Source organism: Micromonospora sp. H61, assembly GCF_018070325.1.
Lineage (GTDB): Bacteria > Actinomycetota > Actinomycetes > Mycobacteriales > Micromonosporaceae > Micromonospora > Micromonospora salmantinae.
This window is the reverse complement of the sequence record NZ_JAGPXY010000014.1, coordinates 56346-111303: the sequence shown is the minus strand read 5'-3', so window position 1 is coordinate 111303 and position 54958 is coordinate 56346. Positions and strand designations below refer to the sequence as shown.

At 71.0% G+C, this 54958-nt stretch carries 57 protein-coding genes (1 of these 57 running past the window's edge); 17 read left to right on the top strand and 40 right to left on the bottom strand.

Features of this window, described 5'->3' with window-relative positions; all coding sequences use genetic code 11:
• Positions 1–32: 32 nt before the first annotated feature.
• Positions 33–770, bottom strand: a complete 738-nt coding sequence (locus tag KBX08_RS10295) for a hypothetical protein (RefSeq protein WP_210782757.1) — start codon at positions 768–770, stop codon at positions 33–35.
• 132 nt (positions 771–902) lie between these two features.
• Between KBX08_RS10295 and KBX08_RS10290 the strand changes: the two genes are divergently transcribed.
• The 3 genes from KBX08_RS10290 to KBX08_RS10280 all read left to right on the top strand — a co-directional run bounded on the left by KBX08_RS10290 (position 903) and on the right by KBX08_RS10280 (position 2703).
• Entirely contained in the window at positions 903–1334 is a 432-nt protein-coding gene (locus KBX08_RS10290) for an OsmC family protein (RefSeq protein WP_210782755.1), read from the top strand.
• 149 nt (positions 1335–1483) lie between these two features.
• Positions 1484–1831, top strand: coding sequence for a metallopeptidase family protein (locus KBX08_RS10285; RefSeq protein ID WP_196924705.1), 348 nt, complete (start codon positions 1484–1486; stop codon positions 1829–1831).
• 149 nt (positions 1832–1980) lie between these two features.
• Positions 1981–2703 (top strand): AIM24 family protein, encoded by a 723-nt coding sequence (locus KBX08_RS10280; RefSeq protein ID WP_210782753.1) that lies wholly within the window; start codon positions 1981–1983, stop codon positions 2701–2703.
• An 87-nt stretch (positions 2704–2790) separates the two neighbouring features.
• Here the strand turns inward: KBX08_RS10280 and pheA are convergent, their stop codons facing one another.
• From pheA to KBX08_RS10255, 5 genes are all read right to left on the bottom strand, one after another.
• Positions 2791–3744: a prephenate dehydratase gene (gene pheA / locus KBX08_RS10275; protein WP_210782751.1), complete on the bottom strand. Its 954-nt coding sequence runs from the start codon at positions 3742–3744 to the stop codon at positions 2791–2793.
• Between the two features lie 10 nt (positions 3745–3754).
• Complete coding sequence (locus KBX08_RS10270) at positions 3755–4249, bottom strand: hypothetical protein (protein WP_210782749.1); 495 nt, start codon at positions 4247–4249, stop codon at positions 3755–3757.
• 207 nt (positions 4250–4456) lie between these two features.
• Positions 4457–4846: an ACT domain-containing protein gene (locus KBX08_RS10265; protein ID WP_210782747.1), complete on the bottom strand. Its 390-nt coding sequence runs from the start codon at positions 4844–4846 to the stop codon at positions 4457–4459.
• A 75-nt stretch (positions 4847–4921) separates the two neighbouring features.
• A complete protein-coding gene (locus KBX08_RS10260) occupies positions 4922–5380 on the bottom strand; it encodes a hypothetical protein (RefSeq protein WP_112583869.1) in 459 nt (152 codons plus the stop codon).
• Positions 5381–5549: 169 nt separating this feature from the next.
• A complete protein-coding gene (locus KBX08_RS10255; protein ID WP_112583868.1) occupies positions 5550–6287 on the bottom strand; it encodes a hypothetical protein in 738 nt (245 codons plus the stop codon).
• Positions 6288–6450: 163 nt separating this feature from the next.
• Between KBX08_RS10255 and KBX08_RS10250 the strand changes: the two genes are divergently transcribed.
• Positions 6451–7668, top strand: coding sequence for an arginine deiminase (locus tag KBX08_RS10250; RefSeq protein ID WP_091396783.1), 1218 nt, complete (start codon positions 6451–6453; stop codon positions 7666–7668).
• Positions 7669–7764: 96 nt separating this feature from the next.
• Here the strand turns inward: KBX08_RS10250 and KBX08_RS10245 are convergent, their stop codons facing one another.
• The 12 genes from KBX08_RS10245 to KBX08_RS10190 all read right to left on the bottom strand — a co-directional run bounded on the left by KBX08_RS10245 (position 7765) and on the right by KBX08_RS10190 (position 19794).
• Positions 7765–8652, bottom strand: a complete 888-nt coding sequence (locus KBX08_RS10245) for a DUF5926 family protein (protein ID WP_210782745.1) — start codon at positions 8650–8652, stop codon at positions 7765–7767.
• Between the two features lie 59 nt (positions 8653–8711).
• Positions 8712–9131, bottom strand: coding sequence for an ATP-binding protein (locus KBX08_RS10240; RefSeq protein ID WP_238687953.1), 420 nt, complete (start codon positions 9129–9131; stop codon positions 8712–8714).
• A gap of 61 nt (positions 9132–9192) precedes the next feature.
• Positions 9193–10647: a PAS domain-containing sensor histidine kinase gene (locus KBX08_RS10235; protein WP_210782740.1), complete on the bottom strand. Its 1455-nt coding sequence runs from the start codon at positions 10645–10647 to the stop codon at positions 9193–9195.
• A gap of 54 nt (positions 10648–10701) precedes the next feature.
• Positions 10702–11490 (bottom strand): glycerophosphodiester phosphodiesterase family protein, encoded by a 789-nt coding sequence (locus tag KBX08_RS10230; RefSeq protein ID WP_210782738.1) that lies wholly within the window; start codon positions 11488–11490, stop codon positions 10702–10704.
• Positions 11491–11500: 10 nt separating this feature from the next.
• On the bottom strand, positions 11501–11836 hold the full coding sequence (locus KBX08_RS10225) for a rhodanese-like domain-containing protein (protein WP_030487745.1): 336 nt from the start codon (positions 11834–11836) through the stop codon (positions 11501–11503).
• Between the two features lie 58 nt (positions 11837–11894).
• On the bottom strand, positions 11895–12812 hold the full coding sequence (locus tag KBX08_RS10220; protein WP_307850502.1) for an LCP family protein: 918 nt from the start codon (positions 12810–12812) through the stop codon (positions 11895–11897).
• 221 nt (positions 12813–13033) lie between these two features.
• Complete coding sequence (locus KBX08_RS10215) at positions 13034–14302, bottom strand: LCP family protein (protein ID WP_210782736.1); 1269 nt, start codon at positions 14300–14302, stop codon at positions 13034–13036.
• 159 nt (positions 14303–14461) lie between these two features.
• Positions 14462–15688 carry an LCP family protein gene (locus KBX08_RS10210; RefSeq protein WP_210782734.1) on the bottom strand — a complete coding sequence of 409 codons (1227 nt, stop codon included), beginning with the start codon at positions 15686–15688 and terminating at the stop codon, positions 14462–14464.
• Positions 15689–15764: 76 nt separating this feature from the next.
• Positions 15765–16742 carry an NAD-dependent epimerase/dehydratase family protein gene (locus tag KBX08_RS10205; protein ID WP_210782732.1) on the bottom strand — a complete coding sequence of 326 codons (978 nt, stop codon included), beginning with the start codon at positions 16740–16742 and terminating at the stop codon, positions 15765–15767.
• Between the two features lie 89 nt (positions 16743–16831).
• Positions 16832–18523 carry a cation acetate symporter gene (locus KBX08_RS10200; protein ID WP_210782730.1) on the bottom strand — a complete coding sequence of 564 codons (1692 nt, stop codon included), beginning with the start codon at positions 18521–18523 and terminating at the stop codon, positions 16832–16834.
• Positions 18501–18866: a DUF485 domain-containing protein gene (locus KBX08_RS10195; protein ID WP_088950720.1), complete on the bottom strand. Its 366-nt coding sequence runs from the start codon at positions 18864–18866 to the stop codon at positions 18501–18503. The genes KBX08_RS10200 and KBX08_RS10195 overlap by 23 nt, the downstream gene beginning before the upstream one ends.
• A gap of 175 nt (positions 18867–19041) precedes the next feature.
• The gene (locus KBX08_RS10190; RefSeq protein WP_210782772.1) at positions 19042–19794 is read right to left on the bottom strand and encodes a flavin reductase family protein; all 753 of its coding nucleotides are present in this window, start codon (positions 19792–19794) and stop codon (positions 19042–19044) included.
• Between the two features lie 589 nt (positions 19795–20383).
• Here KBX08_RS10190 and KBX08_RS10185 point away from each other — a divergent pair.
• Both KBX08_RS10185 and KBX08_RS10180 read left to right on the top strand, forming a co-directional pair.
• Positions 20384–21169 carry a helix-turn-helix transcriptional regulator gene (locus KBX08_RS10185; RefSeq protein ID WP_210782728.1) on the top strand — a complete coding sequence of 262 codons (786 nt, stop codon included), beginning with the start codon at positions 20384–20386 and terminating at the stop codon, positions 21167–21169.
• Positions 21166–21372 carry a DUF397 domain-containing protein gene (locus tag KBX08_RS10180; protein WP_210782726.1) on the top strand — a complete coding sequence of 69 codons (207 nt, stop codon included), beginning with the start codon at positions 21166–21168 and terminating at the stop codon, positions 21370–21372. Before KBX08_RS10185 ends, KBX08_RS10180 begins: the two co-directional genes overlap by 4 nt.
• Here KBX08_RS10180 and KBX08_RS10175 read toward each other — a convergent pair.
• The gene (locus tag KBX08_RS10175; protein ID WP_374101935.1) at positions 21369–23072 is read right to left on the bottom strand and encodes an ABC transporter permease; all 1704 of its coding nucleotides are present in this window, start codon (positions 23070–23072) and stop codon (positions 21369–21371) included. The genes KBX08_RS10180 and KBX08_RS10175 overlap by 4 nt on opposite strands.
• Positions 23057–23821, bottom strand: coding sequence for an ABC transporter ATP-binding protein (locus KBX08_RS10170; RefSeq protein WP_091396824.1), 765 nt, complete (start codon positions 23819–23821; stop codon positions 23057–23059). The genes KBX08_RS10175 and KBX08_RS10170 overlap by 16 nt, the downstream gene beginning before the upstream one ends.
• 285 nt (positions 23822–24106) lie before the next feature.
• Between KBX08_RS10170 and KBX08_RS10165 the strand changes: the two genes are divergently transcribed.
• Entirely contained in the window at positions 24107–24607 is a 501-nt protein-coding gene (locus KBX08_RS10165) for a SigE family RNA polymerase sigma factor (RefSeq protein ID WP_210782724.1), read from the top strand.
• Positions 24600–25454 (top strand): hypothetical protein, encoded by an 855-nt coding sequence (locus KBX08_RS10160; RefSeq protein WP_210782722.1) that lies wholly within the window; start codon positions 24600–24602, stop codon positions 25452–25454. The genes KBX08_RS10165 and KBX08_RS10160 overlap by 8 nt, the downstream gene beginning before the upstream one ends.
• Positions 25455–25554: 100 nt before the next feature.
• Here KBX08_RS10160 and KBX08_RS10155 read toward each other — a convergent pair whose 3' ends face one another.
• From KBX08_RS10155 to KBX08_RS10110, 10 genes are all read right to left on the bottom strand, one after another.
• Complete coding sequence (locus tag KBX08_RS10155; RefSeq protein ID WP_210782720.1) at positions 25555–27198, bottom strand: cation acetate symporter; 1644 nt, start codon at positions 27196–27198, stop codon at positions 25555–25557.
• Positions 27199–27612 (bottom strand): hypothetical protein, encoded by a 414-nt coding sequence (locus tag KBX08_RS10150; RefSeq protein WP_238687560.1) that lies wholly within the window; start codon positions 27610–27612, stop codon positions 27199–27201.
• 44 nt (positions 27613–27656) lie between these two features.
• Complete coding sequence (locus KBX08_RS10145; RefSeq protein ID WP_210782718.1) at positions 27657–29378, bottom strand: DUF4153 domain-containing protein; 1722 nt, start codon at positions 29376–29378, stop codon at positions 27657–27659.
• Positions 29375–30457: a cell wall metabolism sensor histidine kinase WalK gene (locus tag KBX08_RS10140; RefSeq protein ID WP_210782716.1), complete on the bottom strand. Its 1083-nt coding sequence runs from the start codon at positions 30455–30457 to the stop codon at positions 29375–29377. Before KBX08_RS10140 ends, KBX08_RS10145 begins: the two co-directional genes overlap by 4 nt.
• Positions 30454–31134, bottom strand: coding sequence for a response regulator transcription factor (locus KBX08_RS10135; protein ID WP_210782714.1), 681 nt, complete (start codon positions 31132–31134; stop codon positions 30454–30456). Before KBX08_RS10135 ends, KBX08_RS10140 begins: the two co-directional genes overlap by 4 nt.
• Positions 31135–31361: 227 nt before the next feature.
• A complete protein-coding gene (locus tag KBX08_RS10130; protein WP_210782712.1) occupies positions 31362–32024 on the bottom strand; it encodes a DUF5701 family protein in 663 nt (220 codons plus the stop codon).
• Positions 32025–32090: 66 nt separating this feature from the next.
• Positions 32091–32852 (bottom strand): LytTR family DNA-binding domain-containing protein, encoded by a 762-nt coding sequence (locus tag KBX08_RS10125; protein WP_088950711.1) that lies wholly within the window; start codon positions 32850–32852, stop codon positions 32091–32093.
• Between the two features lie 23 nt (positions 32853–32875).
• Entirely contained in the window at positions 32876–34102 is a 1227-nt protein-coding gene (locus tag KBX08_RS10120) for a sensor histidine kinase (RefSeq protein WP_210782710.1), read from the bottom strand.
• A gap of 39 nt (positions 34103–34141) precedes the next feature.
• Positions 34142–35713, bottom strand: a complete 1572-nt coding sequence (locus KBX08_RS10115) for a sugar transferase (RefSeq protein ID WP_210782769.1) — start codon at positions 35711–35713, stop codon at positions 34142–34144.
• Between the two features lie 264 nt (positions 35714–35977).
• Positions 35978–36838, bottom strand: a complete 861-nt coding sequence (locus KBX08_RS10110; RefSeq protein WP_210782709.1) for an Fpg/Nei family DNA glycosylase — start codon at positions 36836–36838, stop codon at positions 35978–35980.
• Between the two features lie 24 nt (positions 36839–36862).
• On the opposite strand from KBX08_RS10110, the gene KBX08_RS10105 reads away from it, so the two are divergent.
• Positions 36863–38137: a glycosyltransferase gene (locus KBX08_RS10105; protein WP_210782708.1), complete on the top strand. Its 1275-nt coding sequence runs from the start codon at positions 36863–36865 to the stop codon at positions 38135–38137.
• A gap of 156 nt (positions 38138–38293) precedes the next feature.
• On the opposite strand, the gene KBX08_RS10100 is transcribed toward KBX08_RS10105, so the two are convergent.
• From KBX08_RS10100 to KBX08_RS10090, 3 genes are read right to left on the bottom strand one after another with little or no spacing between them, the layout of a single operon-like run.
• Positions 38294–39490 (bottom strand): tetratricopeptide repeat protein, encoded by a 1197-nt coding sequence (locus KBX08_RS10100; protein ID WP_210782707.1) that lies wholly within the window; start codon positions 39488–39490, stop codon positions 38294–38296.
• Positions 39480–41738, bottom strand: coding sequence for a CHAT domain-containing protein (locus tag KBX08_RS10095; protein WP_210782705.1), 2259 nt, complete (start codon positions 41736–41738; stop codon positions 39480–39482). Before KBX08_RS10095 ends, KBX08_RS10100 begins: the two co-directional genes overlap by 11 nt.
• Positions 41739–41765: 27 nt before the next feature.
• Complete coding sequence (locus KBX08_RS10090) at positions 41766–42095, bottom strand: hypothetical protein (RefSeq protein ID WP_210782703.1); 330 nt, start codon at positions 42093–42095, stop codon at positions 41766–41768.
• A gap of 372 nt (positions 42096–42467) precedes the next feature.
• On the opposite strand from KBX08_RS10090, the gene KBX08_RS10085 reads away from it, so the two are divergent.
• A complete protein-coding gene (locus tag KBX08_RS10085; protein ID WP_307850500.1) occupies positions 42468–43526 on the top strand; it encodes a tetratricopeptide repeat protein in 1059 nt (352 codons plus the stop codon).
• A 33-nt stretch (positions 43527–43559) separates the two neighbouring features.
• On the opposite strand, the gene KBX08_RS10080 is transcribed toward KBX08_RS10085, so the two are convergent.
• The 5 genes from KBX08_RS10080 to KBX08_RS10060 form a co-directional block, all read right to left on the bottom strand.
• On the bottom strand, positions 43560–44279 hold the full coding sequence (locus KBX08_RS10080) for a CDP-alcohol phosphatidyltransferase family protein (RefSeq protein ID WP_210782699.1): 720 nt from the start codon (positions 44277–44279) through the stop codon (positions 43560–43562).
• Positions 44254–45321: an iron-containing alcohol dehydrogenase family protein gene (locus KBX08_RS10075; RefSeq protein ID WP_210782697.1), complete on the bottom strand. Its 1068-nt coding sequence runs from the start codon at positions 45319–45321 to the stop codon at positions 44254–44256. The genes KBX08_RS10080 and KBX08_RS10075 overlap by 26 nt, the downstream gene beginning before the upstream one ends.
• Entirely contained in the window at positions 45309–46040 is a 732-nt protein-coding gene (locus tag KBX08_RS10070) for a sugar phosphate nucleotidyltransferase (RefSeq protein WP_210782695.1), read from the bottom strand. The genes KBX08_RS10075 and KBX08_RS10070 overlap by 13 nt, the downstream gene beginning before the upstream one ends.
• A 78-nt stretch (positions 46041–46118) precedes the next feature.
• Positions 46119–46886 carry a hypothetical protein gene (locus tag KBX08_RS10065; protein ID WP_210782692.1) on the bottom strand — a complete coding sequence of 256 codons (768 nt, stop codon included), beginning with the start codon at positions 46884–46886 and terminating at the stop codon, positions 46119–46121.
• A complete protein-coding gene (locus KBX08_RS10060) occupies positions 46883–47335 on the bottom strand; it encodes an NUDIX domain-containing protein (RefSeq protein ID WP_210782690.1) in 453 nt (150 codons plus the stop codon). Before KBX08_RS10060 ends, KBX08_RS10065 begins: the two co-directional genes overlap by 4 nt.
• 109 nt (positions 47336–47444) lie before the next feature.
• Between KBX08_RS10060 and KBX08_RS10055 the strand changes: the two genes are divergently transcribed.
• The 4 genes from KBX08_RS10055 (at position 47445) to corA (ending at position 51045) form a co-directional block, all read left to right on the top strand.
• On the top strand, positions 47445–47837 hold the full coding sequence (locus tag KBX08_RS10055) for a cyclic nucleotide-binding/CBS domain-containing protein (RefSeq protein WP_210782688.1): 393 nt from the start codon (positions 47445–47447) through the stop codon (positions 47835–47837).
• Between the two features lie 82 nt (positions 47838–47919).
• Entirely contained in the window at positions 47920–48378 is a 459-nt protein-coding gene (locus tag KBX08_RS10050; RefSeq protein WP_210782686.1) for an ester cyclase, read from the top strand.
• A 106-nt stretch (positions 48379–48484) separates the two neighbouring features.
• Positions 48485–49579, top strand: a complete 1095-nt coding sequence (locus KBX08_RS10045; protein ID WP_210782684.1) for a PLP-dependent aminotransferase family protein — start codon at positions 48485–48487, stop codon at positions 49577–49579.
• A gap of 311 nt (positions 49580–49890) precedes the next feature.
• Positions 49891–51045: a magnesium/cobalt transporter CorA gene (gene corA, locus KBX08_RS10040; protein WP_210782682.1), complete on the top strand. Its 1155-nt coding sequence runs from the start codon at positions 49891–49893 to the stop codon at positions 51043–51045.
• Between the two features lie 98 nt (positions 51046–51143).
• On the opposite strand, the gene KBX08_RS10035 is transcribed toward corA, so the two are convergent.
• Positions 51144–51923, bottom strand: a complete 780-nt coding sequence (locus tag KBX08_RS10035) for a hypothetical protein (protein WP_210782680.1) — start codon at positions 51921–51923, stop codon at positions 51144–51146.
• An 84-nt stretch (positions 51924–52007) separates the two neighbouring features.
• Between KBX08_RS10035 and KBX08_RS10030 the strand changes: the two genes are divergently transcribed.
• Together KBX08_RS10030 and KBX08_RS10025 are read left to right on the top strand one after the other, a co-directional pair.
• On the top strand, positions 52008–52538 hold the full coding sequence (locus KBX08_RS10030) for a peptidylprolyl isomerase (RefSeq protein ID WP_091396894.1): 531 nt from the start codon (positions 52008–52010) through the stop codon (positions 52536–52538).
• A gap of 94 nt (positions 52539–52632) precedes the next feature.
• Positions 52633–53544 (top strand): rhomboid family intramembrane serine protease, encoded by a 912-nt coding sequence (locus KBX08_RS10025; RefSeq protein ID WP_210782678.1) that lies wholly within the window; start codon positions 52633–52635, stop codon positions 53542–53544.
• Here KBX08_RS10025 and KBX08_RS10020 read toward each other — a convergent pair.
• A complete protein-coding gene (locus KBX08_RS10020) occupies positions 53537–53965 on the bottom strand; it encodes a PH domain-containing protein (protein ID WP_210782676.1) in 429 nt (142 codons plus the stop codon). The genes KBX08_RS10025 and KBX08_RS10020 overlap by 8 nt on opposite strands.
• 112 nt (positions 53966–54077) lie before the next feature.
• On the opposite strand from KBX08_RS10020, the gene KBX08_RS10015 reads away from it, so the two are divergent.
• A protein-coding gene (locus tag KBX08_RS10015) for an acetyl-CoA C-acyltransferase (RefSeq protein ID WP_210782674.1) crosses the window boundary here: on the top strand, positions 54078–54958 show its 5' portion. It continues 292 nt past the right edge of the window; only the first 881 of its 1173 coding nucleotides appear in the window; its start codon is at positions 54078–54080; its stop codon lies off the right edge, out of view.

The following is a 54958-nucleotide window of genomic DNA, read 5'->3' as shown; positions in this document are numbered from 1 at the left end:
CCGGACGGGGTGGGGGTGGGGTGGGGTGGGGGTTAGGGCTGGGGGTCGGGGCGGGCGAAGGGGGCGGCGGGGGTGACTGTCAGGTCGGCTGGAGCGGGGAGGCCGTCCTCGATCGGGTCGGGGTCACGGCGGCGGCGCCGGGGGCGCGGTGCTGGCGGGTCGGCGGGGCGGTCGTCGTCCGGCGGCCCGAACGCGCCGGGGGGTGCGGCGGGGGTCAGCCGCAGGGCGGCCGCGAACAGCACGCAGGCCACGAACGCCATCACCACCCCACGGCCGTACTCGACCTGGAAGCCGTCCTGGGGCGAGTAGAAGAAGTTTCGCTGACCGGGGTTGTCGAGGCTGGCCGTGGCAGCCACCAGCAGCGCCAGCAGGGCACCGGCCACTGTGAGACCGGCCAGCCGGGCGTTCGGCCGCACGGCCGCCGTGCCGCGCAACGTCAGCGCCACGGTGCAGACGAGGGCAAGAAGCCCGACCAGGTAGCCGACCCCGAAGCCACCGACCTCGGACACCCCGGCGGGCACCTTGATCGTCGTGTTCCCCTCGGGCCCGCCGTTCGGCAGGTTCATCACCAGCCACTCACCGACGAGCGAGGCGATCGCGGCCACCGCGCCCAGACCGGCGAGCAGCAGGGGCAGACGAGGATCCTGCGTGAAGTCGGCCAGGGACCAGGCGAAGCGGCGTCGCGGGGCCGGCTCGTCGGCACCCCACTCGATCACCGCCGGGGCCTCGGATCGGTCGCCCTGCCGCGGGATCGGAAGCTCCTCGGACATCGGCCACCCTTCCGCCCTGTCACGGACCTGGGTCGCATCATGGCACAGCAAGCTGGTGGTGACAGGGATCGCAGGGCTGGCGAGCGCGCCGGTCTGTCGCTCGGCGGTCGCCTTTCCGCTAGCGTTTGCCCCATGCCTATCCGTACCGCTTCAGCACAATGGCAGGGCAATCTCACCGAGGGCGCGGGCACCATCCGCACCGGTAAGGGCGGCCTGTCCGGCAACTACTCCTTCAAGTCGCGCTTCGAGGAGGGTGAGGGCACCAACCCCGAGGAGCTGATCGCCGCCGCGCACGCCGGCTGCTTCTCGATGGCGTTCTCCAAGGCGCTTGCCGACGCGGGCTCGACGGCCACCTCGGTCGAGACCACCGCCAAGGTGCACCTGGACAAGACCGACGCCGGCATGACGGTCACCCGGATCGACCTGGAGACTGTCAGCCAGGTCCCGGGGATCGACGACGCGGAGTTCCAGAAGCTCGCCGAGGCCGCCAAGGCCAACTGCCCGATCTCTCGCCTGCTCTCGCCGGGTGCCGAGATCACCCTCAACGCCCACCTGGCTGCCTGAGCCAACCGGCCCACACCGTACGTCCACGGAAGGAGCCTCCGCCCGATCCAGGGTGGTCGCTTCTTCCGTGCATGTGCGGATGACGGCCACTGTCGTCCGGCAGGACCGGGCCGCGTGCCCCCGCGTCGGGCACAATGGGCGAGGTGCCGGTGGAGATGAGCCGTGAGCGCTTCGAGGAGTTGGTCGGCGAAGCCCTCGACGAGGTGCCCGAAGAACTACTCGGCCTGATGAACAACGTGGTGATCCTGGTCGAGGACGACCCGCCACCGGGAGAGGTCGACCTGCTCGGCCTCTACGAGGGGCATGCGCTCACCGAGCGCGGCTGGGACTACTCCGGCGTGCTGCCCGACCGGATCTTCATCTACCGCCGTCCGATCCTGCGGATCTGCGACAACGACGAGGACGTCATCGACGAGGTGGCAGTGACTGTGGTGCACGAGATCGCCCACCACTTCGGCATCGACGACGCGCGGTTGCACGCGCTCGGCTGGGGCTGAGCCCCGCCGCTCGACGCCCGCCCCCGCCGCTCGACGCCCGCCCCCGCTGTTCGATCCGCCCGCGCCGCGCCGCCCGTCCGATGGCCGGTGCTTGCCGAGGTCGCCTACCGTCGGTGCAGCGAACGCGACCCTATTCAGGAGGCCCTTTCATGCGCAGCGAGCTGTTCTCCGCGGAGAATCTGGAGAAGGAGTCCGCGCAGCCCGGCATGCGGTTGCAGAACTCCAAGATGTTGAAGATCGAGCTCAACGGCGAGGCGATGGCCCGGGTCGGGTCGATGGTCGCCTACCAGGGCAATGTGCAGTTCCAGGCGTTGGGTTCCGGCGGGCTCGGCAAGTTCCTCAAGCAGAAGCTCACCGGCGAGGGCGTCCCGCTGATGAAGGTCACCGGGCAGGGTGACGTCTTCCTCGCCGAGCTGGCCAAGGACGTGCACATCATCGACCTGGAGCCGGGCGACTCCCTCTCCATCAACGGCAGCAGCGTGCTCGCCTTCGACTCCACCCTCCAGTACGACATCAGGATGGTCGGCGGCGCCGGGATGGCGTCCTCGTCCGGCCTCTTCAACTGTGTGTTCACCGGCTACGGGCGGATCGCCATCACCACCAGGGGCACCCCGGTCGTGCTGAACGTGGACGCCCCGACGTACGTCGACCCCCAGGCTGCGGTCTGCTGGTCGGCCAACCTCCAGACCGGCTACCACCGGGCCGAACAGCTCGGCCTCGGCACTCTGCTCGGGCGTCGCACCGGCGAGTCGTTCACCATGAGCTTCGCCGGTCAGGGCTTCGTCGTGGTGCAGCCGTCCGAGGAGCCGCCGATCATGGGCAGTGGCCAGCAGCAGCAGGAGGGCGGTCTGCTCGGCGGTCTGCTGAGCTGACCGGGAGTGGCGCTGGCCGCACCGGACCTGTCGGGCTGACCGCAGCGGCGCGGGCGCTCCCGTTCTCTTGGGGGCGCTCCGCGCCGGTCAGGTCAACTCACCGGTACGCAGGCGGGTCAGCCAGGCCACCGCGTCGGCGTAGTCGACGTCGGAGAGCCCCGCTGGCGCGGGCACCGGGCGTTCGCCCGCCTCGGCCCACCGGTGCCGGGGGTAGGACCCCAGGAAGCGGACGTCGGCACAGACCCTGCGGAGCCCCTGCAAAGCCTCGCCCAGGCGTACGTCGGCCACGTGGCCGGTGCAGTCCAGGAAGAAGACGTAGCGGCCCAACGCCTCGCCGGTCGGCCGGGATTCGATCCGGGTCAGGTTGACCCCACGGACGGCCAACTCCATCAGCACGGACAGCAGCGCGCCGACCCGGTCGTGGGCGATGTAGACCGCGAGCGAGGTGAGGTCGTCACCGGTCGGCGGCGGTGGCGGCCCGGGGCGGGACACCAGCGCGAACCGGGTCACCGCGTCGGGGTGGTCGGCGATCTTGTCGGCGAGTGTGGTGAGTCGGTGCCGGGAGGCTCCGATCGGTGCGCAGATCGCCGCGTCGTACTCACCCGTGCCGGCGCCGGCGGCGGCCGCGCCGTTGGAGAGCACGTCGACCACCACGGCGTCGGGCAGGTGGTTGCGCAACCAGCCCCGGCACTGGGTGGACGCCTGTGGATGGGCCGCCACGGTGCGGATCGAGGTCAGCGGGGTGTCGGGCCGCGCGGCGAGCACGAACTCCACCGGCAGGATCACCTCCCGGGTGATCACCAGCGGCTCGCCCTCGGCCATCTCGTCCAGCGTGACGCCCACCGCGCCGCCGATCGAGTTCTCCAGTGGCACCAGCGCGGCGTCGGCGTCGCCGGCGCGGACGCTGTCCAGCGCCTCTCCGACGCTGCGGGCGGGCGTACGGGTGCCGCGCTCGGCGGCGGGTATGGAACGCAGGGCCTGCTCGGCGAAGGTGCCCTCCGGCCCGAGGAAGACGAAACGTGTCGGCGGTGTTCCCGGCATGCCGATCAGCCTACGCACCCGGCCCGTTGGCCGGGCCGGCGTCACAGGCGAGGGCGCGAATCCCGGCCGGGCTGGTGGCGCGTACCTCGATGGTGCAGACGTCCGTGCCGGCGGTGACCAGCACCGGGGAACCGGGCTCGCCCCGGGTGATCACCTGGAGTTCCTCGTGCCCGGTCACCGTCAGCACCGTGAACTGCCAGTCAGCGGCGCAGAGCGGCCCGGTGCGGACCTGGACCCGGACGTTCGCCGGCAGCACTCCGGCCCGGCCGCGCAACAGTTGCAGCACCCGCTGGCCGGTCGGCCCGTTGCGGCAGGCCGTCGCGACCAACCCGGCGTCCGGGGTGGGCGTGACCGTACCGGGAGACGGCGCGGTGGTGGGCGGGGTGGCCGGTGCGGTGCTCGGTCCGGACGGTGTCGGGGCTGCGGTGTGGGTGGGCACGCTGGTCGGCTCCCCCAGCCCGGGTGGGGCGCCGCAGCCGGCCAGCGCCGCGACGGCGAGCGCCATCGGCAGGACTCGGGCGAGGCTCCGCGCCGGAACGCGATCGGCTGCCCGGCCAGCAGCCGCCGGTGGGGGGTGGATCGTCGACCGCGGTGAGGGGGACGCGGGCGGGGGTGGGGTGAACGGCACGGGCCGATCCTCGGGACATCGGAGAATTCGTCGCGGCCGGGGTGGCCGAGCCCATCGTAGGGCGAGCGGCGGGTCGGGTGAAGGTCAGCCGGTGACGCGGTGCCCGGCGCGCTGGAGCGCGGCCGTGCCCTCGATCAAACGGACGGTAGGCACCAGCAGATAGTCGGTGTCGAACGTGGAGAAGGTGACGGCGCTGACCCGTGCCTCGGCGAGCGGGTCGACCAGCGCGGCAAGGCTGCCGGTGCCGGCCAGGGCCACCGGGGCGGTGACCCGTAGGCAACGCCAGGTCGTCTCCACCACGGCCTGTGCCGGCGCCCGCTCGGTCGGGCAGATCACGGAGATCCCGTCGGAGGTCCAGCTCACCGTCACCACGTCCGCGCCGCGCAGCCCGCTTGACAGCGCGTACGGCAGGGTGGTGCCGGGGGCGAGCCGGCACACAGCGTATTCCCCCGGCAGCAGGGCGATATCGAGCATGAGGGCACCCTACGGCCTTCGTGTGGACCCGCCCGGGCAACGCCGCGTGCGGCGAGGGACACACTGCGCCGCAGGTCAGACCTCGGAGAAGAAGGTGAGTGAGCCGGCCACGGTGCCGTCGGTGAGCACCGGGGTGGAGATCGCGTCTACTGTCGCGTCGGAGCTGTTCGCCGAGGCGGCCTGCACCCTGAGTAGCCCACGGGCGAGCCGGCCGGAGGAGAGCGCCAGCAGGGGCGGAATCTTGTCGATCTCGGCTTCGGTCAGCTCGCCCCGGTTGGCGGTGAAGTCGAGCAGGCGCAGCCCGCCATCGAGCAACGGTCGCCCGATCAGCCCGGCCGGCTCACCGAGACAGAGCAGCTCGCAACCGGCCGTGGAGATCGCCACCACCCGGGTGTCGGCGTCGATCAGCAGGCACGGCTCGTCCGCCCGGGAGACTGTCGACGACCATTGGCCGACGTTGTCGGACTCCGGCTCTGTCGAGGCCCGCGCCGCCGGCACGAACGCTTCCGAGAGCGAAAGTTCGACGTGGGCCACCGCGCCTCCTATGTGCACCGATCGACTGTCCACGCTAGCGGGTCGCCGACGGAATCACCGAGCGCACCGGGTCACCGGGGCGCGCAGCGTGAACCGAGGCGACCGGTGACGGCGCGGAGACCGGTGAGGTGAACGGGGGGACCGGAGCCGCGTGGCGTCGCCGGTGACGTTACCGGCGGTGGGCCGGCTTGTCAGCGGCCGTTCGGCCCTCGTCGTACCACCGGTAGTCGGCGGTTGGACGGTACGTGCCGTTCAGCCAGGTGCCCGGGTGCTGTGCGACCCGGGAAAGCTTCTCGGCTGTGGCCGGGCTGATCCGGCTGCCGCCGGCGACGAGCAGCCGGTCCAGTTCCCGGTGGGTGGCCATCAGACAGTCCTTCGGAAGGCCGTAGACGCTGATCACGCCCGAGCCGACGAAGGTCAGCACCGGCGTCACCGGAACGGGCAGCCCCACCGCCTCGGAGAGCGCCTTGCTGGCCCGCTTGGCGTCCCGGCGGGACTCGGCCACGTACGGAGGCCGCTTGCCGTTGATCTGCACCACGTCGCCGGCGACGAGCACCCTGGCTCGGCCGTGGTCGGCGATGGTCACGGCAAACAGGCCACTCGGCCCGATGGCGAGGAACCCGGCTCGTTCGTCCTGACCGCGGTCGAGGACGTCCGTCACGTCGGTGCGCGGCCACTCGATCACGTGCCAGGCAGGCCCGAGGTGGTCGAGTTGGCCCAACGCCCGTGCCCCGGCCGCCTCCAGGCGGCGTGCACCCCGCTCGGCCCGACGGCGGCGGGCCCACTCGAGCGGGGTCGGACGGACCGGTTCGAGAACCCCCGGCGCCTCGACGCGGGGGTGTGGCACCGCGACGGGCGGCAGTGCCCGAGCGGACGGTACGGCTCGTCGTGCGGGAAAGACAGTCATCGCGACCTCCGGCAAAAGGTCCCTCGAAGTTATGTCCTCACTACCCTACGTTGCCACTACCGGTGTTCTGCAAGCCGGAGCGCCGGAATGACTGTGGATGAATGCCATATTCATCCACAGTTCTTTTCTCGGATGCCGCTAAACCCTGCCCTACGCTGCGGGAGTGACCCACTACGTCGACAGTGAAGTCGGGCGGCTCGGCACCGTACTGCTGCACCGGCCCGGCCCCGAACTGGCCCGGCTCACCCCGCGCAACAACGACTCGCTCCTGTTCGACGCGATCCCCTGGGTGGGGCGCGCCCAGGAGGAGCACGACGCGTTCGCCGCCGCCCTGCGCGAGCGCGGCGTCGAGGTGCTCTACCTGGCCACCCTGCTGGCCGAGACGCTGGCCGTCGCGGACGCCCGGGCCGAACTCACCGAGCAGGTGCTGCGCTCCCGGCGGCTCGGCGACACGCTGCGCGCCCGTGTCGCCGACCACCTCTCCTACCTGGACCCGGCCGCGCTCGCCGACGTGCTCACCGCCGGGCTGGCCCACGAGGAGTTGCGGATCAGCTCCGAGCGACCGGGTGGGCTGGTCTACACGCTGATGGACCGACACGACTTCGTCATCGACCCGTTGCCCAACCTGCTCTTCACCCGCGACTCGTCGCTGTGGATCGGCGACCGGGTCGGTGTCACCAGCCTGGCCATGCCGGCCCGCCGCCGGGAGACCACACTGACCGACGCCATCTACCGCCACCACCCCCGGTTCGCCGGCACCGAGTTCGTCTACCGCCCCAGCCTGGAGCACCTGGAGGGCGGGGACGTGCTGCTGCTCGCGCCCGGGGTGCTGGCGGTCGGGGTGGGCGAGCGGACGACCCCGGCCGGCGCGGAACGCCTCGGTCGGCAGGTCTTCGCCGCCGGCCTGGCCCACACCATCCTGGTGGTGCCGATCGCCCAGAAGCGCGCCACCATGCACCTGGACACCGTGTGCACGATGGTCGACGTGGACGCCGTCCTGATGTACCCCAACATCGCGAGCACGCTGTCCGCGTACACGGTGATCGCCGGCGGGGACGGCGAGGACCCCCGGGTGGACGGGCCGGCGCCGTTCCTGCGGGCCGCCGCCGACGCGATGGACCTCGACCTGCTCCGGGTCATCGACACCGGGCTGGATCCGGTCACCGCGGAACGCGAGCAGTGGGACGACGGCAACAACACTCTCGCGCTGGCCCCCCGGCTCTGCGTCGGCTACGAGCGCAACACGGAGACCAACGCCCAACTGGAGCGGGCCGGCATCGAGGTGATCCCGATCGCCGGCTCCGAGTTGGGCTCCGGTCGGGGCGGGCCGCGCTGCATGTCCTGCCCGATCACCCGCGACCCGCTACCCGTCGCCGGCTGAGCACACGACCGGCCCGTCACCCCGCTGAGCGGTACGACCCCGGCTGAGCGAGACGCCGCCTGAGCTCGCCCGGCCGAGCGGAACGACGGCCCCGGCTCAGCGCAGGGTGAGCTGGCGGCCGAGCAGCCCCTGACGGGCCCGGCGGCCGGCGGCGTCGAGTGGGTCGGCGACGGTGAGCGCCTCGGCGTAGCGCTTGGCGAACTGCGCCACCGGCTCCTCCCACTCGGCGGCCGGGGTCTCCTCCGGCAGGTCCCAGACCGGCACGAGTCGACCGTGCGCGCGGAACATGCCGGCGAACTTGGTCTGCTCGCCGAGCGTCAGCGTGCCGGCCGCGCCGAGTCGGGCCAGCGCGTCCAGGGCGGCGTCCTCGTCGTCCGGCAGCACCCAGCGCACGTGGGCCTTCTCCGGGACCTGACACCAGTACGCGGCCTTCGCCGCGGTCAGCCGGACCGTCGGGTAGATGGCCGCGTTCGCCCGCTCCAGCGACGCCTGGACGGTCGGATCGTCGGCTGCCCCGGGGTCGAGCCAGAAGTCGAAACCGTCGTGCATGGTGATGTCCAGCGGACCGTCCACGAGGATGTCCTGCAGCCGCGGCCCGGGGCCGGGCAGTGGCGGCACTGCCACCTGGCCACCCGGCTCGGCACGCAGCGCGCTGAGCAACGCGTCGGCCAGGTCCCGCGACACGTCGCCGGACTGCTGGTGGCGCTGGAGACCGATCAGCACCCGGCCGTCCGGCTTGGTGATCGCCGGGGCGGCCATCGGCAGCACCGTGGCGAGCGTCGCCGCCCGGTCGCCGAATTCCTCGACCAGGGCGGGTGCCAGGCGCAGCGGGGCGGAGGCGGCGGGCACCAACTCGCGCAGCGCGATCCACTCGGACTCGTCGACCAGCCCGTCGAACGGACGCGGCACGAAGACGTCTCGCACCTTGTCGCGACGGGGGGTGGTGTCGGCGGCGGCGCGCTGGCTCTTTCGACGCTTACTCACGGCGTCACAGCCTAGAGCCCCGAGCGGCTCGCCGTGACCGGGACCCGCCCGAGCCGTCCTCAGCCCGCCGACACCAGGTCGGGTCGAGGTGTCGGCGCCGGGTCGAACTCCGCCCAGACGCGCTGGCCCATGCCGTCCCGCTCGACGCCCCAACGGGTGGCCAGGCCGGCGACGATGTGCAGCCCGCGCCCGTCCGCCGCGTCCGGGTTGGCCGTCCGGAGCCGCGGCCCGGTGCTCGCGCTGCCGCCGTCGGTGACCCGAAGCTGGATCAGTGCGCCCTCGGCCGAGGGCCTCAGCTGCCAGGCAACCCGGATCACGCCGCCGGGCAGCGGTCTGGCGTGCCGCACCGCGTTGCCCACCAGCTCCGCGAGCACCGCGATCAGGTCCGCGAGGAGCGTCGGGGGTACGACGTCCGTCAGCTCGGCGGCGAGCCGGTGTCGGGCCAGCCGTGCCCCGCCCGGGTGGTGGGGAACCACCACGCACCAGGCTCGATCCCTCGTTGCCGCTGCCACCGTCGCCTCCACGTCGCGCCACCCCTGGTCAACCGCGTGGTAGCCGCACCTCTGCGACCGTACCGCCGCCGGTCCTCGGACGTAGGGATACCCATCCATTCTGCTGTTCAACGATCCGACGGACGAGATAGAGGCCGAGCCCGGCCCCCGGGTAGCCGCGACGGTCGCCGGACTCGCCCTGCCAGAACCGGTCGAACGCCCGTTCCACGTGCTCGGGTCGGATGCCGATGCCCTGGTCGCTGACCCGGAACGCCACCAGATGACCGTCGCCGGAGGCGGTGATCTCGATGGGAGAACCAGGTGCCGAGTATTTACCGGCGTTGGTCGTCAACTCGGTCAGCACGGTGGCCAGGCTGGGCCGGTGACCGAGCGCCTTGGGTAGATCGCTCGGGAGGCGGAGCACCAGCCGGCGGCGCAGCTCCGCCGGCAGGTCGACGACGGCGGAACGCAGCGCCTCGCCGAGGTCGAACGGGGTGGGAGGGTCGTCGCCCGGCCCTACCTCGGCCGCCGAGCTGAGCAGACGGTCGACCAGCCGGGCCAGCTCGTTGGCGCGTTGCCCGATCACCCGGGCCGCCTGCCGTCGGTCGACGTCGGTCAGCGACTCCCAGTGGTCGGTGAGGGTGTCCGCGTACCCCTTGATGACGGTGACCGGGGTGCGCAGCTCGTGGCTGGTCACCGCGACGAACAGCTCTCGGTCGTGGTCGCGGCGCTGCTGGTCGGTGATGTCGCGGAAGGTGACCACCCGTAACGTTCCCGGGCCGGGCAGGTCGCCGGAGGTGATCCGCAGCCAGCGGCCGTCCGGCATCCGGTGGTCCCGAACCTGCCCGGAGGGCGGCAGTGGGAACGGCAACGGGTGGCTCAGCGCCTGCTCGACCGTCCGGCCGGTGACCTGGGCGGCTGCCGGGTTCCAGAGCCGGACGTGCCCGTCCCGGTCGACGACGGCCAGCCCGTCGGCGAGGGCCGCCACCACCGGGCCGTCGCCGTGCACCGGCAGGCCACTCTGGTCGCCGTACATGTGCCCGACGCAGGAGGCGAGATAAGCGATCACCCCCTGCTGCTCGGCACCCGGCTCGTCGTCGCCCGGGTAGAGCGCGTGCAGGCTGCCGACGGTGTGCCCGCCGATCTCGGCCCGGGAGACGACCATCCGGCGCAGGCCGCTGCCGGCCAGTTCGCCGGCCAGCTTGCCGTTGAGGTCACTCACCCGCGCCTGGCGTACCCGTGGCCCGGAGAGCAGGCAGACGGTGTCCGGGTCGTCGACAGCCAGTGGTCGGCCGAGGGCCCACTCCGCCGCGCCGGTCGCGGCGATGACGCGACCGCCGGTCGGACCGAACTCGACGAACGCCATCCCGGTGGCGCCGAGCGCAGGCTGGGCCACCCGGAGTAGTTGGGTGAGGACCGGCAGGCCCGCGTCCCCAGAGTTGATCATCTCGATCACGACGGTGTGGCCGGCGAGGAGAGCGGGGAAATCGATACGCTCCGGCATGTGCCGAGTCTGCCCCGCCGACCGGGTTTTGGGCACCCCCGCCCGGTCGATGGGTCAGCGGTCCAGCCGGGCGAGGGCGTACGCGGGCCGGTCGGTGATGATCCCGTCCACGCCGGCGGCCAGCACCAGCTCCAGGTCGGTCGGCTCGTTGACCGTCCAGACGTACACCTGGTTGCCGGCCGCGCGCAGTGCGGGCAGCAGCTGCGGGCGGGCCCGGACCAGGCCGATGCCCGGCCCGGCGATCCGGGTGCCGAACGGTAGCCGACCCAACCGCAGCCAGCGCGGCAGCACTTCCAGCAACAGCACGGTGGGCAGCGTCGGGGCCAGCTCGCGCACCCGACGGACCGCCAGCGGGGAGAACGACATGACGGTGACCTGCACCGGGTCGTCCGGCGCGGGGTCGGCCAGCCCGTACCGGCGCAGCAGGCTGACCAGTCGCCGTTCCACGTTCGAGCCGTAGCGGGACGGGTGCTTCGTCTCCACCAGCAGTCGGACCGGTCGCCCGGCGGCGAGCACCGCGTCCAGGAGCCGGGCCAGGGTCAGCAGCCGGGTGTGCGACTCGTCCGGTGGCAGGTCGCCGATCGGGGCGCTGCCCGGGTGCCACGAGCCGAAGTCCAGGGCGTCCAGCTCGGCGAGCGTACGCGCGCTGACCAGACCGCGACCGTTGCTGGTGCGGTCGAGTCGTCGGTCGTGCACGCAGACCAGGTGCCCGTCCCGGGTCAGCCGGACGTCGCACTCCAGGCCGTCGGCGCCCTCGTCGAGGGCGCGCAGATACGCGGCGAGGGTGTGCTCGGGTAGGTCGAACGAGGCGCCGCGGTGCGCGAAGACCAGTGGCCCGCCCATTCCGCCGGCCTCAGATGACCTGGCCGGGCTGCCCGTTCGCGTCGACCACCGGTCGGCCGACCGCAGCCCACTGGCGCATCCCGCCGTCGGCGTTGCGTACCTGCTCCCAGCCGTTGTTGATCAGGTAGGCGACGACCTGGGCGGAACGTCCGCCGGAACGGCAGACGACAGCCACCTCCCGGTCGGTGGGCACCTCGGCCAGCCGGGCCGGCAGCTCCATCATCGGCAGGTGGTGGGCGGTGGGCGCGTGGCCGGCCGCCCACTCGTCGTCCTCCCGCACGTCCAGCAGGTAGGTCTCGTCGGCGATCTCGGTCACGGGCACGGTGGGAACCTGGGGTCCGAACACAGGAAGCAACACTAGATCCTCATGGGCCGGTTCGGCACCGACCGGGCCGTCGGCACCGTCACAACCGGGACACCCAGCGAGGGTTGGCCTGCGCCCAGGCCGGCACCTCAGTGCCGCGGAGCGCCTCGAAGAGCCCGTTGCCGCCGTTGTCCAGCACCACGTACGAGACCTCGTCGATGGTCTGCGGCGAGGAGGGCACCTGGACGCCGCGCATCCCGTCGGGCGGCAGCGCGCGCAGCGCGAGGAGCAGGTCCTCCAGGGGTACGCCGTTGGTGTCGACGGTCAAGGAGCCGCCGACCGCCCGGAGCACCTGGTCCAGTTTGACGGGGTTGCTCCGCAGGTCCGCCCTGCCGGCGCTGTCCAACATCGCCCGGAGCAGCTGCTGCTGGTGGTGCTGCCGGTCGTAGTCACCGCCGGGCAGGTCGTAGCGCTGTCGGACGTAGTCCAGCGCCTGCGCGCCGTCCATCTGGTGGCAGCCGGTGGGGAAGACCCGGTTGGTGTGGATCGAGCGGACCTCGGTGTCCACGCACATCTCCACCCCGCCGAGCAGGTCGATGACCTTCCGGAAGCCGGAGAAGTCGATCAGCGCGGCGCCGTCGAACCGGATTCCGGTGAGCCGGTGCAGGGTGGCGGAGAGCAGTTGGGCGCCGGCCTGCCCGCCGCCGCCGTGCTCGTACGCGGCATTGATCTTGTCTTGACCGCCGCCGAAGCCGTTCGCAGGCGGGATGGCGACCAGCAGGTCACGCGGGATGGAGACCAGGTACGCCTGCCGCTGCCCGGCGGGGACGTGCACGATGAGGATGGTGTCGGAGCGTTGGTCGGGGCCGCTGTCGCCCGGGCGCCGGTCGGAGCCGACGAGGAGGTAGTTGAGCGGCCCGTCCAGGTCGGTGCGGTCGGTGCGGGCGTCGGCGTCGAGCAGTTGCTCCTTGGTCACCGTGCGGTCGTAGCGGTGGCTGAGCGTCTTGAGCCCGGCCACGGCGAGCCCCGCCAGTAGGACGAGAGCCAGGCCGATGCCGAGCAGGATCCGCGGCCAACGGGCGCGAGGCGACCGGGCGGACGGGGCCGTCCCGGCCCGGCCCGTTGCGTTCCGTCCCCACCTGGACGTGACCGCCTCCCCGCAGCCGATACGTGAAACCTGCTCACGTCAGGCTACGGGCGGTGAGGAGGTCGTCGCTGGCTTTCCGCGACTCCCGGCCCTCACTTGCGGGTGGAGATCACCTCGGGGTGGGTGAAGACGAATTCGGCGAGCTTGTCCTGCTTGACCGCCTGGAACATGGCCATCGTCTCTTCGCTCAAGCCCTCGGTGTTGTTGTCGTTGGCGTTGAAGGTGCCATTGTTGGTCTTGAGCATGGTCAGCTCGTTGCCGGTGACCCCGCGCATGGTGAAGATGAAGTCCTCGATCGGCACGCCGCCGGTGTCCAGCACGAACGCCTTGCCCGCCGCCTTGATCAGGTTGTTCATCTTGGCCGGGTTGGACAACATCCCGCCCTCGGTGGCCTTCTTCGCCATCGCCTTGATCAGCTGCTGCTGGTTGGCCTGCCGGTCGTAGTCGCCGTTCTTGAGGGACTTGCGCTGCCGGGAGTAGTCCAGCGCGGCCCAACCCTCCATCTCCTGGCAGCCCTTCTTGTGCACCACCGGGGTCCGCTGCTTGCCGGTCTTCTTGGCGTCCGCGTTCCACATCGGCTTGCCGTCGACGTACGACATGTGCAGCGACTTGACCTCCTGGCTGACGCAGATCCGCACCGTGCCCAGGGTGTCGATGACGTTCTTGAAGCCACCGAAGTTGATGATCGCCGCGCCGTCGAAGCTGATCCCGGTGAGGCGCTTGATCGTCTGGGCCATCAGCTGGGCGCCACCCTCCCAGCCGCCACCGTTGGCGGCACCGGCCTGGAACGCGGCGTTGATCTTTCCGGAGCCGCCGCCGTAGCCGCTCTTCTTGAACGCCGGGATCTGCGCCTCGGTGTCCCGCGGGATCGAGATCAGGTACGCCTGGTCGTGCGTGGCCGGAATGTGCAGGACGATGATGCTGTCGGAGCGGACGTCGTCGGCGGCCCAGCGCTCCCGCGCGTCCACGCCGAGCAGCAGCATGTCGATCGGGCCGTCCAGGCTCGCACCGCCCTCGGCGTCGGACTTGCCGGCGTCACCCAGCAGGTTGCCCTTCGCGATGCCGCCGGTCGCCTGCCCGATCAACGCCTTGCTGCCGACGATGGCCACCCCGCTGCTCAGCATCAGCACGGCACCGAAGACGACGGTCAGCCTGGCCCAGAGCGGGTCCTTGCGCTTGGTCCGCTTCTTCGACCCACCACCACCCGGGCGGTCGCCACCGCCACCACCGCCGCTGCCGGGCGGACGCGAGCCCGGCCCGCCGCCCGAGGGGCGTGCCTGCGCGGGTATGGCCGCAGCGACTCGACCGCTGGGGGCGGCGGACCCGGAGGAAGAAGGGCGACGACTGGCCTGAACCGGCATGCGTGCTCCAGCTCGTGATCAGGAGGGGGCGGCACCACTGTACGTACATCAAATCGACTTGGCGAGTTCATCCCGGGTCAATCCGGACGTCGAATTTCGCAGACTCAGTCGATCGTCGCTGCTCGATGACCCGAACGGCTGGTGCCAGCCGGGCCACGGTCAGCCGCCGTCGTTGCTCTTCGGCGGGTTCGCCTTGACCCAGTCGGCCATCGTGTCTCCGGACATGGCCTGGTACATCGCGAGCGCCTTCTCCCGGTCCGACACCACCACCGACTCGCCGTTGATGGTGTCGCTGCCCGAGTTCGGGCTGGTCACAAAGGTGAGGTTCTGGCCGCGCAGGTTACGGAACTGCAGCGCCATGTCTGTAACCGAGAAAGTCTGGTCGACGGTTACGGCCGCGGTCACCGACTTGAGGAAATCGTTGAGCTTCTTCGGGTTCGCCAGCGTGCCGGTGCTGGCCGCCTTGTCCATCAGTGCCCGAAGGAACTCCTGCTGGTGCCGCATCCGGGCGAAGTCCCCGTCCGGGAACTGCTTGCGTTGCCGGATCCAGTCCAGCGCCTCCGCGCCGTCCATGTGGTTGGTGCCCTTGGTGAAGGTCCGGTACGGCTTGTGGATCGAGGTGATGGTGCGCTCCACCTTCAGGTCCACCCCGCCGAGAGCGTCGGTGACCTCCTTGAAACCGCCGAAGTCGATAGCCATCACGTGGTCGATCCGAACGTCGGTGAAGCACTCCACGGTGCGTACCGCCAGCGGCAGCCCACCGAACGCGAACGCTGCGTTGATCTTCGCGCGCGAACCGGAGCCGCAGTCCGCGCCGGCGCTCTCCGGGATCGGCACGTACAGGTCCCGGGGGATGGAGACCAGGTAGGCCTCCTGGTGATCGGCCGGAATGTGCATGACGATGATCGTGTCGGCGCGCCACTGACTCTTGCTGTCGACCGGCGCGTCCGGGTCCCGTGAGTCGCTGCCGACCAGCAGGATGTTCAGCGCACCGTCGACGGTCTTGGCGGGCCGACCACCGGTGATCTCCGAGAACGGGTCGGTGCGGGCCAGGTCACTGTTGAGGTTGCGGGCGTACAACCAGGCGCCGACGCTGCCGAGCAGCGCCAGCACCAGCACCGCGGCCCCGGCCACCAGGGCGATCCGACCCCAACGCGGTCGCGGGCCGCGCCGCCCCGACCCGCCGGTGCCACCCGGCCCACCGGGCCCGGTGGGCCCCGCCGGGCCGCCGGACCGAGGCTGCTCCTCGTCGTACGACGGGTAGAAGCGCGCCTCGGTCGGACGGGCGCGCCCGGAGGCGCCCCGATCGGGGCCGGGCACCGATGCGCGCCCGGCGCTGCGGTGCAGGTACGGATGCGGGACACCGGCTGACGAGGTCGCGGACATGTAACTCAGGGTACGTAGCGGGAGCCACTGCCGCCTTCAGGCGACACTCAGCGGCAGGCGGTACGCGAAGATCTGGTTACCCTAGCCGCGACCGGAAGTACTCGATCGTGCGTCGCAGGCCATCTTCGGGCGCGACCGACGGCTCGTATCCGAGCAGTTCACGAGCGAGCGTGAGATCCGGTCGACGCATCTCCGGGTCGTCCGAGCTGCGGGTGACATAGGTCACCTTCGAGGTGCTGTCGGAGAGCGACACGATCAACTCGGCGAGTTGCCGCATGGTCAGCTCGTGCTCGGTACCGCAGTTGACCGGGCCCGTCTCGGTCGAGTCGAGCAGCAGCAGGATGCCGCGCACCAGATCCTCGACGAAGCAGATGGACCGGGTCTGGTTACCAGTGCCGTGCACGGTGATCGGCTCGCCGCGCAGCGCCTGGGAGATGAACGTGGGGATGGCGCGGCCGTCGTCCGGGCGCATCCGCGGGCCGTACGTGTTGAAGATCCGGACGATCGCCGCGTCGAGCCCCCGGTAGCGGTGGTACGCCATCGTCGCGGCCTCGGAGAAGCGCTTGGCCTCGTCGTAGACGCTGCGGACCCCGATCGGGTTGACGTTGCCCCAGTAGGTCTCCCGCTGCGGGTGTTCCTTCGGATCTCCGTACGCCTCGGAGGTGGAGGCCATCAGGAACCGGGCGCCGTCGGCGGCCGCGCGCTCCAGCAGGTGCAGGGTGCCGACCGAGCCGACCCGGAGGATCTCCACCGGCAACTGGGCGAAGTCGGTGGGGCTGGCCGGAGAGGCCATGTGCAGGATCGCGTCGAACCGCTCGGCCAGCGCCGGGTGGTGGGTCGGCAGACCGTCGGAGATGTCCGCCTCGACGAGGGTGAAGGTCGGCCGATCCAGCAGGTGGGCGACGTTCTCCTTGGAGCCGGTCACGAAGTTGTCCAGCGCCACCACCGTGCAGCCTCGGGCGATCAGGGCGTCCACCAGGTGTGACGGGACGAAGCCAGCTCCGCCGGTGACGAGGACGCGGTGATCGGAACCAAAGCGCTCAGCAACCTTCATGCGGCTCAGCCTACCGACCGCCGAATTCGCGGAAGGGGTCCCCTGTTGACGTCGCACGTCAACAGGGAACCCCTCGACAGGTGCCGCGATCAGTGGGCGCCAGAGCCGGTCAGGGCGCGCACCTCCAGCTCCGCGTACTTGTCCTCGTCGTGCTCCTTGGAGATGACAGTGCCGATCCACCCGCAGAGGAAACCGAACGGGATGGAGAGGATGCCCGGGTTGGACAGCGGGAACCACTGCCAGTCGTGGTTCGGGAACATCGAGGTTGCCGCACCGGAGACCACCGGCGAGAAGAACACCAGCAGCACGGCCGAGAGCAGCCCGCCGTAGATCGCCCACACCGCGCCGGAGGTGTTGAACCGCCGCCAGAAGAGGCTGTAGAGGATCGCCGGCAGGTTGCCCGAGGCGGCGACCGCGAAGGCCAGCGCCACCAGGAACGCCACGTTGAGGTTCTGCGCGTAGATCGACAGGGCGATCGACACCGCGCCGATCCCCAGGGCGGAGATCCGGGCGACCCGCACCTCCTGCCGCTCCGACGCCTCACCCTTCTTCAGCACGTTCGCGTAGAAGTCGTGCGCCAGGCTGGACGACGAGGCCAGCGTCAACCCGGCGACCACCGCGAGGATGGTGGCGAAGGCGACCGCCGCGATGATCGCCAGCAGGGCTGCCCCGCCCAGTTCGCCGCCGAAGAAGTCGATGCCGAGCGCTTCGGCCAGCTGCGGCGCGGCGGTGTTGCCGGCCTTGTCCTGTGCCGTGATCGCCTGGCTGCCGACCAGCGCCGCCGCACCGAAGCCGAGGGCCAGGGTGAGCAGGTAGAAGGTGCCGATGATGCCGATCGCCCAGAGCACGCTCTTACGGGCCGCCTTCGCGGTCGGCACCGTGTAGAAGCGGATCAGGATGTGCGGCAGACCGGCGGTGCCGAGCACCAGGGCGATGCCCAGGGACAGCAGGTCGACCTTGTTGTAGAACGTCTGCGTCGAGTTGCCGGCGACCTCGACGCCGTACCGGAGCCCGGGTTCGAGGAACGCGCTGCCCTTGCCGGACGCGGCGGCCGCCTGGCCGAGCAGCTCCGACAGGTTGAAGTTGAACTTCGCCAGCACCAGGATCGTCATCAACAGCGCGCCGCCCATGAGCAGGAACGCCTTGACGATCTGCACGTAGGTGGTGCCCTTCATGCCACCCACTGTCACGTAGATGATCATCAGCGTGCCGACCATGATGATGGTGGCCACCTTCGCGGTGTCCGCGTCCATGCCGAGGAAGGTCGTCCCCGGCCGGATGCCGAGCAGCAGCGCGACCAGCGCGCCTGCGCCGACCATCTGGGCGAGCAGGTAGAAGATCGACACCGTGATGGTGGAGACCGCCGCCGCCGTACGCACCGGACGCTGACGCATCCGGAAGGCCAGCACGTCCGCCATCGTGTACCGGCCCGAGTTCCGCAGCAGCTCCGCGACCAGCAGCAGGGCCACCAGCCAGGCGACCAGGAAGCCGATCGAGTAGAGGAAGCCGTCGTAGCCGTAGAGCGCGATGATGCCGGCGATGCCGAGGAACGAGGCGGCCGACATGTAGTCGCCGCCGATCGCCATGCCGTTCTGGAAGCCGGAGAAGGACCGGCCGCCGGCGTAGAAGTCGGTCGCCGTCTTGGTCTGCCGGCTGGCCCAGATGGTGATGCCCAGGGTCACCGCCACGAAGACCAGGAACAGCGTGATGGTCAGGTTGCGGGCGGTGTGATCGCCCGCCTCAGCCGCGAGGAACGTCTCAACCGCGTGAACCGTCTTCACGGGTCACCTCCCCGATCTCGGCGCGGATCCGGTCCGCGATGGGGTCGATCTTCCGGTCCGCGTACCGGGAGTAGAGCCAGGCGATCAGGAACGTGGAGACGAACTGGAGCAGGCCGAAGACCAGTGCGACGTTGATGTTGCTGCCGAACAGCTTCGTGCCCATGAAGTCCCGGGCGTACGCGGAGAGAATGACGTAGAGCGCATACCACAGGAAGAACGCGACGGTCATCGGGAAGACGAAGCCGCGCAGCGCACGCCGCAGCCCGGCGAACTCGTCCGACCGTTGTACGGCCAGGTACTTGTCCGACTGGGAAGCGGCCGGAGCGGGTGTGTCCGTGGACATCTGTGGATCACCACCTTCACAGGCGTCAGAGGAGTTTCGCGCACCGTAAAGAGCGCACTCCCCGGCAGGGAAGGCTGAGATCGACGCCGGTCGGCGAGTGCGCCGAGCGGTTGGCTGGCTGCGCCAAGTGACTCAGGTCACTGCGATGATCGGTCGCCCGTGGCGAAGGGTCCGTTCAGGTCGGCAGCTCGTGGTAGCGACCTCGGTAGTGCAGCAGCGGGGTGGCCTCATCGGCCAGGTCGACCGCCTCGATCGTGGCCTCGACCAGCAGGCCCCAGCCGTACTCCCGGGCGGTGTCCAGCCGGCATCCGACCCAGCCGCCGGCGTCCGCCGGAACCGGCCCGTACGGCGTCTCGTTCCACGCGCCGGTGGCGAAGAGCCCGCCCGGGGCGGGGAAGAGGCCGGCGAACCGGTCGGCGAGCTGCCGGTGCGGCGGGCCGAGCGGTGTGACAGCGAACCGACCCGACTCCTCGACGGCCGCCCAGAGGTCGGACTCCGCATCGATCAGCCCGAGCAGCCGGTCCGGTTCCCCCTCAGCCACCAGGGTGGACGAGACGGTCAGCCCGGCCGGACCGGGCGCCGTCCAGAGGGTCACCGGTGCGGCGAGGCGACCACGCAGCCGGCGTACCGGCGACCGTTGCCCGGTCGGCACCGCGAACGGATCGGTGTGGTGGATCTCGGCACCCGGCTCATGATTCACGTGAAACATTGTGCCGCCCCGACCCCTCGCCCAACCAAGGAAGCGCTCGTGCAGATCGGCGGGTCGTCCGCCGAGCCGGGCGAGCTGATCACCGGCCTCCGCCATCATCGTGGCCAGGTAGACCAGCAGCCCCACGCGGTCGTCTCGGTACTCAGCGAGCAGTGCCAGCCGCGCCGGCTGACACGGCCAGTGCGCGCCGCAGCCCCGACACCGCCACAGCGGCCGCATCGGCACGTGTGGCCGGCTCACCAGCCGGGCCCGGTCTTCGCGATCGGCCGAACCCGTACGGTGGTCGAAGGGTCTCTCCGGTTTGAGCGATATACCTCTGAGGCATAAATATGACTCAGAGGTATATCGCTTGTGGTGGCGTGGCGCTCCCGGCCGGCGCAGCTCACCAGCGGCCACCGTTCGCGCGCCAGGTTTGCGCCGGGGTCAGCCAACCGGCCCGGCCTGGTCGCGGCAGGGCCACCGTCGGCCCGTTCGCCCACGCGGGTGGTTGATTCGGCGGGCCTACCGACCGCTCCGATCCGGTCGCGCCCGGCACGGCCTCCGGTGCCGCAACCTTCCTTCTCCGGTACGACCACCGCACCCCGTTCCCGCCACGGATGAACCCGAACAAGGCTGATCTCCTCCCAGTCGACGAGGGCCGCCCCGATCGGGGGATGACCGGGGCGGCCCGAACGCAGGACCCAGTCGCCGGGACGTCGCCTCCACCGGCCGGGCCGCGTGCTATCCACCCTGGACTGAGCGGCGCGGACAGGGGAGGATGCCAGGACTTACTACACAGCGCAGTCACGTACTTACCGGAGAGGTAAGGATGAACGTCGAGATGTGGGTGCGGGCGTTGAAGGCCGCCCGAGCCGGTGCCGAGGTGTCCCAGGAGGCGCTGGCTACGCTGACCAAGTGGAGTCCATCCACGGTGGCCGCCATCGAGACCGGCCGACGTCGGCCGACAATGGAGTTCGCGGTCGCCGCCGACGAGGCCCTAGCCACCGGCGGCCTCCTCGCCGAACTCCTCAAGGCTGCCGACCAGGAGCGCGGTCCATCCTGGTTCGTCCCGTGGCGCGGATATGAGCAGCAGGCAACACGCCTACGTGCCTTCGAGGCGTGCCTCGTGCCAGGCCTTCTCCAGACCGAGGAATACGCCCGTGCTGTCATCTCGGCAGGCGGATTGCATCCGCCGGCTGTGGTCGACGAGCTTGTTGCGGTTCGGTTGGAACGCCAACTGCTGCTGTCCCGGGGTATGCCGCCGTATTGCGTTTTCCTGGTGGACGAGACAGGGCTTCACCGGCCGGTGGGCGGCCCCGCCGTGCTCGATGCCCAGCTTGGCCGATTGCTTGAGGTGGCAGAACTGCCGTTCGTCCGTTTGCACGTCATCCCACTGAGTGTCGGTGAGCATGTTGGCCTCGGCGGTGGGTTCGTGTTCGCCGATTTGCCGGACGGGGACAGGGTGCTCTACCTGGAGAATGCGGCTCGCGGACACGTCATGGATGACCCCGAGATGATCGGATTGATTGATCGCAAATGGGATAGTCTGCTCGGCGAAGCGCTCTCCACAGGCGCCTCAATGGATCTGATCCGGAAGCTGAAGGTGACGCCATGACGATGAACGGGCCACGCTGGCGCACGTCCACCCGTTCGACCGACTCCGGCGGCAACTGCATCGAGGTGGCGGACAATCTGCCCGGCGTCGTTCTGGTCCGGGACAGCAAGGATCGCTCCGGCCCGACCCTCAGCTTCGCGCCGGCCGCTTGGCGTGGCTTCATCGCCGACGCCGCCCAGGACCCCAGCCGACGCGCTGACTAGCGGCGCGGGGTGACAGTGGCCAGCAGCTCCGGCTGGCGGCGGTCCAGCACGTCACCGGCCAGGTACGCGCCCAGCAGCGCAGCGCCCAGCCCGTACGCGGCGCCGACCGGCAGGGCCAACCAGAGCCACGCGTCACCGAGCAGCGCGGCGGCCACCACCATCGGCACCGCGGCGACCACCGAGGCGAGCATGGCCAGCAGGGTGAGCAGCCCCTTCGCCAGGCCCGCACCGCTGTTCATGGCGAACGGGTTGCTCGTCTCCGGCAGTGAGTACGCCCCGAGCACCGAGATCAGACTGTTCACCGCCAGCCCGGCGCCGTAGGTGGCGACCAGACCGCCGATGGTGAGGCCGATCCACTCCGGTCGGCTGAGCAGAAACGACAACACCACAGCGACGACGCCCAACATCGGCAGCACGTACAGCGAGAAAGCCGTCATCCGGGCCCGCAACTCGACCCGGCCGGGCACCCCGGCCACCACGTTCGCCGCGTACGCGCTGCCGTCGAAGCCGAACTGGTTGGCCAGGGTGACGGCGGCGAGCACGCCCACGAGGACCATGGAGATGGTGACCACCACCGGTGAGCTGTCGCTGGCAGCCGCCGTGAACCCGGCGCCGTCATCGAACGCGAAGTCCCCGCCCGTAACGTTGATCAACACCGGTACGAAGATGCCGACCACCGCGATCGTGATCAGGTTGGCCCGGCGGCGCGCGTCCCGCCACCAGTAGCGGGCCTCCCGGGCGACCAGGGCACCGAACCGGTCCCGGCCGGCCCAGGCGGCGACCCGGGGAAACAGTTGGGCGACCGCGCCGCCGGTGACCCCGCGCCGCACCGGGGCCTTACCGGCGCTCGCCGCACCCACCATCGCCGACTCGATCGACCGGGACCACCAGGCCAGCAGGGCGCCGAGCGCCACCACGGTGATCAGCAACTTGACCGGCGCCGCCCACACCCGCCCCTGGGCCACGTCGATGCCGACGGTCCATGGAGCGCCCAACGGCGTCCAACCGATCACGGTCGCCACGCCGGCCAACCGGGTCCAGTCCGCCTCGCGCAGCGCGGCGAGGCCGAAGACCTGCAACGGGCCGAGCAGCGCGGCCGTCACCGCCAGCAGCACGGCCGCCAGGTCGCGGACCCGTCGGGACCGCAACATGGTGGCGAAGGCGCTGGTCACCGCCCGGCTGGCGGCCACACAGAGCAGCAACCCGGCGAGCACACCCACGACGGCTACCAACCCCGCCGACCAGCCACCCAACGACCAGGAGGTCAGCACCAGCCCGAACGACGCGATGAGCACCGCCAGCACCGGCACGCTGATCAGGGCCGCCACGAACAGGCCGGTCACCAGTGTGCGCCGGGGCAGCGGCAGCAGCGCGAACCGGGCCGGGTCCAGTGTCTCGTCCACACCGAAGAAGACCAGCGGCAGAAACAGCCAACCCAGCACCAGCAGCCCGCCACCGGCCGCCGCGACCAGCACCGCGTACCGGCCGTTGCCGGTCAGGCCCGGCGCGGCGAAGAGGAAGAACCCGGCGGCGGCGAACCAGAGCCCGAGCAACGCGCCACCGACGAACAGGGCGATCCGCCAGCCCTGGCCCCGAAAGTTGTTGCCCATCACCCGCAGCTTGAGCCGCACGAAGTGGCGAGCGGAGACAGTGCGTACGGGCGCGGCGGGGGTGGCGTCCGCGCTCACTGGGAGAGCCACGACAGCTCCTCGCCGGTCGCGGTGCGCCCGCCGACCACCTCGACGAAGACCTGCTCCAACGAGCGCCCGCCGCGGACCTCGTCGATGGTCCCGACCCGCTTGATGGTGCCGCCGGCCAGGATCGCCACGTGCGAGCAGAGCCGCTCGACGACCTCCATGACGTGACTGGAGAAGACCACGGTGCCACCGCCGGCCGCGTACCGGGTGAGGATGTCTCGGATCAGTGCTGCGGAGACCGGGTCGACCGCCTCGAACGGCTCGTCCAACACCAGCACCCGGGGGCCGTGCAGCAGCGCGCAGGCCAGACCGATCTTCTTCTTCATGCCCGCCGAGTAGTCCACCACCAGTGTGCGACCGGCGTCGCCGAGCGCCAACACGTCCAGCAGCTCGGCTGCCCGCTGGTCGACCACCGCCGGGTCCATCCCCCGCAACAACCCGTTGTACGCCAGCAGCTCCGCGCCGGTGAGTCGGTCGAACAACCGGACCCCGTCGGGCATCACACCGAGCAGCCGCTTGGCGGTGACCGGGTCCTGCCAGACGTCGTGCCCGAGCACCCAGGCCGAGCCGGCGTCCGGTCGCAACAGCCCGACCGCCATCGACAGGGTGGTCGTCTTGCCGGCGCCGTTCGGGCCGAGCAGGCCGTAGAAGGAGCCGGCGGGGACGTCCAGGTCGACGCCGGCCACCGCGATCGTGCCGTCGAACCGCTTGGCCAGGCCACGCAGTGCGAGCGCGGGGTGCTCAACAGTCATGCGCCGACGTTATCCGTCGATCGCCAGTTCCGCCGTCCGGCGACGGGCGGACCCGCGATCATCCCCGAGGCGGACGATGAGTGCGCCGATCTTGCAGCTTCTGTTGTCGAGATGGGGTGTTATGAGCCTTGTGTCGGGACAGAAAGTGCAAGATCGCGAAACGAGCTCGGTGTCGTGTTCGGCAGCCTCGTTCCGGCCGACACCCACTCTCCGTGCGCCCTCTGATGCAACCGGCCGTCGTGCCGGCGGGTGACAGTGGCAGAAGCGACAACGGGGGAGGGGACGTTGGACAGAGACGACGGCTTCGAGGAGTTCTATCGAGCCACCAGACACCGGGTCGTCACCGTGCTGTACGCCCTCGGTGGCGACATCCATGAGGCGCAGGACGCCGCACAGGAGGCGTACGTGCGGGCCTGGCAGCGCTGGCAGCGCATCGGCGAGTACGACGATCCGGAGGCGTGGGTGCGCGGCGTGGGGCACCGCCTCCTCATCAACCGATGGCGCAAGATCCGCAACGGCATCCGCGCGAACCGGCGGCACGGCCCGGCCACTGCCGTGGGACCACCCTCGGAGAACACCGTCGCGCTGGTCGCGGCGTTACGTCGACTGCCGCTGGAACAACGCGAGGCGATCGTCCTGCACTATTTGGCGGACCTCTCGGTCGCTGACATCGCGACTCAGATCGGTGTACCGCTCGGCACCGTCAAGGCCCGGCTCTCCCGGGGCCGCCAGGCCATGGCCCCCATGCTCGGCACCACCCTCCCCGAGGAGGTCAGCAATGCCTGATCAGTTCTTCACCGACATCTACCGCGACACCGAGCACCTGAGCTGGGCCCCGACCGCACAGGTGCGGGAGCGCGGCCGGCGGCGGACCCGTCAGACGAGGATCGCGGCGGCGCTCGCCGCGGTGGTGGCGGTGGCCCTGGTGGCCACCGGCGCGGTGGCGCTGGCCGGTGGCCGGGAGGGCGCGCCGACGCCGGTGCTGCCGGCGACCGGATCACCCACCCCGACACCCACGCCGTCGGCCACCTCGGCGGCACCTCGGCCGTCGACGACCAGCACCACTCCCCCCGCACCGCCATCGAGCCCGTCACGTACCAGTGGTCGGCCGTCGGCCGGTTCCACCAACCCGGCGATTCCGGCCGCAGCCATGCTGCGGCTCGCGGATCTGCCCGCCGGCTTCACGATGGCAGAGGACGACATCGACGGCGACTGGAGCCTGGAGTCAGTGTCGATCTACTGTCGCGAAGCGCCGTCGGGGACGTCCACGGCCAGGCTCGCCCAGCGAACCGTGTCGTTCGACTCGCCGACCGACAGGATGATCCAACGCGTCGTCCGCTTCTCGATTCGCGATGCTGCCCGTGAGATGGACGCGGTCCGCGCACTTTTCACCGACTGCAAACCCAGGGAGGCGACCAGTTCGATGTCGGTCCTGGCCGATGGGCTGGGGGCCGGTGACGAGTCAGTGCTGGTGGGCTCGGACATCGAGGGCGTGCGGAGCCGCTGGCTCGTCGTACGGCAGGGCGACCTGGTGGCACAGGTCGCGTTGGACATGGACACCACGCCGAAGGAGGCGCTGCGGTACGCCCGCCCGGTGGCGCAGCGGCTCTGCGCCGGCACTGACACCTGTTGACCAGGTCGCGAGCCCCGGAGTCACCTCTGCCATGGCGAAGGTGGGTCCGGGGCGAAGGCGATGGCGGTGATCGTGACCGAGCGCATCGCGGCAGCGGGGATCACTGCATCCGCAGGGCTTCCGGGGTGTGTAGGCGGAGCATGGTGGCGGCGACGTCGGCCGGGGCTCGCCGGCGGGTCGCCATCGACACGGCGACCATCACTGTGAAGGCCAGCGGCACCGTCCAGGCGGCCGGCTGCGCGATGAGCGTGGCCGGCCAGCCGGACAGCGGTGGGCCGAGCACTGTGACCAGCACCGCGCCGATCGCCGCGCCGCCGCCGGCCACCACGCCGGCGGTGGCGCCCACGTCGGTCAGCCCGCGCCACCAGATCCCGAGCACCAGCAGCGGGCAGAAGCTCGACGCGGCGACAGCGAAGGCCAGCCCGACGACCTGCGAGACGTCCAGCCCGGAGACGTGCAGCGCCAGCACCGCCGGCACACCACCGGCGATGACGGTGGCCAGCCGGAACCCGCGTACCGATCCCCGACCGAGCACGTCCGTCGAGATCACCCCGGCGACACTGGTCAGCAGGCCGGACGAGGTGGAGAGGAACGCCGCGAAGGCGCCCGCGGCGACCAGCGCGGCGAGGAGCCGCCCGGCCAGGCCGTCACCCAGGGCCGCTTCGGGTAGCAGCACCACCACCGCGTCGGTCTGGCCGCTGAGCAGCAACTGCGGGGTGTAGATCCGGCCGAGGACCCCGTACAGGGTGGGCAGCAGGTAGAACGCGCCGACCAACGCCAGCACGACCAGGGTGGTCCGACGGGCCGCCGCGCCGTCCGGATTGGTGTAGAAGCGCACCAGCACGTGCGGCAGGCCCATGGTGCCCAGGAAGGTGGCCAGGATCAGCGAGTACGTGGCGAACAGGCCCCGGTCGTCGTCACCGGCGGCGCTGGGCAGCAACCAGTCGTTGGCGTCGGTGGCCACCCCGGAGACGTCCGGCACCGGGTCACCGGCGGCGAACGTCAACTCGTCGCCGGGGCGTACCTCCCGGATGTCACCGTCGGGCAGGGTGAGGGTCGCGCGGTGCTCGACCACGACGGTGGTCGCGGCCCGGAACGTCGGCCCGTCGGGCGGGGTCACCGCCGGGCGGCCGTCGGCCTGCCACTGCAGAGCCAGGAAGATCACCGGTACGGCGAGAGCGGTCAGCTTGAGCCAGTACTGGAACGCCTGCACGAAGGTGATCGCGCGCATGCCGCCCAGCGCCACGTTCGCGGTGACCACGGCCGCCACCAGCAGGGCTCCGAGGGGGTACGGGGAGCCGGCCACCGTGGCCAGGGTCAGCCCGGCACCCTGGAGCTGCGGCACCAGGTACAGCCAACCGATGAAGATCACGAAGGCGGTGGCCAGGATGCGGAGTCGACGCGACCCCAGCCGCAGCTCGCAGAAGTCGGGCAGGGTGAACGCGCCGGAGCGGCGCAGTGGCGCGGCCACGAAGAGCAGCAGGGCCAGGTAGCCGGCGGCGAACCCGACCGGGTACCAGAGCACGTCCACGCCGTACTTGAGGACCAGCCCCGCGATGCCGAGGAAGCTCGCCGCCGACAGGTACTCCCCGCCGATGGCGGCGGCGTTCCAGGTCGGACTGATCGCCCTGGACGCCACCAGGAAGTCGGACGTGGTCCGGGCCATCCGCAGCCCGTAGAAGCCGATCCCGACGGTGACCAGGGTGACCGCGACGATGGCCGGGACCACGAAGTCGTTGCCCACTCAGCGCTCCGGCCGTTGCACCAGGTCGGTGAAGTCCTGCTCGTTGCGCTCGGCCAGCCGCACGTACGCCCAGCCCACCCCGATCAGGAACGGGAAGGAGGCCACCCCGAGCAGCAGCCACGGCAGGTTGACGCCGGCGACTGTGGTCCGGCCGAGCGAGGGCGCGATCGCGAACAGCCAGGGCAGCCCGCCCAACCCGATGGCCACCACCAGGGACAGCCGCAACGCCAGCGCGAGTTGGGCCCGGACCAGGCCGCGGACCAGCGCCTCGCCGACCTGGGTCTGCTGGGCCAGCTCGGCGCGGGTCCGCTCGGCGCGGGTGTCCTGCCTGGTGATCTCGGCCAGCACGATCCGGGACCGCCGGGGCGGCGGTACCGCACCGCTCGACCCCACGTCGGGGAGTTGCTTGGCCACCCCGGCAGTCTCGCCCGCCGTACGCGATTGTCAAGCGTTCATGCTCACCAGCGTTGCAACCCGAGGCAGTCGGTCACGCCGGCGCTCACCCGGGTCGTGTCGAGAACCCGACGGGCGCGTTCCCGGCCGAGGTTCGCCGCCCAGAACCCGTCCCGGGGCAGCTCGGCGGCGATCTCCCCGAGTGCGCAGGAGCGCATCGGCTCGGGCAGCCGACCCAGGGCCGGTACGGCGTCCGCCGACAGCCCGGACAGGTAGCCGACGTCCAACCGGCCGGTCTCCAGGTACCTGTCGACGTTCCGTTCGGCGATCAGGCGATCCGGGTTGAGAAGTGCCAACCCGAGCAGCGCCAGCACCGCGGTGCCCACCACCAGCCGGGGGAGCCATTCGGCCCGCAACCGCACCACGGCAACCCCGACCAGGACGAAGAGCAGCCCGAGCCAGAGTTCGACCGTCGACACGACGAGCCGTAGTCGGGTGGCACCGTACGCGTCGGCGTAGACCTGCATCCGGTAGAGCGCCGAGGCGACGATCACCAGACTGAGCGCGGTGAGCGTGCCGAGCAGTACGCGGACCAGCAGCCGGTCCCCCGGGGTGGCCTTCGGTGCCCGGCGGGCGGCGATCGCGATCACCAGCAGGGTGAGCGCGGTGACGGCGAGCAGTTGCCAGAACCCGCCGCGGGCGTACTGGGCGTAGGTGAGCCCGGCCGTCCGCAGCACGTGCCCCGCCCCGCCGAACAACACAGTCAGCTGGACCAGCACGAACGCGGCGAACAGGGCGTCGAGCAACACCAGCGGGAGGGTCCACTCCAGCCGGTGGGCCGGTCGTGACGGCGCCGGTCGCAGCCCCTCCAGGTCGGGTGGGCGGCTGACCAGGTACGCGGCACCAAGCAGACCGCCACCGATCAGCAGCAGGCGGAACGCCCAACCGATCACACCGGGCACCGAGATGTCGGGCAGCAATCCGGTGACCAGATCGGCGAAGACCGCGTCGGCGGAGGAGAAGAGCACCCCGAACAGCAGCAGCAGGCCGGCGGAGATCGCCAGGCTGGTGATGATGCGTCCGACCTCGATACCCGACCCGGTCGGACGGCCGCTGCGTAGACCGCGTACCGCCCACGGGAGCGCCCGTACCGTCGCGGCCGGCGGCAGCGTCGCGGCGACCAACATTCCGAGCGGGCTTCGCCCGCCGGTCACCGCGAGTGTCCCGGTCACCGCCGCTGCGAGCAGGCAGAGGGCGAAGAGCCAGCCGGCGGCCCGGACCGTGCCGACGGCGACCAACACCACCGTCGCGGCAGCCCAGACGACTTGCGCCACCCGCCCCGGTGCCCCCGTGGCACCGGGGCGGGCGGTGGCCGCCGCAGCTGTCGTGGCGGTCGGTGTCGCGGTCGCCGTCGCGGCGGTCGGCCTGGTGACGTCCGCAGCCGACGTCAACGTCCTGGAACGGACGACGCTGGCGGTGACGAGGGCGGCGGTGCCGGCGAGCGCGGCCACCAGCCAGCCGAGTCCGGGACGAACCATCGTGAGCGTCGAGGCGCCGACGACCGCCGCCGCCGTCAGCGCCGCCAGGACCAGCGGACCGGCCGGACCGGCCGGCCCCGGCCAGCGCCGCTCGATCAGCCCTGGTGGCCTGGCAAGGGTCGGGGCGGCCGGCCCGGGTCGGGGTTGAGCGGCGGCTGGTGGGCCAGCCGGGCCGGGTCGAACGGTCGGGGAGACCTGCGGTCCGCTCGGCCCGGTGGCCGGGAGAGGGGTGCTGCCGGGGCTGGTCATGCGGCCTCTTCTCGGTATGGCCCGTCGCACGGGATGGTGACCTGAATGCGGCAGCCGGGCCGGTCACCCCGGTCTGGTCCGGCGGGATCGAGGACACCGATCCGACCGCCGTGCAGTTCGACGACCCACCGGGCGATGGCCAGGCCGAGCCCGGTCCCCCCGCCGACCGACCGGTCGCCGCGGGTGAATCGCTCGAACACCCGGGAACGCTCGTCCGGCGGTATGCCCGGGCCCTCGTCGCTCACCTCGAAGCGGAGCTGGTCGCCGTGTTCCTCTGCGCACACCCGTACCGTGCCGCCGGGTGGGCTGTGTCGGGCCGCGTTGTCGAGGAGGTTCGCGAAGACCTGGTGCAGGCGCCACGGGTCCGCGTGGACCGTCAGCGGTGCCGGCAGGTCACGGAGCTGGAAGCGCACGTCCAGACCGGCGCCGGACGCGCTGGCCGTGGCGTGCTCCACCGCCTCGTCGAGGAAGTCTCCAACGTCGATGCGTACGCGCCGCAACGGCACCACCCCGGCGTCGAGTCGGGACAGGTCGAGCAGGTCGGCGACGAGGTGCCCGAGCCGTTCGGTCTGGGCCAACGCCGAACGCAGCGCCGCGGGTTCGGGATCGGCGACCCCGTCCACCATGTTCTCCAGCACGCCCTGCAGCGCGGTGATCGGCGTACGCAGCTCGTGCGAGACGTTGGCGATCAACTCGCGTCGGCGCTGGTCGGCGGCGTGCAGGTCCTCGGCCATCTTGTTGAACGCCTGGGCCAGCTCGCCGACCTCGTCGCGGGAGGTGGCGCGTACCCGACGGGTGTAGTCGCCGCGCGCCATCGCCCCGGCGGCCGCCGTCATGTCCCGCAACGGCGAGGTCATGCCGTGGGCGAGCACCTGCGAGGTGAGCAGGGCGACGGCGATCGCGGTGGCCGAGGTGATCGGCGGCGGCCAGCCGATGCCGTACGAGAAGTAGGCCAGCCCGGCCGCCCCGGAGGCGACCAGCAGCACACCCAGCTTCAGCTTGATCGAGCGCACCGGGTCCAGCGGTCGGGGCAGCAGCTCCAGCACCCGGTCCAGCCGGGTGAGCACTGTCGCCGTCATGACGGCAGCTCCAGGGCGTAGCCGACGCCGTGCACAGTGCGGATGAGGTCGGCACCCAGCTTGCGGCGCAGAGCCTTGATGTGGCTGTCCACGGTGCGGGTGCCGCTCCCGTCGCCCCATCCCCAGACCTCGGCGAGCAGCCGTTCCCGGGGGAGCACCGTGCGGGGCCGCCCCGCGAGGTGGACCAGCAGGTCGAACTCGGTCGGGGTGAGGTGCACGTCCGCGCCGGCCCGGCGGACCCGTCGCTCGGCCTCGTTGATCTCGATGTCGCCGAGGCGGATGGCGGGCCGCGCGGGAGTGGCGGCGGCCCGCTCCATGCGACGCAGCAGGACGTGCACCCGGGCGGTGAGTTCCCGCATCGAGAACGGCTTGGTGAGGTAGTCGTCCGCGCCGACCGCCAGCCCCACGAGCAGGTCGGTCTCGTCGTCCCGGGCGGTGAGCATCAGCACCGGCACCGGCCGGTCGGCCTGGATCCGGCGGCACACCTCCAGACCGTCGAAGCCCGGCAGCATCACGTCGAGGACGACGAGATCCGGCTGTCCGGCGTGGAACTGGGCGACAGCGCTGGGCCCGTCCGCCGCGATCTCCACAGTGAAACCCTCGGCCCGTAGTCGGGCGGCGATGGACTCGGCGATGGTCCGTTCGTCCTCGACCACCAGTACCCGGCGTGCGCTCATGGGTCCTGACTGTAGGGAGCGGCCGTGGAGATCAGTGGTTTGCGTTGTGAATAACCTGTGGAGAACCGGTCACGGCTGTGGATAACTCGGGGATCATGCCGGCTGGCGTGTGGGAACTCCGGAGGCTCGTTGTGGACAACCGACCGAGCTTGCGGAGAGTCGGGCCATCCGGGCCGGTGGGATGGCCCGACTCTCCGGAACCCGAGTCGATCATCGATGGCCTGCGGTCACTCCAGGCCGACGCGCTCCGGCCGGGCCGAGGCGGAGCCGAGCCAGGTGTGCGGGTTGCCGTACCAGCACCAGCCCAGCTTGGGTGCGCCCTGGCTGATCCACAGCGCCGGCACCCGCTTGTCGCCGCACCGGGAGCCGACCAGCGAGAAGCACCGGTTGCTGGCCAGCGCGGTCGGGTGCAGCGTGATGAAGGCGAGCCCCTCGTCGATGCTCAGCGGCAACCGGCCCTGAGCGGTGATCCCCTCCATGGCAGTGGCCGGGGCCAGATTGCGGAACTCCTCGCCCCGGTCGACGTCGAAGAGCAGGTACGCCGGACCGGCGGGCACCTCCAGCTCCTTGATCGGATCGAAGCGGGGCAGGTCGTCGTCGGCGTAGTTCCGGTCGATGACCCCGGGCTTGCTCTTGCCGGCCAGGGTGGTCAGCTCCACCCGTTCCGGCACACCGATCAGGTCCCGGGTGGTGACCAGCAGGAACGGCACCCGGGCGTCGGTGGGGGCGGGTAGCCCGGCGGTGCCCTCGACCGCAGTGGCCCGCAGTGGCGCGACCAGGTCGCGGAAGGCGCTCTCGGTCAGCCCGGCGAGGGCGGGGTAGCCGAGCTGCACCAGTCGGTCGAGTTGGCTGTCGAACTCGGATTCGGCGTCGAACGGGGTCTCGGTCACGGCAGGCCTCCCGGAAGTCGTACGGACTAGCGTACAACGTACGGTAGGGCTGCTTCCATTCCCGGCTCAGCGACTCCAATCCTGCTTCGCGGCCCTGACCAGCTTGTCCTTCAGCTCCCGGGTGTGCCGCCGGCTCACCGGCAGCTCGGTCGAGTCGATCACCACCACGTAGCCGGAGTTGACCAGCCGCAACTCCGCGATCAGCTTCAACTGCACCAGGTACGACCTGTGCACCCTGACGAAACCGGCATCGGCCCAGCGCTCCGCCAGCGTGGCCAGCGAGACCCGCACCAGGTGCGACCCCTCCGCGGTGTGCAACCGGGCGTAGTCGCCCTGCGCCTCCACCCAGCGCACCGCCGATCGGGGCAGCATCCGGGTGGTGCCGGCCAACTCGATGGGGATGGTCGGGTCCTCCTCCGCGCGGGCCAGCGCCGCCGGGTGCGACGGCACCACCCGCGAGCCGATCACCCGGCGCAGCGACTCGGCCAGCCGATCGGCGCGCACCGGTTTCCGCACGTAGTCGGTGGCGCCCAGATCGAAGGCGTCCACCGCGCCGTCGTCGTACGCGGTGACGAACACGATCGCCGGTGGCCGGGCGAAGCGGCGCAGCACCCGGGCCAGCTCCATGCCGTCCAGGCCGGGCATCCGGATGTCCAGGAAGACCACGTCCACGTCGCCGTCGCGCAGCAGCCGCAGGGCCTCGGTGGCATCGCCCGCCGTGTGCAGCCGGGCCACCCGGGGGTCGGCCCGCAGGTGGTACGCCAGTTCGTCGAGCGCGGGCGGCTCGTCGTCCACCGCGAGGACGCGCAGGAAACCGGACGCGTTCACCCCACCCGTTCCGGTCCGCTCGCTCACGACCCTGCCCGCACGCCGGGGTGGAACTTCGGCACCCGCATGCTCACCTTCGTGCCCGAGCCCAACCCGGTCTCCACGACCAGGCCGAACCGGTCCCCGAAGACCGAGCGCAACCGCTCGTCGACGTTGGAGAGGCCGACGTGCTGGCCCGTGTCGTCGCCCGGGTCGCCGGTGCCGCGGGCCAGCTCGGCGATGCCGGCGGTCAGCGTGGTCGGATCCATTCCCACTCCGTCGTCCTCCACCGTGATGTGGCATTCGGCCCCCGCGTCCCGGGCCTCGATGCTCACCATGCCCGTGCCCGGCTTGCGGGACAACCCGTGGCGAACCGCGTTCTCCACCAACGGCTGGAGGCAGAGGAACGGCAGCGTCACCGGCAGCACCTCCGGGGCGATCTGCAACCGCACCTGCAGCCGGTCGCCGAACCGGGCCCGCTCGATGGTCAGGTAGCGGTCGATCGACCGCAGCTCCTCGGCCAGCGTGGTGAACTCCCCGTGCGCCCGGAACGAGTACCTGGTGAACTCCGCGAACTCCAGGATCAGCTCCCGGGCCCGCTCCGGGTCGGTGCGTACGAACGAGCCGATCGCGGTCAGCGCGTTGTAGATGAAGTGCGGGCTGATCTGCGCCCGCAACGCACGGATCTCGGCGCGGGCCAGCCGCTCCCGCGACGAGTCCAGCTCGGCCAGGGCGAGCTGGTTGCCGGCCCAGTGCGCCGTCTCGAGGGTGGCCTGCACCAACCCCGGAGGCGGCGGGCTGTCGGCGACCGCCACCAGCGCGCCCACCACCCGGCCGTCCGCCCCCAGCAACGGCGCGACCACCGCCCCGCGGACCGGGCAGTCGACCCGGTCGCAGTGCAGTTCCTGCTCACCAAGCACCGTCGAGCGGCCGCTGTCCACCGTCCGCTGGGCCGCCACGAGCAGTTGCTCTCCGTGGTGCGTGCCGCGCCCGTCGAGGGCCAGCAGCCGGTCGGCGTCGGTGAGCGCCAGCCCGACCGCGCCCACCAGCGCCCGCAGATGCCGTACGGCCTTCGCCGCGCCCGCCTCGCTCAACCCCGCTCGCAGCGGCTCGGCGGCCAGGCCGGCGGTGTGCAGCACCTCGTAGGTGGCCCGCTGGGTGGCGGTCGCGATGCCACGGCGGGCCCGCAGCCGCAGCACCGCCAGCAGGGCTGCGGTCAGCGCGGTGACGAGTGAGACGACGCCGACCACGGCGGAGAGGTTGGCAGCCACGCAGCGATCCTCGCCCCTGGGAGCCGGCGCGCCAACTCTCTAGTACGCGCCCTTGCGGGCGAGCACCACCCCGACGGTGCGCCACAGGATGCTCAGGTCGTACGCGAGCGACCAGTTGTCGACGTAGTAGAGGTCCAGTCGGACCGACTCGTCCCAGGACAGGTCGGAGCGGCCGGAGACCTGCCACAGCCCGGTCATGCCGGGGCGGACCAGCAGTCGGCGCCGCACGTCACCCAGGAAGTCACCGTCGTCGGCCGGCAGCGGGCGGGGCCCGACCAGCGACATCTCGCCCCACAGCACGTTTATCAGCTGCGGCAGCTCGTCCAGCGACGTGGCCCGCAGGAAACGACCGACCGGGAAGACCCGAGGGTCCTCCTTCATCTTGAACAGCATGCCGTCGGTCTCGTTCCGATCGACCAGGCTGGCCAGCCGGTCCTCGGCGTTGACGTACATGGTCCGGAACTTCCACACCCGGAACGTGCGCCCCTCGTGCCCCACCCGGGGCTGCCGGAAGAAGACCGGCCCGGGGTCGGAGATCCGGATCGCCACGCCGATGGCAAGGAAGAGTGGGATCAGCAGCAGCAGGCCGAGACCGGCGGCGACCCGGTCCATCAGGTTCTTGGCCAGCAGCGCCGGCCCGGAGAGGGTCGGCTCCTCGACGTGCAGCAGCGGCAGACCCTCGATCGGCCGGATGTGCACCCGAGGGCCGGCGATGTCGGTGAGCTGCGGGGCGACCACCAGGTCGACGCCGGAGCCCTCCAGCTGCCAGGCCAGCCGGCGCAACTCGCCCGGCTCCGCGCTGGCCGACCCGCAGACGGCGATGGTGTCCCCACCGACCTCACGGACCAGGGCCAGGACGTCACGTCCGGCGTACACCGGAACCGGGGTCGGCATGCCTCGGGCCGCCGCGTACCCGTCGGTGATGTGGATGGCGACGGGCATCAGCCCGGCGGCCGGGCTGCGGGTGACCGCCGCGTAGACCTCCAGGCACTCGGGCAGGGTGCCGACCAGCACCATCCGGTGCGCGGCCTGGCCGGCCCGCCGCCGGATGTAGTGCAGCGCCCACCGGGCGACGAAACGGCCCCACAGGATCAACAGCGTCGCGCCGACCAGCGCCGTGCCCACGGTGAACCGGGAGAGCTGGGTGACGGTGGAGAAGGCGAGGAAGGAGACGCTCGCGGCCACCGTTACCGACGCCCGAATCACCCGCTTGAACTCGTCCGGGCCGAGCCCCAGGTAGCGCCGGTCGTAGGCCCGGTTGCTCCAGAGGATCACCACCCAGCCGAGCGGCAGCAGCAGGTAGGAGACGGTGTGGAACCACGTCGGGTCCTGCTGGGTGCCGGAGAACCCGGAGGCGGCCTGGTCGAACAGCTGGATCGCGATCCAACTGGCGAACGCCGCCGCGCCGAAGTCGAGCAGCAGCAGGATCGCGATGTAGGGGCGGTGCCAGCGGGAGACACGGCGTCGCGCCCTCGTCCAAGCCGACCGAGGTACGCCGTTGTGGGACGGCGGCGTCGGCGGCTGGATCTCGAAGCTGTCGACGTGCCGCACGAGTCTGCTCCGGCCTTCGTTGGTTACCGGGCGCTGGAGGCTTGCCGTCACCTCACCCATGTCCTCCCGCATGACACGGGCCGCTCACTCGGCGTGAAGGCCCGGGTCGCCCACCGTCCCAGTCTCCCACGCGGCCTCCGACCGATCGTCGCCCCAAAGGAGATTGGCGACCGACGGTGCTGGCAGGATCTGGCCGGCTCCGCACCATTTCAGAAGCCGGGGACCGGGCCACTATACCGATGGATGCGCGCGTGGCGAGAAGGGCGGACCGGAGCTTCCGCTCAGGGAGGGCGATTCCGCTCCGTAGCCCTGAAGTGCAATTACTCACCGTACGAGGCGGGACAACCGACGGTCAGCGAGCGGCTTGCCGCCGGTCTGGCAGGTGGGGCAGTACTGGAGGCTGGAGTCGGCGAACGACACCTCGCGCACGGCGTCCCCGCATACCGGGCAGGGCAGCCCGGTGCGCGCGTGCACCTTCAGGCCGGAGCGCTTCTCGCCCTTCAGTTCCGCGGCCCGCTGACCGAGGGACCGCTCGACCGCATCGCCGAGGACCTGTCGGGTGGCGGCGTGCAGGGTGGCGATCTGGGCGTCGGTGAGCCGATCGGTGATCGCGAACGGAGACAGCTTCGCGGCGTGCAGGATCTCGTCGGAGTACGCGTTGCCCACCCCGGACAGCACCGACTGGTCGGTCAGCACCCCCTTGACCTGCCCCCGCCTGCTCCGCAGCCGCTCGGCGAAGAGGGGCAGATCCGCGGCGAGCGCGTCCGGGCCCAGCTTGGCCACCCCGGGGACCGTCGCGAGGTCGGTGACCAGATACGCGGCCAGCTTCTTCTGGGTGCCGGCCTCGGTGAGGTCGAAGCCGGAACCGTCATCCAGGCGTACCCGCACCGCGATCGGGCCCTTGCCCGGACGCAGTGGGGTGGTGGCGGGGAACGCCTCCCGGTAGTGCAGCCAGCCCGCTCGCGCCAAATGCACCACCAGGTGCAGGCCGCCCTCGAAGAGGACGTCGAGGAACTTTCCGTGCCGACTGGCGTCGACCACCGCCCGGCCGGCGACCTCGGACGGCGCCGGCTCGTACGTCTTCAGGGCGCTGATCGCGGCGATCTCCAGCCGATCGACGCGCCGCCCCACCGCGCGCTGACGCAGGTAACCCGCGAGCGCCTCAACCTCCGGTAGTTCGGGCACGACACAACGGTAGCCTTCTTTCCCGTGAGAATCGTGGTGGCACACAACCGGTACCGGGAAGCCCAGCCTTCCGGTGAGAACACGATCGTCGACTCGGAGATCGCGCAGCTCACCGCCGCTGGCGTCGAGGTGCTGCCCTTCATTCGCAGTTCGGACGAGATCCCGTCGATGTCGAAGGCGGCGAAGGCGCTGCTGCCGATCTCGCCGATCTGGGCGCCGCGCGCCCAACACGACCTGAGCCGGCTGCTCACCGAGCACCGACCGGACGTTCTGCACCTGCACAACCCGTACCCTCTGATCTCGCCCTGGGTGGTGCGGACCGCGCACCGGCACGGCGTGCCGGTGGTGCAGACGGTGCACAACTACCGGCAGGTCTGCTCGTCGGGGATCTACTTCCGCGACGGCGTGATCTGTCAGGACTGCAAGGGTCGGGCGTTGGGTGTGCCAGCGATCAAGCACCGCTGCTACCGGGACTCGGCGGTGCAGAGCGCGCTGATGGCGACCACCCTGGCCGTGCACCGGGGCACCTGGCGCTCGGTCGACCGGTACATCGCGCTCACCTCGGCGATCGCCGATCACCTCCGCGACTACGGCATTCCGGACGAACGCATCGTGGTGAAGCCGAACTCCGTACCCGACCCGGGTCGGCCGGCACCGCTGGGTGACGGGTTCCTCTACATGGCGCGGCTCTCTCCGGAGAAGGGCGTCGACCTGCTGCTGGACGCCTGGCGCCGGCACCCGGTGGGTTCGTTGGGCACGCTGCGGGTGGCCGGCGACGGCGAGCTGCGCCACCTCGTGGAGGCAGCCGCCGCCGAGCGACCCGACGTGGTCTACCTCGGTCAGCTCGACCGGGCCGGCGTGCAGGCCGCAGTCGAGGCGAGCGCTGTGGTTATCGCCGCCGCGATGTGGCACGACGTGCTGCCCACCGTGATCATCGAGGCGTTGGCGAACGGCCGACCGGTGCTCGGTACGGCGCTGGGCGGCATTCCGTACCTGGTGGGGGCCGACGCCCCGCACGAGCCCGCCGGCACTGGTCCGGCCGCCGTCGCCTCGGCCGTCGCCGGCCACTCCCCGCCGCCGGCCGGTCCGTCCGGGGTGCCGGCCGGCCTGGTCACCGGCACCGCCGGCTGGGTGGTCCCGCCGGACCCGGCCGCGTTGGCCGCAGCGCTCCCGGTCGCGCGGGCCGGTGCCGCCGCGCTATCCGCACCGGCCCGGCTGCGGTACGAGCAGACTTTCCACCCGGACGTCGTCATCAAGCGACACCTTGACGTCTACGCCGGCCTGTCCCGCCCTCATTGACCCCCCGGCCTACTTGCTCCCGCTCAACCTTGCTTGCCGGGGCGGCCTCGGCTCCCGCACTGTCGATACCCCCACTTTGCCCCGCCCGAGTCGATCAAGGTGGGACGCGCCAGTCGAAGCCCAGGCACCCGGATCTGCCGAGAGTTCATTCAGCGCTCAGGTGTTAGGCAGGGTGCGTTGTCGGCGGAGTTGTTCGAGGAGGGCGGTGTCGGCTTCGAGGTCGGGGTGGTCGACCTGCCGGTCGAGGTCGACGACGTGTTCGAGTTCCCGGATCGCCTGGTCCAGGTCACCGCCCGCCTGGTGGACGATCGCGATGTTGTACCGGGTGACGGCTTCGCCGGCCCGGTCACCGACCTCCTGCCGGATGGGCAGGGCCTGGTGGTAATGGTCCAGGGCCCGCTGCCGGTCACCCAACGCGTCGTACACGCCGCCGATGTTGTTCAGGGTGGTGGCTTCGCCGGCCCGGTCACCGACCTGCCGCTGGATGGGTAGGGCCTGGTGGTAGTGGTCCAAGGCCCGCTGCCGATCACCCAACCTGTCGTACACGTTGCCGATGTTGGTGAGGGTGGTGGCTTCGCCGGCCCGGTCACCGACCTCCTGCTGGATGGGTAGGGCCTCGTGGTAGTGGTCCAAGGCCCGCTGCCGGTCACCCAACCTGTCGTACGCGTGGCCGATGTTGGTGAGGGTGGTGGCTTCGCCGGTCCGGTGACCGATCTCCTGCTGGATGGGTAGGGCCTGGTGATAGTGGTCGAGGGCCCGCTGCCGATCCCCCAACCTGTCGTACACGCTGCCGATGTTGGTCAGGGTGGCGGCTTCGCCGGCCCGGTCACCGATCTTCCGCTGGGTGGGTAGGGCCTCGTGGTAGTGGTCGAGGGCCCGCTGCCGGTCACCCAACCTGTCGTACACGCCGCCGATGTTGGTGAGGGTGGTGGCTTCGCCGGCCCGGTCACCGACCTCCTGCTGGATAGGCAGCGCTCGGTGATAGTGGTCCAAGGCCCGATGCCGATCTCCTAACCTGTAGTACACGTGGCCGATGTTGGTGAGGGTGCTGGCTTCGTTGCCCCGGTCGCCGGCCTGCTGGTACATGGTCAGGGCCTGCTGAAAGTCCTCCAGCGCCGGCCAGGGCCGACCGGTTGACGACCGCGCCCAGCCACGTTGGTAGAGGGCGCGGGCGTCCGGGCCGAGGGTCAGGGTCGCGGTGGCCATGGCCTCGACCGCCGCGAACCGCGAGGTACGCAACCACACCCAACACACCCGGGCACCGGCATCGCGGGCGATCAGCGGCTGCTGACCGGCGACAGCAAGCCGGTGCACCTCGACCCATCGGGCGAGGTCCCTTGCGTCAGCGGCCATTGGAACCGGCGGGGTTGAGGACCCAGAGTTGATAGAGGGACTGGGCGGCGGCGGCGCATGCCTCGGTGTGTTCGTCGTCGGTGATCAGGGGGCGGACGAGAGGGTGCAGGATGTTGGAAACGTAGTAGCGGGGCTGGCGGGTCTCGGGGTCGATGCCCTCTTCGAGCAGGCCGAGTTGGACGGCCCGCTGGATGTGCCGATCGGCGTAGGGGTGTTGGTGCATTGCGTGGACGGTGGCGGCGGGTACGGGTAGTTCGACGACGTTGATCCTGGCGAGCATGCGGCGGAGTTCGAGGGGCTGGGAGTCGAGCAGGTTGTCGGCCAGCACCGTCTCGCGTCGGAACCTGTCGGTCTCGTTCTCGATGGCGGTGAGCAGGCCGTCGATGTCGAGGGTGGGATCGCTGACGATCCGGTTGAGCCAGTCGAGCAGGCGGGGATTGCCCGCCGCGGCCTCGATCGCCCGGTCCCGGATGGCCGGGTCGATAGTGGATTCGGGGCGCAGGTTGACCAGATTGGCGATCTTCTTGGTCTGCTCGACGGGGCTGAGGGTCTCCAGAGCCGCGACGGCGATGGTGGTGCCGGCCGGGGCGGGGAAGCGGTAGCGGCTGGTGATGATGACGCGGCTCGGGCTGCCGGTGTCGCGGATCGCGGCGAGTAGGGCGGGCAGGATCTCGGCCATCGCCGGGGCGAGCACGCGGCTGCCGTCGTCGCGGATGTCGAGGTTGCCGGTTTCGAAGTCGTCGAACACGAACAGGCAGGGTGTTCTGCCAAGGAGCCCGTCGGCGTCGAGCAGGTACCGCAGCCGGGTCGGGAGCGGAATCTGCTCGTTGTCGAGAAGCCTGCCGGCCTCCTCGGACTGCTCGACGCTGTCGAAGCGGATCTTGCTGGTCAGCTCGCGGAACTTGATGGCGTCGACCCGGCCGTACCAGACGACATGCTGGTGGGTGGGCATGCGTTCCAGGAGCCGGGAGGCGAGGCTGCTCTTGCCGAGCCCACCCATGCCGGCCAGCAGCAGGCCCTGCGCCGCGCCGGGGGTGTCGGCGGGTTGCCGGAGGGCGCGCAGACAGCGCTGGATGATCCGCCGTCGGCCGACGAACTCGGCGCGGGACGCGACCCGGGACAGTTGGGTTTGCGGGTCCAGGAACTGCCGGTCGGCGGCGCGCACCTGCGACTGTCTGCGGTCCCGGGTGTGCAGCGGCGTGACGAGGGACGTCAGCGGGGACCGGTCGGCATAGACCCGGAGCAGATGCCAGTAGTTGCTTTTCTTGTCGTGGAACAGGTGACGGCGGGCCTCGATGACGGCCTGGTCCAACGATCCGCCGTCGGCCAGTGCCCGGTAGAGAGCTGCGGCAAAATCGGTGGCGGAGACGTCCCCCACCGGTAGCGCCCAGCCCAGCACCGCAGGGGCGCCAGCGTCGACCAGGCTCTCGCTCATCGACGGGAAAACCCCACCACCAGGGGCGTCAGCGGTCAGACAGCCGGAAACGAACACCAGTCTCGGCCAGTGTCCCTGCATCGCCTGGGCGATCTGGTCGGCCGTCGCCTTGGCGCGCCCGCCGAACTCGTCCTCCACCACGAAGACCGGCTCCCCGCCGTCGGTGGTGGCGTGCCCGCTCAGATGCAGCACATCGAAGTGGTCGGGCCCGTAGTCGCGGCTCAGGAACCGGAGCCCTGCCAGGGTGCCGCTCTCTTCGACCACCAGATCGGTGCCGGTCCGTCGGGTCGCGGCCAGGATCGCGGTCTCCTCGGCCTCGAAGTTGAGCACCGGCTCGACGCCTTCGGGCGAGGCTGCCATGAACAACACCCGCAACGGCCGGTTGTTCGGCGTGACTGGGCTGGTCAGTGCTGCGTGGGTGCCGACCGCTCGAACCGGCAACAGCGGTGCCCGCCCTGCCACGGTCAGGAACGTGCCCTCCCGGGCGAGCAGTTCCCAAGGCAGGTGCCGCAACCGCTCCTCGGCGCTGATCCGCAACACCGCCCCGGCAGGATGGGCCAGGATCGGGGTCAGCCATCGCTGGTCGCCGTCGAGGAACTCCGCCAGCCTCGCCCCCAGCTCAGCTAGCCGGACCGCGCCGTACACCCGCTGTGCGTTGGCGTCACTGCTGTAGTCACGCTGCACCAGCGTGATCAGCTCATCGACCGCAGCCCTGTCCAGACTGCGGGTCTGGGGCGGCGCGCCGTCGACGGACAGCCGCAACTCGTAATGATCGGAGGTCTGCGGGAAGACCACCAGTTCGAAGGTGCTCATCGGCCCGTCCCCGTCGTGGTGGTCGGTTCAGTGCGGCCAGGTGCCTTCCTGCCGCATGGCGATCTCCAGCTGAGCCTGGCTACCCTCGGCCAGCTCGATCCGGGTGCCGTCCGGCAGCAGCACGGTCACCGCAGCACCTTCCCGGCGGCGGGCGCTCCACCACTCGGTGATCGTCTTGGCCACCCCGACCCCGGAGAACACAAGCCCGATGACCGCGATCACCATCTCGGCCGATCGCTGCACCTGCACTGGCGACACGCTGTCGTCCGGCCCCATGGCCCCGATCAGCGCGGCCCGCAGCTCCGCCGCCCAGCTCGCGGCCTGCGCGCCGGACACCTCCACTGTGGCGTTTCCCATCGCCCGCACCCCTCCCCCTGATGCGCCTGGTCAAGCCGGCCCAGGAGCGCCGATCTCTGGCTCAGGCCAGGCGATCAACGGGTGGACCTTGGCGGTTACTGTACGTTTATTCGCGTCCTGAGGCCGCTCGGTAAACCCGGCTGACGGGTTTCCGACTCGCTGACCAAGTCCCGGCCATCGTGGGAAGAACAATGACGACCCACACCCTCGCCGTACGGCCATGGTGTGCCGCGGTCCGATCCCTGGACACGCCGAGTCGGCAACCGGGAGCAGCAGGAAGAGCGAGGTTCATCGGGCATGGAGGGTCGAGAACCGTCACCATTGCGTCCCGTCACCCACGCTGCGGCGACTGCCGTCGCCCGACATGTGGAGGTGCATCGGCTTGCTGTCGCCGGTCAGCAGCCGCTGATCGCCCGCGATGCCGGTGCCCGGGTGTGTCGGGTGTGGCTGCGTACCTCGCGGTTCGCGGCGGTCGAGGCCATGGCCACCGCGACCCTGACCCTGGGCTTGAATGCCACCGCCCTCTACCAACGTGGCTGGGCGCGGTCGTCGACCGGTCGGCCCTGGCCGGCGCTGGAGGACTTTCAGCAGGCCCTGACCATGTACCAGCAGGCCGGCGACCGGGGCAACGAAGCCGGCACCCTGAACAACATCGGCGGCGTGTACATCGGGTTGGGGGATCGGCAGCGGGCCCTGGACCACTTCCACCGGGCCCTGCCCATCCAGCGGGAGGTCGCTAACCGGGCCGGCGAAGCCGGCACCTTGAACAACATCGGCGGCGCATACATCGGGTTGGGTGATCGGCAGCGGGCCCTCGACCATTTCCACCAGGCCCTGCCCATTCAGCGGGAGGTCGGTGACCGGGCCGGCGAAGCCACCACCTTGAACAACATCGGCCTCGCGTACATCGGGTTGGGGGATCGGCAGCGGGCCCTCGACCATCTCCACCAGGCCCTACCCACCCAGCGGGAGGTCGGTGACCGGGCCGGCGAAGCCACCACCTTGAACAACATCGGCCTCGCGTACATCGGGTTGGGTGATCGGCAGCGGGCTCTGGAGCACTACCACCAGGCCCTGCCCATCCGGCGGGAGGTCGGTGACCGGGCCGGCGAAGCCGGCACCCTGAACAACATCGGCGGCGTGTACGACGGGTTGGGTGATCGGCAGCGGGCCCTGGACCACTTCCACCAGGCCCTGCCCATCCAGCGGGAGGTCGGTGACCGGGCTAGCGAAGCCGTCACCCGGTACAACATCGCGATCGTCCACCAGGCGGGCGGTGACCTGGACCAGGCGATCCGGGAACTCGAACACGTCGTCGACCTCGACCGGCAGGTCGACCACCCCGACCTCGAAGCCGACACCGCCGTCCTCGAACAACTCCGCCGTCAATGCGCGCAAGACGGCGGGACCGAGCTGCCTTCGGGATCGTGATGGCAGCGCGAAGGCGTCAGTAGGGACCCTTCGTTACCAGGAGGCGCGGGCGGAGAAGGCGATGCTCGCCAGCAGGAAGCCGCCGTTGACGATGGTGAAGGCGACCATCACCCAGAGGACCAGCGCGGGGGCCACGGCGAGCACCACGGCGGCCACGAAGACCACAGCGCCGTAGTCGCGGACCAGCTTCACCAGGCGCACCGGCAGCGAGGTCGAGGTGACCATGCTGGCCGCGTTCGGGCCGGCCTGCATCACCGACGTCACCAGGTTGACCATCCAGGTGCCCGCGAAGGTCGCCACGAGCCAGGTCGGCGTGGACGGCTCCTGCGCCACGGCGGTGGCGGCTAGTGCTGCCACCAGGGCGATCTGCGCGGCCACGTCGCAGAGCACGTCGACACGCGCGCCGGCCGCGCTGCCCTGGCCGGTCACCCGGGCCAGCTGCCCGTCCGCGCAGTCCAGGGAGTACGCCACCTGCCAGCCGATGAGGGCGAGCAGACCGACCACCCAGGCCGGTACGTCCCCGGCGGCGACCGGGCCGGCGAGCGCCACCACGGTGACCGAGGTGGCCAGCCCGAGCACCAGGTTGGTGATTGTCAACGCTGTGGGTCGCAGCCCGAGCCGCTGGGCGACGAGCGCGAAGACGGCCCCCAGCCACTGGCTGATCGACTCGCTGAACAGGCCGCCGCCCCGGTTCACCCGGTGGAAGTCGGCGACGGTGGGACGGGGGTCAGCCAAGCTGGTCGCGGATTGCACCGGCGTAGTCTGCCAGCCGTTCCCGGGTCTCGGTAGGCGACAGTGCCAGGTGTTCGAGGATGGTGTACCGGTCCGGCCGGGTACGCGGCGCGAACTGGACCGCCTCGATGAACTGGTCGTCGGTGAGCGCCACCTCGGAGGGGAGCCGGGGCAGGCCGTGCCGGGTGAGGCAGGCCGACATCTCCCGGAAGCGGCGGAGATCTCCGCGCAGCCAGGTGCAGAACAGCGCACCCAGCCCGGCCAGCTCGCCGTGCGAGGCGGTCCCCGGGAAGAGCGAGTCGACAGCGTGCATGATCTCGTGGCAGCCGCCGCTGCACGGACGGCTGGTGCCGTCGACAGCCATCGCCAGACCGCTGGAGATCAACGCCTCGGCGAGGACGATCACGAAGGCGTCGTCGCTCATGTCGCCCGGGTGGTTGAGCACCGCTTCGGCGCCCGCCCGCGAGAGCGACGCGGCCAGCCCGTCGACCGGCTCACCGCGTACCTGTCGGGACAGCTCCCAGTCGGCCAGCGCGCTGATGTTGCTGATCACGTCGCCGATGCCGGCCCGGTTGTGCCGGTCCGGGCCGCTCTCCACGAAGTCCAGGTCGACGATCACCCCGATCGGGATGTGTACGCCGTAGGAGCCCTTGATCCCGTCGGTGATCAGGCTGGCCACCGGGGAGGCGATCCCGTCGTTGGCGAGGCTGGTCGCCACCGACACCATCGGCAGCCCCCGGCGGGTCGCCGCGTACTTGGCCACGTCGATGGTCTTGCCGCCGCCGATGCCGACCACCGCGTCGTAGGACCGGGCGCGAAGTTTGCCGCCCAGGTCGTCGGCGGCGTCCAGCGTCCCGCCGGAGACGGTGAACACGTCCGCCGAGCGCAGCGACGGTCGGATCAGCTCCGCGATCTGGGCACCCTGACCCGGGCCGACCACCACCGCGACGTCGCCCCCGGAGGAGATCCGCCCGTCGGCCAGGATCGCGCCCAGGTCGGCGACCGCCCCGCGTCGCACGTCGATGTGCAGCGGGGTGAGGACGCTCCGAGCTAGTAGCGGCACGCGATCTCCCGCGCGCGGGCCAGGTCGGCGTGGTTGTCGACCTCGACCCACGGGACGTCACCGATCGGCGCCGCCCGCACCTCCCCGCCCCGGTCGGAGAACTCCTGGTAGCCGTCCTCGTAGTAGAGGTTCGGGTCCCGTCGCCAGGTCGCCTCCAGCGCGTCGGCGAGGGCGTCGGCGACCTGCGGCTCGATCAGCGTCGCGCCGATGTACTCGCCGTAGGCCTCGCCCGGGTCCATGATCTTGGTGATCCGGGTGAGCTGGCCGGCGGCGTCGAAGGTGGTCTTCATCTCCTCCTCGGCCAGCGGCTTGAGGGTGTCCACGGCCAGCAGGATGCCCGGGCCACGCTCGGCGAGCAGGGTCTTCTCCACGCTCACCGGGTGCACGGTGTCCCCGTTGACCAGCAGCACGCCGCGCGCGAAGTACTCCCGGGCGAGCCAGAGCGAGTAGGCGTTGTTCCACTCCTCGGCCTTGTCGTTGTGCACCAGGGTGAGCGTGACCGCGTACCGCTTCTCCAGCTCGGCCTGCCGCTCGCGGACCGCGTCCGCCGCGTAGCCGACGACGATCACGATGTCGGTGAGCCCTACCTCGGCGAGGTTGCCCAGCGCGATGTCCAGGATCGTCGTCTCGCCGTCCACCGGCACCAAAGCCTTGGGCAGGGTGTCGGTGTACGGGCGCAGCCGTCGTCCCGCTCCGGCCGCGAGCACCATTCCGATCATCGCGACATCCTCCCTAGTCCTGCTCCCGTCACCGGTGGAGGATAGCGCCGGCCGGGTGCGCCGCTCCGGCCAACCGGGTCAGCCGGGCAATGCCGCCAGGTCGGCGAGCATGGCCAGGCGCTCCTCCGCGCTGAGCACGGCGTACGGGCCGCCGGCCCGCCGGTCGGTCTCCAGTTCGATGGCGAGCCGCTCGGGACCGGCCGGCAGGGCGGCGATGCTCGACGCGGTGTGCCCGGCGGCGGTCCACGCGGCGGCGTGCGCGTCGGCCCGGTGGTGTCGCAGCGTGCTGAGCCGGTTGAGCAGCAGCACTCCGGACGGGGTGCCGTCCGGTTCGTACGGGGGCGCCAGCGCGGCGAAGGCCGAGGCGGCCGGGTTCGCCTCCTCGTCGGCCAGCACCAGGGCGTACGACAGCAGTCGGCCGAGCATGGCCACCAGCCGGGCCATCCGGTCGTCGTGGCCGGCCCACAGCTCCTCGGTGACCTCGGCGTGCACCTGGTACAGCTCGGCGAGGAAGGCGGCGCCCCGCTCGGTGGCGGACAGGGCGCCGTCCGGGCCGCGGTAGATCATCCCGTGGGCCACCTGCTTGTCCACCGTCCGCCGGCAGGCGACCGGGTCCTGGTAGCGGGTGATCGCCGCGAACCCGGGCCCGTCGACTGTGCCACCGGGTGCGGCCAGCCGGGTGCGCAGGTCGACCAGGAAGCCGGTGGCGGTGATTCCGCCGTAGCGCTGGGACAACTCGGCGCCACCACCGTCCCGGCCGGCCAGGATGCCGGCGCGGAAGGTCCGGTCCACGGCCGGCGCGAGCAGCCCGGCGATCCGGTGGGGCGCCAGTTCGACGGTGTTCACAGACCGATCGACCGCAGGACGGCGAAGCCCTCCTCCGCGATCCGCCGGATCAGCCCGTCGTTGACGTCGCGGTGCTCGTCGAGCACTGTCATCTCGTGCTCGGCCAGCCAGCGGTACTCGGTGTGCTTGCCGGCCTCCAGCATCGGGCGGTCGAGGTCACCGTCGACGCGGACCAGGAAGTCGTACTCGGTCCGGGCCAGGCCGTCGTCGCCGACGTAGCTGTACTCGCCCACCTGACCCAGGACGTGGGAGAGGACCCAGCCGGTCTCCTCGGTGATCTCCCGGCGCAGTGCCTCGTCGATGTCCTCGCCCGGCTCCAGGTGGCCACCGACGATGTCCCAACAGTTGGGAAACAGGCGTCGGTGTGGTGAGCGGCGCTGAAAGAAGATGCGGCCGTCATGGTCGACGATCAGCGCGCCGGCGCAGCGCAGGGGCTCGGTGGACACCATCCGACAGTAGCCAGCGTCCGCAGCTTGTGCGATGCCGCTCTTGTCCCGGAAACATCCACCGACCACCATGTCCGTACCGAATGCCACCGTCCCAAAGGGGTGATGTGTGATGCAGGTACGGGATGCGATGTCCAGCCAGGTCCTCGTCGTCGGTCCGGAGCACACGCTCCGCCAGGCGGCCCGGATGATGTCGGCCCGCGGTGTCGGGTCGGCGGTCGTGATCGACCCGGATTCCGAGGGCGTGGGGATCATGACCGAACGTGACGTGTTGAAGGCCATCGGCGCCGGCCTGGACTGCGACGTGGAACGCACCGGCGCCCACCTGACCTGGGACGTGGTCTACGCGGGGCCGGAGTGGACGGTGACCGAGGCCGCCGCCGCGATGGCCCGGGGCGGATTCCGGCACCTGGTGGTGCTGGACGGCCGGGAGGTGGCCGGCGTGATCTCCGTCCGGGACATCATGCGGGTCTGGTCGGAGAGCCAGGCGGTCGCCACGACCTGACCGACTGTGGTGTGCGGGGCCGGATCGATGGGTAGACATCCCCTGCGGGCGCGGAGATGCCGTGGCCCGCGGGGAGGTCCCGATGCGCGACGCGGAGCGGCTGGTCGAGCAGCAGTACGCCATGCTCCTGCGTCGGGACGTGGCTCGGCTGCCGGATCTCTACGCCCCGGAGGCGTTCTACGCCATGCCGGGCGTGACGGTCCGTCCGATCGAGCTGCCCGCGCTGCTGCGCACCTGGACCGGCGCCTTCGGAGATCTGCGGGTCGACCCGATGGGCGTGGTCCGCACCGGCGGTGGCGCCGCGGTCGAGCTGCGGCTGACCGGCACCCACACCGGCACCCTGCATTCGCCGTACGGCACCGTAGCGCCCACCGGCCGGCTGGTGAGCTGGGAGGTGGCCGACGTGGTCCGGGCCCGCAAGGGTCGGATCACCGCCTGGCGCTCCTACTTCGACTGGAGTCAGCTCCTCGACGCGCTCGGCGTGCAGCTGGAGGGACTTTCCCGGGCCGCGCAGCGCGACGCGCTCGCACTTCCGGTCTGATCTGCCGCCGACCGGTGGAGTGGGGTCACCCGACCCGGTGGCTCAGGATGCGGACATCGCCGTGCCGACCGCGCGTCCCCCGCCGCCGCCCGTACGCTCAACATCCATGACCGCCGAGCAGTTGATCTCCTTTGCCCGTGGGGCTCCCTCGCTGGACATCGTCGATGTCGAGGGGCTCAAGGCCGCCGCCGTCCGCGCCTTCGACGCCGATCCCGCAGGGGTGACGGCGTACGGCACCTCCGTCGGGTACCTTCCGCTGCGAAAGTGGATCGCGGAGAAGCACGGGGTCGAGGCCGACCAGGTGCTGGTCACCAATGGGTCGCTTCAGGCCGACGCGTTCCTCTTCGACCACCTGGTCCGCCCCGGTGACGCGGTGGTGGTGGAGCGCCCGACGTACGACCGGACGCTGCTCAACCTCCAGCGGATGGGCAGCGAGCTGCACGGCATCGCCGTCCAGCCGGATGGCCTGGACACTGCCGAGCTGCGCAAGCTGCTGGAGTCCGGTGTCCGCCCCCGGCTCGCGCACGTCATCCCGAACTACCAGAACCCGGCCGGTATGACGCTGTCCCTGGAGAAGCGCCGGGAGTTGCTCGACCTGGCCGCCGAGTACGAGTTCACGATCTTCGAGGACGACCCGTACGCGGACATCCGCTTCCGTGGCGAGGCGCTGCCGTCGATGCTCTCGCTGGACACCCGCAACGTGGTGGTGCACGCGTCGAGCTTCACCAAGACGGTCTGCCCGGGTGTGCGGGTCGGTTACCTGGTCGGCCCGGCCGACCTGATCGCCTCCATCGCGAAGAACGCGACAAGCCTCTACATCTCCCCCGGGATGGTGTCCCAGGCGATCGTGCACCAGTTCTGCGTCTCCGGTGACATCGACCGCTCGATCGAGACGGTCCGGGCAGCGTTGGGCGAGCGGGCCCAGGTGCTCGCGGAGTCGTTGCGCCGGCACCTGCCGCAGGCGCGGTTCGTGGAGCCCGACGGCGGCTACTTCCTCTGGGTCGAGTTCCCGGAGGACGTGCTGGTCGACCGGCTCGCCCCGGCGGCGGCCGAGCGCGGGGTCGCCGTGGTCAAGGGCAGTGACTTCGTGTTGGACGGCGGGCGGCACGCTCTCCGACTGGCCTTCTCGGCGGTGACCGCCGACAAGATCGACGAGGGTGTCCGGCGGCTCGCGGCGGCCGTCGAGGCCGTTCGCAGCTGACTTAAGTGTCGGGTTCCTGACAGAACGACGATGCCGGCCGTCCCGGGGCTCCCCTCGGGCGGCCGGCTGGCCCACAATGCTGCGAGCGTCACCCCGCCAGCTGCGCCCGGCCTCCGGGCCGGCCCCGCCGGGTTGACGCGGCAGCACAACCTCCCGCCCCCACAGGTGCCGGGTGGGCCGTGTCGTCCCCCGCACACCCCCCGATGCGGCCCGGCCCGCCCGGCGCCGCCCCCACGCGACCGCCGTCACACCGGTCCTCGACCGCGATCGGCGTAGCCTGCAAGCCGCAGCTGAGCGCGGGAGGTGACGCGATGACGGATCGGACAGAGCGGGACCGGACGGCACCGTCGACCACCGGTCGGGTGCTGCGACCTCGGGCGTGGCCCTCCCCGGTCCGGGCGATGACCCGGATCCTCAACGCCGACGGCTCGCCGCCCGTTCCGGCCCCGACGGGCAGTGGCACCGGCCGCAGCGCCGTGGTCGACTGCGCGCTCTACGTCGACGGCAAGCGGCAGCCCGGCGACTGGGACTACGCGGATGCACTGGCGGCGGCCCGCCGTGAGGAGCACGGCTTCGTCTGGATCGGTCTGCACCAGCCGGAGCTGGCCGAGATGACCGCCATCGCGGAGACCTACGGCCTGCACGAGCTGGCGGTCGAGGACGCGGTCAAGGCCGAGCAGCGTCCCAAGCTGGAGCGGTTCGGCGACGTCGTCTTCCTGGTGCTGCGCACCGCCCGCTACTGCGAGCACACCGAGCTGACCGAGAACTCCGAGGTGGTGGAGACCGGGCAGGTGATGCTCTTCATCGGCCCGAACTTCGTGATCAGCGTCCGGCACGGCGACGCCTGCCGGCTCGCCCCGATCCGCGCCGACCTGGAGACCAAGCAGGAGTTGCTGCTGCACGGCCCGTGGGCTGTGGCGTACGGGGTGACCGACCGGGTGGTCGACCTCTATCTGGAGGTGGCCGACCAGATCGAGGACGACCTGGACATGCTGGAGGCCGAGGTCTTCGACCGCCACGGCCACGGGCGGGTTCAGCGGATCTACCAGATGAAGCGGGAACTGGTCGAGTTCAAGCGGGCGGTGGTGCCGTTGCAACGGCCGCTGATGACGCTGACCTCCCAGGTCAACCGGGACGTTCCCAAGGAGATCCGCAAGTACTTCCGGGACGTGCAGGACCACCTGAGCCGCACCGTGGAGCAGGTGAACTCCTACGACGACCTGCTGAACTCCATCCTTCAGGCGCGGCTGGCCCAGGTCACCGTCGACCAGAACAACGACATGCGCAAGATCGCTGCCTGGGCCGGTATCGCCGCGGTCTGGACCGCCATCGCCGGCATCTATGGGATGAACTTCGACAACATGCCCGAGCTGAAGATGACGTACGGCTATCCGGTGGTGTTGGCCCTGATGCTCGGTGTCTCGCTGGCCCTCTACCGCTGGTTCCGCCGCAACGGCTGGCTCTGATCTTGCGGTAGCGCCGCTCACGACGAAGCGCCGCTCACGCGGAAGCGCCGACGAGTGGGTGGACCCACTCGCCGGCGCCCGATGCGCTGCTGTTGACCTCAGCGGCGGCCGTTGGTGCGGGCCGTGTCCTTGCCCAGCGCCTTGGTGAGGTCGTCGGTCGGCCGACCGGAGACGTCGGTGGCGCCCTCGGCGACCGACGGGACCTTGTCGGTCGGGCGGACACCGGTCTGCTTGGCCGGGGCGGTGGTGCTGGCGCTGGAGCCGCCGGCCACCGCCGAGCTGCCCGCGCCGGTCATCCCCGCCGCGCCGGAAATCGCGGACCCGTCGGACCCCCGTGCTGCGGACGGCGTACGCACCTCGATCGAGTCGACCTCGTCGCGCATCGGCTCCAGGGTGCTGCGGGTCGGGTCGTACTCGGCCCACTCCTGCTGCTCCCGGCGGCGACGCAGCGCGACCGCGCCGGCCAGGCCGGCGATGGCACCCGCCGCCAACAGGCCGGTCATCATCGAGCCGCGACGACGCGGCTGCTTCTTCTTACCGGTGATCCGCATGGTCTTCGACTTGGCCTTCCTGGTCAGCGGCCCTGCCTGTGCGGCGCCGTCACGAGCAGCCGCCGCCAGCGGTGCCAGCGTGGTGAGAGTCGTCCCCCAGCCGGTCGACGCGCGGTCCCGTACCTTCGCGGCGGTCGGTTCGACGTAACCCCGGGCCATCTGGACCCGCGGGCCGACGGTCGCGCCGGCGCCCTTCGCGGCGTGGTTGGCTGCCAGCATCAGGTGGCTGATGCTCTGGTTCAGCTCGGCCCTTGCCAGCTGCCCCTGGGACTTGCGCCGCCCGAATCCAAACACGGTCCTACCTCCTGGGAGTTGTTCCTTCGTCATCCTCCACCTTCGGATGCCTCCGCGATGCCAGATCGGGCACATGGGAGGATCCGCATGGAACTGACCAACGAGTGAGGAGTACCCGTGGCCGAGGCTGTCTACGCCACCCTGCACACCAACGCTGGCCCGATCCGGCTGGAGCTCTTCCCCAACCACGCGCCGAAGACCGTCCGCAACTTCGTCGACCTGGCCGAGGGCAACCGTGAGTACACCGACCCGCGCACCGGTCAGCCGGGCAGTGGTCCGTACTACGACGGGACCATCTCGCACCGGGTGATCAGCGGTTTCATGGTCCAGATGGGCGACCCGACCGGCACCGGCCGGGGCGGACCGGGCTACAAGTTCGCCGACGAGTTCCACCCGGAGCTGCGGTTCGACCGTCCGTACCTGCTGGCGATGGCGAACGCCGGACCGGGCACCAACGGTTCGCAGTTCTTCATCACCGTGTCCCCGACGCCGCACCTCAACAACCGGCACACCATCTTCGGACAGGTCGCCGACGAGGAGTCGGTGAAGATCGTGGATTCGATCGCGAACACCCCGACCGGTCCGAGCGACCGTCCGCTCCAGGACGTCGTCATCGAGCGGGTCGAGATTGAGCGGTCTGCTTCCTGAGCGACTGGCGAGGTACCTTTGCTCGCATGATTGAGCGCTCCGGAGCACGGCCGGTGCCGGTGGACCGTGTGGTGTTGGACGGAGGGTCGGCCCGGTGAGCGAGTCTCCGCCGACCACCCCCGTCTGCTACCGGCACCCCGGCCGGGAGACCTACGTCCGGTGCTCCCGCTGTGACCGGCCGATCTGCCCGGACTGCATGCGGGATGCCTCGGTCGGGCACCAGTGCCCGGAGTGCGTCAACGAGGGGCGTCGCAGTGTCCGGCCGGCGCGTACCGCCTTCGGCGGCGGTACGGCCGGCCGGCACGGCTATGTCACCAAGGCCCTGATCGCCGTGAACGTGCTGCTCCTGCTGCTCTCCATCGCCTCCGCCCGGGGCGGGGACGCGGCGGTCGGCGGCTCCGGCTTCGGCGGCCTGATGGGTGGCAGCACGCCGCTGACCGAGTGGGGTGCGGTGCTCGGCCGGGCCTACCTCTCCGACTACACGCTCGGCGGGATCGCCGAGGGCCAGTGGTACCGGCTGGTCACGGCGATGTTCCTGCACTACGGCGTGCTCCACCTGCTGCTCAACATGTGGGCGCTGTGGGTGCTCGGCCGGTCGCTGGAGGCCAACCTCGGGCGGGTGCGGTTCGCCGCGCTCTACCTGATCGCGGGCCTCGGCGGCAACGTGGCCGCCTACCTGTTCAGCAGCCCGAGGGCGGCCACCGTCGGCGCGTCGACCGCCGTGTTCGGTCTCTTCGCCGCGCTGATCATCATCGAGCGCAAGCTGGGCCGGGACATCTCCCGGATCATCCCGATCCTGGTGATCAACCTGGTGTTCACACTCGCCGTGCCGGGCATCTCGATCCCCGGGCACCTGGGCGGGCTGGTGGTCGGCGCGTTGATGGCGTTGGTGCTCGCGTACGCGCCGCGTGGTCGGCGCACGCTGGTGCAGGTCACCGGTGGGGCGCTGATCCTGCTGATCCTGCTCGCGCTGGTGCTCTTCCGGACCGCCGCACTGCTCACCTGACAGGGCGGGCGGCGTGCAGTGCGGCGGCCACCTCTTCCGGGGTGGCCCCGAGGTCGTACCGGCCGAACAGATGCAGCGAGTTGCCCGCGTCGATCTCCAGGGTCTCGCTGGTCAGCCCGAGTCGGGGCCGCCGGTCGACGGCGATCGCCTCGACCGCAGACCAGGGCAGCAGCCGCCGGCCGGCGAAGCCGTGGATGACGGTGAGCCCGGCCGGGTCCACCGCCAACCGGACCGGCGCGACCAGGTCACGTACCGCCCAGCCGGCCAGCGCGGCGGCGGCCAGGACGGCCAATGCCAGGCGGACAGTGTCGCCGTCGGCGAAGAGCAGCCCGAGCGCGACGAGCAGGACAGCGCCGGCCAGCTTCGCCGACGGCAGGCTCGACGGCACCCGCCACTGCTGTGCAGGGGAGGTCTCATTCACCCGCCCAGCATGCCAGCGGCCGTCGGATTCCGGCACCTCGTGCGGGTGTGGCCCGACGACCGGTCGATGGACGACGTAGGATCGGGGCAGCCCAAGTTACCGGGGAGTAAACATGAGTGACGCGGTCATCGTCGGCGCGGTACGTACCCCGGTCGGGCGGCGCAAGGGCAGCCTCGCCGGCGTCCACCCGGTCGACCTCTCGGCGCACGTGCTGCGCGCCCTCGCCGAGCGCACCGGGCTCGACCCGGCCCAGGTCGACGACGTCTTCTGGGGCTGCGTGTCCCAGGTCGGCGAGCAGTCGTGGAACATCGCCCGCAACGGCGTGCTCGCCGCCGGCTGGCCCGAGACGGTGCCCGGCACCACGCTGGACCGGCAGTGCGGCTCCAGCCAGCAGGCCCTGCACTTCGCCGCCGCGACGGTGCTCTCCGGTCAGGCCGACCTGGTGGTCGCCGGCGGCGTCGAGTCGATGACCAGGGTGCCGATGGGCTCGAGCGTGGCCGGCGGCATGCCGTTCAGTGACCAGCTACGCGCCCGTTACCGGGGCGTCGAGGGCTTCGCCGACGACGCGCCGCTGCCGTTCAACCAGGGGGTCGGGGCCGAGCTGATCGCCCAACGGTGGCGCCTCTCGCGTACCCAACTGGACGAGTTCGCGCTGGCCAGCCACGAGAAGGCAGCCGCCGCGCAGGACGCCGGCGCGTTCGACCCGGAGCTGACCCCGGTGCCGCTCGCCGACGGTGGCAAGTTTGCCGCCGACGAGGGCATCCGTCGGGAGACCTCCCTGGAGAAGCTGGGTGAGCTGGCCACCCCGTTCCGCGCCGACGGCGTGGTGACCGCCGGTTCCGCGTCCCAGATCTCCGACGGCGCCGCGGCCCTCGCGGTGACCACCTCCGACTGGGCCAGCCGACACGGCCTGCGCCCGCTGGCCCGGATCCACACCGCCGTGGTCGCCGCCGACGACCCGGTCGCCATGCTCACCGCGCCCATCCCGGCCAC

Excerpts from the sequence above, each read along its gene's own strand:
- KBX08_RS10295 (WP_210782757.1), bottom strand. The coding sequence starts at position 770 with ATGTCCGAGGAGCTTCCGATCCCGCGGCAGGGCGACCGATCCGAGGCC.
- KBX08_RS10290 (WP_210782755.1), top strand. The coding sequence starts at position 903 with ATGCCTATCCGTACCGCTTCAGCACAATGGCAGGGCAATCTCACCGAG.
- KBX08_RS10280 (WP_210782753.1), top strand. The coding sequence starts at position 1,981 with ATGCGCAGCGAGCTGTTCTCCGCGGAGAATCTGGAGAAGGAGTCCGCG.
- pheA (WP_210782751.1), bottom strand. The coding sequence starts at position 3,744 with ATGCCGGGAACACCGCCGACACGTTTCGTCTTCCTCGGGCCGGAGGGC.
- KBX08_RS10270 (WP_210782749.1), bottom strand. The coding sequence starts at position 4,249 with ATGGCGCTCGCCGTCGCGGCGCTGGCCGGCTGCGGCGCCCCACCCGGG.
- KBX08_RS10265 (WP_210782747.1), bottom strand. The coding sequence starts at position 4,846 with ATGCTCGATATCGCCCTGCTGCCGGGGGAATACGCTGTGTGCCGGCTC.
- KBX08_RS10255 (WP_112583868.1), bottom strand. The coding sequence starts at position 6,287 with ATGACTGTCTTTCCCGCACGACGAGCCGTACCGTCCGCTCGGGCACTG.
- KBX08_RS10235 (WP_210782740.1), bottom strand. The coding sequence starts at position 10,647 with ATGCCGGAGCGTATCGATTTCCCCGCTCTCCTCGCCGGCCACACCGTC.
- KBX08_RS10230 (WP_210782738.1), bottom strand. The coding sequence starts at position 11,490 with ATGGGCGGGCCACTGGTCTTCGCGCACCGCGGCGCCTCGTTCGACCTA.
- KBX08_RS10215 (WP_210782736.1), bottom strand. The coding sequence starts at position 14,302 with ATGCCGGTTCAGGCCAGTCGTCGCCCTTCTTCCTCCGGGTCCGCCGCC.
- KBX08_RS10210 (WP_210782734.1), bottom strand. The coding sequence starts at position 15,688 with ATGTCCGCGACCTCGTCAGCCGGTGTCCCGCATCCGTACCTGCACCGC.
- KBX08_RS10205 (WP_210782732.1), bottom strand. The coding sequence starts at position 16,742 with ATGAAGGTTGCTGAGCGCTTTGGTTCCGATCACCGCGTCCTCGTCACC.
- KBX08_RS10195 (WP_088950720.1), bottom strand. The coding sequence starts at position 18,866 with ATGTCCACGGACACACCCGCTCCGGCCGCTTCCCAGTCGGACAAGTAC.
- KBX08_RS10190 (WP_210782772.1), bottom strand. The coding sequence starts at position 19,794 with ATGCGGCCGCTGTGGCGGTGTCGGGGCTGCGGCGCGCACTGGCCGTGT.
- KBX08_RS10185 (WP_210782728.1), top strand. The coding sequence starts at position 20,384 with ATGAACGTCGAGATGTGGGTGCGGGCGTTGAAGGCCGCCCGAGCCGGT.
- KBX08_RS10180 (WP_210782726.1), top strand. The coding sequence starts at position 21,166 with ATGACGATGAACGGGCCACGCTGGCGCACGTCCACCCGTTCGACCGAC.
- KBX08_RS10170 (WP_091396824.1), bottom strand. The coding sequence starts at position 23,821 with ATGACTGTTGAGCACCCCGCGCTCGCACTGCGTGGCCTGGCCAAGCGG.
- KBX08_RS10160 (WP_210782722.1), top strand. The coding sequence starts at position 24,600 with ATGCCTGATCAGTTCTTCACCGACATCTACCGCGACACCGAGCACCTG.
- KBX08_RS10145 (WP_210782718.1), bottom strand. The coding sequence starts at position 29,378 with ATGACCAGCCCCGGCAGCACCCCTCTCCCGGCCACCGGGCCGAGCGGA.
- KBX08_RS10140 (WP_210782716.1), bottom strand. The coding sequence starts at position 30,457 with ATGACGGCGACAGTGCTCACCCGGCTGGACCGGGTGCTGGAGCTGCTG.
- KBX08_RS10135 (WP_210782714.1), bottom strand. The coding sequence starts at position 31,134 with ATGAGCGCACGCCGGGTACTGGTGGTCGAGGACGAACGGACCATCGCC.
- KBX08_RS10115 (WP_210782769.1), bottom strand. The coding sequence starts at position 35,713 with ATGGGTGAGGTGACGGCAAGCCTCCAGCGCCCGGTAACCAACGAAGGC.
- KBX08_RS10100 (WP_210782707.1), bottom strand. The coding sequence starts at position 39,490 with ATGGCCGCTGACGCAAGGGACCTCGCCCGATGGGTCGAGGTGCACCGG.
- KBX08_RS10095 (WP_210782705.1), bottom strand. The coding sequence starts at position 41,738 with ATGAGCACCTTCGAACTGGTGGTCTTCCCGCAGACCTCCGATCATTAC.
- KBX08_RS10090 (WP_210782703.1), bottom strand. The coding sequence starts at position 42,095 with ATGGGAAACGCCACAGTGGAGGTGTCCGGCGCGCAGGCCGCGAGCTGG.
- KBX08_RS10070 (WP_210782695.1), bottom strand. The coding sequence starts at position 46,040 with ATGATCGGAATGGTGCTCGCGGCCGGAGCGGGACGACGGCTGCGCCCG.
- KBX08_RS10060 (WP_210782690.1), bottom strand. The coding sequence starts at position 47,335 with ATGGTGTCCACCGAGCCCCTGCGCTGCGCCGGCGCGCTGATCGTCGAC.
- KBX08_RS10055 (WP_210782688.1), top strand. The coding sequence starts at position 47,445 with ATGCAGGTACGGGATGCGATGTCCAGCCAGGTCCTCGTCGTCGGTCCG.
- KBX08_RS10050 (WP_210782686.1), top strand. The coding sequence starts at position 47,920 with ATGCGCGACGCGGAGCGGCTGGTCGAGCAGCAGTACGCCATGCTCCTG.
- KBX08_RS10045 (WP_210782684.1), top strand. The coding sequence starts at position 48,485 with ATGACCGCCGAGCAGTTGATCTCCTTTGCCCGTGGGGCTCCCTCGCTG.
- corA (WP_210782682.1), top strand. The coding sequence starts at position 49,891 with ATGACGGATCGGACAGAGCGGGACCGGACGGCACCGTCGACCACCGGT.
- KBX08_RS10035 (WP_210782680.1), bottom strand. The coding sequence starts at position 51,923 with ATGACGAAGGAACAACTCCCAGGAGGTAGGACCGTGTTTGGATTCGGG.